The following is a 53,746-nucleotide window of genomic DNA, read 5'->3' on the forward strand; positions in this document are numbered from 1 at the left end:
ACGAAGACCTGACTCGGCTTCAGATTCGACCGGGGGGCGCAAAGATCGCTGCATGAGACTGATGCCGTGGTCGACTTCCGAGAAGTCGTTCATGCACCGCAAGTTCCTCATCCAGACTTTCTTCTTTCCTATGATTTCGACTGCAGCGGCAGCGGACGTGTAATGAATTAGATTTGTTCCAGACGCCAGCAAAGCGTTCCGCCTGCGGGCCTCGTGCGGCAGGAAGATGTCACGCATCTTGAAAATATCTTCGTTCATCTGAACAGCCTCACAGGTCAGTTGCGGAAACTGTACCCCCGGCATCATCCGCCGATAATCCGCAATCCAGAGTTATCAACCAGATCGCGATGGGCATGACGGTCACCTGGACTGCATGATCTGTTTCTCAACTGCCCGCGACGGGAGTTGCAGTGATCTCAACGTAGATCCACCCCATCTCAAATCACGCGCACCTTAACTCAAATTGAGTTGTAGCCTGTGCTACATTTCCGGTTATACCGTCCTCGCTGAAAATAGTATAACGCGACCCGTTGCGACGTATCCGACACAGATCTCAAATCGTGCGGACATCATCTCAAATTGAGTTGTAGCCGAGGCTAATATTTTTTCCGTCGGCGCTATCGAATCTTGCAGCCGGCAGCCGCCTACTGATCTCGACCATTATTTTACCGAGGTCGACAGTGGCGGCAAAGCGCAAACCAGCATTTGAAAAAGACGAGAAGCGGTCGTCCGGCCAGGCGATGCGGACCCGTGCTTTCGCTATGCCGCCGGTGACCGTCGCTCTGGAATCGAACTCGTTCTCATTCATCGTTGCCACCGAGACGCCCGTCCGGACGTGGATCCCAGATCCGTCTGGGCGAACTGACGAATACAATTGCCCGGTACTTGTTCAAGTCGACGAGGTCCTGCCTGCGGCTGCGGTCGATCTGTCTCGCGCTCGCGGAATGCCTCTGCTCGACAGTCACGATTCTTGGTCGCTCGAATCCGTGCTCGGTCGTATCGACAGCATAGCGACAGGCCCGGTCGACGGCGTCGTCGGTGATTGCGTGCTCGCGTCAGCTACGTTGTCACCGCGTCATGCTGATCTCATGCCGGATATCTCCGGCGGTTTCCTGCCGAACATTTCGGCTGGCTACATCGTCACTGAGTATGAGCCGCTCATTCCGCAGCCGTCCGGTGTCCCGCTCGCCAGGGCGGCTTCGTGGATTCTGCTCGAAGCATCGCTCGTTCCGATCGGCGCGGATCCGAATGCCGCTGTCCGCGGCGAACGCGGTGAGTACCCGCTGCCCCGGTTCCGGGCCGCCGACACTGAAGCCATTCCAACAAACATGGAGAACACAATGACTCTCGAAGAGGCCCTTACGGCTGCTACCGATGCCGTCGCTGCCGGCGAACTAGCGGTCGCTGAACTCGTAACGACCGCTGGCGATACCGACGCGGCCGAGCTGACCGACGACATCAAGAAGCAGATTTCGGCGCTGTGCGCCAAGACCGGCGCCGATGATCCGTATGCCGCCAAGTCCGACGCTGCGGATGCCGCGACCGACGCGGCTCAGGAGTCCACGAAGGCCTCCGAAGAAGCCGACGTTCGGTCGCTCTCGAAGTCCGCACGTTCTCTCGGTCTCGGGTCGCTCGTCGACGATCTCCGCGCCATCGGAAACGGCATTCCGGAAATCCGGAGCGCGATCAGGGAAGCTCTCGTCAAGAGATCGAGTGCTGTCGAGACGTCGCCCGCTCCGAAGGCGCAGCCGGAGAAGCGCTCGATCGACCCTTACGCGTCTTACAACAAGCGCTAATCCGCGCCGAACTAACAGGAGGAAACTAATGGCTGTTTTTGTTGAGGGTCCGCGCAACGCGGAGTGGCTCCGTTCCGAGGCGAATGGTTCTCGTAGTCGAGATGTTCTCGCGCTCGATCAGTCTGCTGATCTCTACATCACCGGAACGCTCGTTGATGTCGAGACCGGGGCGAGAGCAACCGCTGACAGCGCCAAACTGGCGATCGTCTATCTGACGACTGACGCAACGGCTGGTGCCGTCGACGCGACGGTGATCTCTCGCGACGCCGAAGTGACCGGCGATCTGCTCGTCAGACCTGCAGGCGTAACGCTGGCTGCCGCGACGGCCAAGCTCGACGCTGTTGGCATCATCGTCCGCTAACAAAACCGAACATCCGCGAAAGCGGAAATAGAACAGAGAGGGAACAAAATGACCGCTTTCGCAGACATCGTCAAGGATCCTGCATTCAGCTTGATGGAGCGCACGAACTCCATCATTGACACGCAGTACGTTCCGCACGAGATCAGCGACTGGCTGAACTGGGATACCGACGGTATTCCGTTTCGGTCAGTGTCGATCGAAGAGCAGAACGGTAGCATCAGCCTGATCGAAACGCAGCCGCTCAAGGCCCCGGCTCCGAAGATCGAGGGAGACAGCAGGGTAATCAGAACGCTGAACATTCCCAGGTACCCGGTCGAGGTGTCGGTTGACGCCGCCGAAGTTGATGGCGTCCGGAAAGTCGGGTCTGACAACGAGGTTGAATACGTTGTCGACCGCCTGAAGGCCAAGGAGCTGAAGGCTCGCAAGTCGCATGATGCGACGCTTGAGTTCGCTCGTGCCGGCGCTGTGAGCGGACTCATCCGCGATAAGAACGGGGCCACGATCTACGATCTCTACAGCGAGCTCGGAGTTGCGCGCATCGACCGCACGATCGATTTCAGCAATTCGGCGACTGATATCGTCGATGAGCTGTCCGACATCAGAGCGCAGGCCGAAGACGAACTCGGCGGCTATCTGATAAACGGGTGGATTTGGCTGCAGAGCGGTACCGTCAATAAGAAGACGACAACCCACAATTCAGTCCGCGAATCCTTTAAGTATTTCCAGACTTCGTTCGCGGCATCTGACAAGACAAAGGGTTTTACGATCTGTGACGACATCCAGGTTCGGAACTATCGTAAGGGCAAGTTGAACGGTCAGTCGTTCATTGACGAAGGAGACTCTTTCTTGCTTCCTCTTGTCGATGACTTCTATCACACGAGGTTTGCTCCGAGTCTTTCGTTCCCGAACACTCCGGGCCTCCCGCTGTACGTGATCCCCGGTGGCGTCGACAAATACGGCCAGGTCTTCGACGAACTCGTCGAAAGCCATCACATCTCGTGGATCTCTCGCCCCCGCGCGATCATCCGCATCCGCGCCGCCTGATCTCTCCACCTCCAGTCCACGGCGTCGCACCCGATGCCGTGGACTTCCTGACCCAGCCATACTGAAACCATTTCCCGACCCGGAGCAAGCCGCTAATGAGAAACGTCAGAACAGCAATCGCGGCAAACGGTTCGCTCCCCGCCGCCCCGCTTCCGGATCACGGCGACGTCGCAAACATCGCGGTCACCTCCGCCGCAGCGACGACGCACACGGTCGGATCGGACACGCAGCTGATCGTCCTACATCCGGATTGCGCGATCTACGTCGCAGTTGGCACGGAAGTCGACGCCGAAGACATGGACCTCGCCGCGAACTCATATGCCGCCTACGCCGTCAAACCCGGCTCGACGATCGCGTTGAGAGCGGTCACTGGCGCCGGCAATGTCAAAATCATGGAGGCCTGAGCATGACGATAGGTCTCGTTCCTAGCCTGCCGTCGAGCGCGAGCGCGCCAGTCCCAACGGGTCATGAACTCGCGACGGCTGATGTCGTGATCAATGCTGCTGACTACCCAACACTCAAAGAAGCGTTCGCCGCCGCGGCCGAGTGGCGGGGCTATATGAACGGCTTCATGTGTCGTCTCAATCTCGAAGCGACGACCTACACCGAGGCCGACCGCGTCGACTTTCAAGCCGGATTCTTTCCCGAACTTGCGATCAACGGCGTCGTTGAACGGGACCCGGCGCTTGCCGCAGTCGTCATAGCGAAAGTCGGTGTGACGATTTCGCGCGACACAGCGGCCGAGGTCGGACTTCCAGAGTACGGACGCAACCGAGTGTTCGACGTCAAAATCGCGTTCAAGGACGACGCCGAGAACACTCTCGATTTCTCGAACTACTACACTGTCGGATCGCGTGTGACGCTCCGCGCTCCGTCGCTATCAATCCTGAACACGAGCCTGCCGCTTCACGCGCTAGTCGTCGCTCCGGGTGTAGTTCACGCAGTCGATGCGACCGGGGTAACTATCCGACATCTCGTCGATCAGTATATCGGCGAACAGATCATGACGTCTCCGGCGGTAGCTATTCCTTTTTCTGTCGAAGACGAGGTCATGGGTCCGCCTCCATCTTTGAACAAATGGTTCACGGTCTTCGACAACACGAGTGCCGAGAATTTCTACTCTGCGGCTCCGTGCGTTCGAATACACTCGGGATCAATCTACGGTATAGGCGGAGTTTGGTTCGATTTGAATCTAGACGAGACTACGACGAACGGAAGACCTGCTTTCGAATTCAATGACATAACATTCAAGGCATACGGAGATTTTCCACTCGTTGCGTATTCGTCTGGAGAATACGGCGCGAGTATAATGCACCCGATGCGCCTTCATCGTGTATATGCCGATCAAATCGATGTTATGCTTGAGAATATCACCGGCGCATATGTTACCGGCGCGTCTGATCTCGCGATTAGCATCAGCGGACTCTACAAGTCTTACGCTGTAGAGACGGATTCGTTTATACGAAATCTTAGCGGCATCGCGTTCGGCAACGACGGTGTGCTCGGTAATGGACCTGCGGTCATTCTCGTGAACGGCCAGATCTCCGGCAACAACGGCAATGCTGGAACCGCGAATGACATGGCACGGATATTCGCGATACCGCGACATGACGGCGTCGCGATGTCGTCGTGGCCCGCCGTCGGCGTCCCGGCTGCCACTGGTGCCGCGTTCTACAGTTACTGAATGGAGGGACGAATGCGGATCGTCATTGTCAAAGACGGCACGATAAAAATCGCGCACTTCGCCTCGCAAGAAGCCGAAGTCTTGCAGCTCTATGCGGACTGCGAAATCGGCCGCTACTCTGGCGTCGCAAAGCCTGGCTCCGAAATCGATCCCTCGAAGTACACGAAGCTCCGCGATCCGCTTATGCCCGGAGCGGCATCGTGACCGCGCGCATTTTCCGTAGCATCTCTCGAATTCAGGAACGTGCCTTCGGCGAGCCAGTCGTCTGGACTCGTCACGACCGCCCCACCGAACCCAACACGATTTCGGCGATTTTCAATCGTGACAGCGAACAGATCGACGCATCGGGATTCCGAGTAGTCGAGTACAATCCGACAATCCGAGTTCGGGAATCCGTTGCTCGGCAGTATGCGGCGGACCGCGAGGCAGATCATTTGTTCGAACGCGGCGATAAAATACTCGCCGAGAACGCGCTCTACACAATCGAATCTTGCAGCCGTCGGGATTACGGTATGTTCGAGGTGCAATTGATTGTGGAGCAGGCGTAATGGCTCATGCGCGGACACAGGTTCAGGATGCAGTGATTGCTCGGCTCAAGGCTGAGGTTCAGGCGCTGAACGGTGTGTTCGGAATGGGCAGATCGGCCCGAGCATTCGACAAGAGGGACCTGCCGGTTGGCCTCGTCGCTGTCGGCGACACGATCACGAACATCAGCTCAAGCATTCCGCGGAAGCAACGGCGAGATCTGTCAGTGCAGGTTCATTTGCTCGGCTCTGGCGACGACACGAACATCGACAACGTGCTGAACGATATTTCGGTTGACGTCGAACGCGCGCTCGCAAACGAGGCCGACGTTATCGGATTCCGCGTGCTGTCGTGGCAGCACCAAGGCGGCACGCCTGGAACGTATGAATCCGCTGAGGCTGTCTACGCGAGGTTGACGCTGATTTGGACGATGAGCGTCCTGACGACCGAGGGCAAACCGGACGAACTCGCTGCGTGAACATAACGCGAACAAAGGAGATCTAGATGACAGCTACTACCGCCGTATTCACCCCGCCGCCGATCGAGCAGTTTTTCTCTCAGCGTGGGCAGCTGTTGATTTCGTCCGCCGACGGATCGCGCCTGCACGTACTCGCCGAGGTCGAGAACCTTACGTCGACGCCGACGTACAACGAGGTCGACATCAATTCGAAATCGTTCCCGACCACGAAGCTCGTGAGCACGATCGTGATGTCGACCTCGCTGGCGCTCAAGGCCACCGTCACGTCGCTCAACAAGACGACGTTGGCATTGCTCGCGGGCGCGGCATCGACCGAAAACACTATGCTTCAGACTGCGGTCGCATCGACGACCGTTGCGTTTTCCGACGTCGCGGTTGGTGATATTTTCGACCTCGGCCACGCAAAGGTAACGGTTACATCGATCACGGACGGCGAGGTCGCCCCGGTCGAGTACGTTTCTGGGACGCATTATCGGCTCGACGCCCCGACCGGAAAGCTGGAGATCATTGCTCTGCCCGCCGGCGCTGGCGACGACATATCGGTCACGTTCACCGCCGCCGCGATCACCGAAGCCGACGGCCTGCTAGAACTCGGACCGCTGTCCGGAACCGGTATTCGTCGTAAGTTGGTCTACCGCGAACTCGGTGCCATCGGTCCGTTCAATCTCGAAGCCACGTTCTGGGATGTGCAGCTGAGAGCGGATGGCGACTGGAGCATGATCGGCGAAGACAACGCGGTCGGGCAGATCTCGCTGTCCGGCAAGGTCTTCGCGACGTCTGGGCACCCGGCAGGCCAGGAATACGGTCGAATCCGCACCATCGCGAAATCCTAAAGAAGACCAATGTGATAGCGGCTCATCTGGCAGCCGCTATCACTTATCGGACATTAGAACGCATTTCGCGATGCAGGGTGACCGAGATGACGCCGAGAAACAGAAACGACGGGGGAGCTAATGGCGAAAAACGATATCCGAAATGACGCGCTGGCGTTCGTCCGGTCCTTCTCGAAGGAACCGCTCGTCGTCGAAATCGACGGCCGGACGATAGAGCTTTTGCAGCCGTCACTCTCTCGTGCGCTCAGACTGATCGGCAAGTTCCCGGCCTCGGCAGAGTTCGTCGCGAGCGCATCGATCGGCATGCCGTCGGATGGAATGACGGACGCGCAGTGGCGCGAGATGACGGGGCAGTTGTGGCTCAAAGCGATCGTCGAGGAGGGTCCTCGTGTCGCATTCGCTTGGCTCGCTGAGTGCCTCGGCCACGGCGGCGATGAAGAGTTTGAATCCGAACTCGAAGCCATGCGCGAAGACGTCCAGGCTGCTCTGTTCGCGAAGTCGATCGAAGCTTCTCCGGAGGCGACCAGAGCTTTTTTCGGCGCCTGCGTCGGGAGTCTCGGACTGCCGGCGCGAAAGGAAACGGTGCCAGCATCGGCCGACGGAACGGACGGCCTAGCCGCGTAAGCGAGGCTAACGCGGCTTTCTGGGCATTGGCCAGGATCGCCGATACGGCACTCAGTTTGGAACCCAGATATCCCGATGTTTTTGACTGGCCCATTTATCGAGTGATCGCAGCGGCAGAGACGGTTCAGGAGGACAGGCGGAACGAGATACGGGGTCAGGCCGTCGCCGTGAGCGTCGGATTCAGCGGAGATAAGAAGGCGTTCGAGGGGATCTAGTGATGGCGACGAAGGCGACAGTTCCGGAGATCGAAACGAGGTTCGTACTCTCGGGGCTCGATGACTCGCTGCGCCAGATGTCCGCGTTTTCGAGCAAAGTGAAGGGCGAGTTCGGCAGCATCGAGAAAGCTGCTGCGGTGAACGTCAAGCCATTGTCTGGCCTCGGAAACGCTCTCGCTGGAATACAGAGTCTGGGTTCGAAGGCATCGTCGTCATGGCGGAAATTTGGATCCGACGTCTCGGCGTCGATCAAGCCCATTCACGATGGGATGGGGAAACTCGGGAACTCTATTGTCACCGTCGGGAATCGATTGTCTGTTGTAAAGTCTGGATTTTCGACGATGGCCGTCGGGGCGACGAGAGCTATCGGCGGTATCGGATTAGCGGTCACCGGTCTCGTTGGAACGCTCGCCGGCGCGGGCGTCGCGGCTGCGAAGATATCGCTCGGTTTCGCAGATAAAGTGGATGACCTCGGCGACAAAGCGAGCGCGATCGGTTTCGAGCCGGTCGAGCTTCAGGGTTTAGATCTGCTTGCGAGCCAAGGCGGTCTAGAAACTGATGCACTTGTTCAAGGCATCGCACTAGTTTCAACTTCGGCGAAGCAACTCTATGACGGATTCAATCAGCAAGATAAAAAGCTTGCTGAAACGCTGGAAGAGAAGGCATACGAGTTTAACAAAGCGAAAGCTGAATTACTGCAGGCTCAGTCGAACCCGTCGAGCACATCTAGCGATCAGATGAAAGATGCATTCGATCGCATGAAGAATGCTGAAGCGGAGTTTGATGAGGTCCGCAAGAGCTCCTACAACGCGTCCAAAGATGCGCTGGCGCAGTTGTACGCAGTCGACAAGAGCAAACTCAATGCGGACGAGCTGCATCAGCTAACTGTCCGCACGCACGAGTATCAAGACGCGCTGTCTGCTCTTGAGACATCTGCCGGTCCCGCCGGCTCAGCGCTGCTCAAACTGCATGATCAGTATGGTTTGAATCTAGAGCAAGTGTCGAAAGGCGCTCCAGAAGCGCTGAAAGAAATACTTCGAGTATTTCCGCAGATCACAGACGCAACTGAGCGCCTACAGCTCGCAATGGACCTGTTCGGCACGAAGCCTGGCCGGAAGTTTGTTGGTGTACTGCAAGGAGGCATCGGCGGATTCGACGCCGCGCTTGCGAAAGTCAAAGCGCTCGGAGCCGACATTCAGGACGTCGATGCCGAAATAGCTGACACCTGGGATGCGACCAACCACGAGCTGACGCTCGCAATGGACGGCATTCGCCGAACTATATCTCGCTCGATCACACCGGAAATAACAAATGCCGTCAATTCGTTGAACCAGTTCATGGTGCGGAACAATCAGTCGATCTCGGCATACTTTGTCGCCGCGTTCGAGCGCTTGAAGACATTCGCAGAGGATGTCGTCGGTCTATTTCAAGGTCAGCGCACAGGTTTCCAGACGCAGTTTCTCGACGCAATCGTCAACAAGCTGGCCGCCGCGTGGGCGTTCGCAAAGAATCTGGCCGTGGAGATCGGAAAAGCATGGGACGGGAAGTCCGATCTGGCGTGGCTGAATCTGTTAGTCAGTAGGCTCCAGGAAGCTGGGCGTTTTGCGGAAGAGTTCGCTCGCGTGATGACCGGACAAGGCGCAGCCGTGGAGTTTCCCTGGCTCAACGACATGCCGGAAAAAGCGCAGAGGTTCATCGACTCGCTCGGCAAGATCGTCGAAGCAATCGGCGGCATCATCACAGTCGCCGGCGACTTGTTGCGCGCTGTCGGCGACGTGTTCGGTGTCGACCCGATGACTCTCGGAATCGGAATCGGACTGCTGAAATTGTCCGGATTGCTCGGCACTTTGACCGCCGGATTCAGCTTGCTCGGGTCGGTCGCAAAAGTTGGCCTCGGCGTCGCCGGAGCGGAACTCGCTGTTGCCGGATCGGCAGCCGGCACCGCCGCCACTGGCGCCGCGTCGCTTGGTGCTGGTGCTACGGCGGCAGGAGTGCTCGGCAAGCTCGGCGGCGCTGGTGCTCTACTCAGTCGTCTCGCGATCGCTCCAGCTCTTGTCTACGGCGGCTGGAAACTTGGCGAGTACGGCGGCGACGCACTCGGCCACTGGCTATATGACCCCATGGTCGACAAAGCCATCGACGACACTAGAGCTGTCGGCGACGAAAGCCTCGCGCAGTACCGCCCGAAAATGAACTCCCGTCCAGATCTGGACGCTTGGTATCAGTCGCAAGCCGACGCGGCACGCATGTTCCAAGGTTATCAAGCGAACGCCAACGCGCTCGTTCCGACCGAGACCGTGAACATCAACCTGACCGCGCCAGACGGCAAGACCGCAACGCTGAAAGCGTCGAAAGCCGATGCGAATTCAACGATCGGTATACTCACCGGAGCGCTAAGCGGCCGTACTGCAGGAGCATTCTGATGGCTCAGATCGGCGACATCAAATTCCAGGCGGGCGCTTACGGCGGACTGTCAGAAACGCTCTCGCAAATCGAAGCCGGCGAACTCGCTCCAACCGTGAACGGCAGGCAGGTGTTCTTAGGCGACGACACAGGATCATTCCATAAATACCGCTACAGCGTGTCAGGCGATGTCGTCAGATTCCCGGCCGGGTTGACCAGGCTTTGGGTCGGCGATCTCGTGGCCCCGGTCGTTCCAGACGACATCGTTCTGATCGAACTCGTAGCCGCCGGCGAGACGAGCATTCGGCTTGAGCGCGTTCCGGATTCAGGCTCGCTCATCATCTACGCAGCAGCCGACGCCGCAATGACGCCGATCGTAACCGGATGGACTCGTGTCGGCCGCGACATCACGCTCGCCGCTCCGGCAACCGAGGATCTCGTCGTGGAGTACGTCCCAGTTTTCCAAAAAATGAGGGTCGAAACCGCGCCGTCACTATCGGCCAGCCGGACGAGGACGACGAGGTCGTGGTCGTTGACGTTGATCGAAACGACCGAGGACGACACATGATCTACATCGCGCCGCTCTCATCCTGGAACACCGCATTCGACGCTACGGCACATGCTGTCGAGGCATTCCTGGCGTTCGGCTACAGCATCGTCGAGACCGTGGGAGAATACCCGCGCGTCGAGGTGACTGTCCGCTCGGTCACGGCGGCGTCGATCGCGTCTCGGCTCAATAGCTATTACGTGATCTCGGAGAAATCCTCCGACGATCCTGCTCCGATCGAACTCGCTCGCGGTGTCGTCAGGTTGCTGCCGACAGAGCTTGGCGAAGACAAGATGGTGGTTGCTTTGGACTGCGTGCCTCCGAGCGTCGACGAAGTCAAAGACGCTTACGCGAACACGCATCTCCGCACGGACGACGAATGGTATGATCCGCTGACGCTGCCTGAAGGCGCTGAAGACGATGCCGACCAGGCATTGCTAGGGAAATCGGCGGACTGGTATTGGGATCGCCGTACGCTCACGCTCTCAACGACGCCGCTCGTGCCGTCGAATCCGATCGATATGAGCGATCATGTTCTAGCGAGCACGCTGTCGGTCCGTGTCGGCGAGCTGCCGTACGATCGGTATGTGATGCAAGCGACGGTCGGCTGGACGCAGATTGCGAAAGGAAGCCAAGAGCTGCCTGTCGGGTCGCAAGTGCTCGGAATTCCAACATATACCTGGCAAGATTTCCAACAGAGCTTCCCGAAAGCTGGCGCGCAGATCGGCGACAACACAGGATGGTCGGTAGCCGAAGCCTACTGCACGGACGGCGGCGTCTATCAGACGCACGAGTTCAGCGTTTCTACGCCCGACGTCCCGCCCGGGTCGACGGTCGTTGCCCAGGCCAGGCTTCTGAACTGCTTGATCCGGCTGGCATATGATTACGAGCAGCCGCGTGAAGAGACCGCATTTCTCTATCTCGATCCCGACGGCCAGAAGATCGTCGCGGACGGCAAGCACGTCGTAAGCGAGATCATCAGGCTGCGCACGCCCACCATCGACACGTCGACTCCAGAATGGACCGCGATCGACGACGAGACGTTCGAGCCGAGGCACTACGCAGTCGGAAGCGAGGTGCAGTACAACGGGAGAACATACCGTTGCATCACGGCTCACGACGCCGACTATGATCTCGGATTTCAGCGCGAATTCTGGGTTGCGATCTCGACGAAAGCTCCGCTTCGCAAAGGCGCATACAGCTATTTCGATTCCGCTCGCGGTCGCCGCACGCTCGCGCATTTGTACCTGCGCGGCGTCGAGACGATTCTCCGGGCGTACCGTTGTTATGAAGTCAGTTTCGAATGCTCGTGGAAAGTTGCGCGCGATCTCACTGTCGATAAATCTGTCAGCCTCGGCAGCATGCGCGGACTACCTGCCGGCGGCGTCGTCGGCAAGGTGACGGGCGTCGAATTGACAGCGGACGGTCCTTCTCGGAAAGCAAAAATCACGCTCGGAGTGTTCGCAGGACGCGGAGTGGCCGGGAAGCCGAATTCAGGCACGGACGTCGATGCTGATGGCGCGACGTTCGATATGTCCGGCCGTGTGTATTCAGCGCCGGTGATTGTTGAAAACCTGCCGTTCGTCGCAATGGAACTCACGTCGCTCAATGAAGCCGGGGAGCAGTACGCGATCATGTGGGCCGCCGACGATCCGAAATCAGCGCTCGAAATGAATCCGACGCAAGCGACGATCACGGTGCCGGTGCTTCAAGAGCAAGATCTGCTGCGGCGCGGATTGACCGCAAATCTGGTTGTCCCTGTTCCCAAGGGGGGAGTATTCGCAAATGAGTGACTCAGGCCAGAAACTGCGGAACGCAATCCGGACCGTTGCGAAAACCGACACGAAAACCGTGGTCTCATACACGCTCGTTGCTCGCGGCAGGCGTGGCGATGTGACGACGAACTCGATTACGGCAGGCAGCGCTGGCAAAGTCGACGCAAGCTATGCGTTCATAAGCTCGACGGCGACGGCGCCGACGAGCTGACTACTCACCGAGTTCGGCAGGGGTTAACTCGACAAGTTTCTTGTCGAATGGCAAACCTGCTAATGGTCCGTCTGCTCTACAAAATGACTTGTCTCCTCCATCAAGACTATCGACGCCACCTCGCTCAATTTTGCTTCCCAGTTCGAAATCGTCAAAAAACAGCCCGACGCATTTCGGGACGACTTTCGTCGATTTCGGCTTCTGGCCATCAGGAACCGGGATACTCACGACGCATGACTGGTACATGCCTTCGCCCGCATACTCGACCGGCACGACCGCAGCGAGAGTCATCGGCAGTATTCGAGTGCCATCCGAGGTCGGCGTGAAATGAAAAGTTGACCGCAACTTATTGTCTTTTAGCCACGTGGAAAACTTCGAGAACTCTTCTATTTGTCCGTAACTTCTTAGCAGCTCGTTATTAACGCAGATGTTGATCGCAGTTTTGCCGTCCACTATATATGCTGTGTCAGCCGAGGAAAAGAATGTAAATCTACTTTGGACTGTCGCGTTAAGCAAAAATGCCCTTCCGACCGTATCGATCATGTAAAGCGCGTCGTTCGTCGGCTGCATCAAGAGCTGCGACACTTCCAAAGGAAGACCAAGCTTTTTCGATCTTTCGAAGAAGCCATGTTCAATGAAGAACGCTTGGTGGAAATAGTCCATTACCTCTTTATCAGAATAGTTCCTATCATCTAGGATCGGAAACGGCGCGTGGAAACCGAGCTTTGCCTTGGGATCTATGGAGCGCCGAAGAAAGGTTTGGTCTTCAACGCCCGGTACGGAACCGCCAAGGAAAATAATCGCACAAGCCGAATAGCATACAGAGTTCCTGTCAACGTAGGTGGAAATCGTTCGGCTATCTTCCTTCATCCAGTCAAGAATATCGATGGCCTCCATGTAATCGCCACCGTTGCTGTTCAAACTTATGTATTTCAGAGACTTTTCGCCGCTTTCATTGACATTGCAGGACGATTTCTTAGCGCTCGTAACAGAGTCCGCTTCTGCAAATGCATCTTTAATCTTCTGGAAGTCGCCTTTTACGATGTCTCCATCAAGCGAAACATGAGACACGATGCAGTTTTTGCCGTATTCAGGCGCTGCTTTTGTCTCAAATGTGACGTTTGCAGCGTGTGCTTGACAGGCAGCCGAAAGCATCATCAGCGCAGACAGTATGAGCCGCATTTCAAACCTCGACGGAATTGTTTCGTTTCATCGCATCGACGCCTTCTGCCGCGGCGTTCGCGCCCATGACGGCCTGATGCCCCTCGATCGGCATCGAAAACGGCAGATCGTGATACGCTGCCGGCTGGAGCGTCGCGTCGACGCCGAGATGATATGCGATGCCGGCGGACAAGCCCGTCGACGCCGCGGCGACCAGCGCATTCCCGCGCGACACCAGAACGTCCCAGATCGGATCGCGATCTTCCGGCAATTTATCGGCGATCGTGCAGACCAGATCTATAAACCCGAGACACAGTGTCTCAACGACGAGGCCACTCAGTATGGAATGCGTGAGTAGCGAGCGGTGATGTCCGATTCCGAGTTGAAAATCGAGGTCGGGGATTCCGCCATTTCCGTCCAGTCCGCCGGATCCGGTCAAGAATCCGAAGGTCAACATCATGAGTTGAGGCGCGGTCTCTGCCGGATTGCGGTAGAGCGCAGTCGCTATCGTCGCCGTCGATCTCCCGATGCGAGATGCGACCGACATCGACCTGTGCATAGCGAGAGCGGACCGATCTCGGACGTGACTTCGAACGTCTTTCGCCCGGATCGCAGTTACAGCTAGACGAGCTTCTTCGACCGAGAACGTGCCGACGGCCGCAATCAATGACGAGAGATTTCGCACCCGGCGGACGCCGCAAAATACACACCGTCGCCCAAGCCGGACGCCCCATCTCGCGTAGACCCGCCTGTCGGTCTTCCGCAGCGCCTCAACGAGTTCGCTCTGTAGTCGCAATGCACGTAATCGCCCAGGCGACATCGTCGATATCGCCACTGGATTCAACTCTGCTTCGATGTCCATTTCCCGCCCCGAAGTACCTCAGCACAAACTATGCGTGCGCGGTGACGGCGGCAACACGAATCCAGCGAGTCCGCGTTTGTCGCAATACGACGGGCAGTTTGAAGAGCCAGCCTTAATCTAAACCGTACATTTTCCTGACGGCCTCGTTAACAGCCCCCGAAATGCGCATAAGCATTTGGTCGTCGAGAGCCCTAATGGCTTCAGTCTCCACAAAATTTAGACCTAGCCTCTCAGGAAGAGTGTCGACCTCCTCTGCTATTATATGCATCATTTCATCGAGCGCCTCTTCCACATACTCAGGCCTAACGAATTCCTCGGTGAATTCCGTCATATCTGGCTTTTTCCCAGCCAGTGCGGCCCCGAATTTCTCGAAAAGCATTGCTTTCGTCTTTTCTCTCGACATCACACTAGTCATTGCGATCATCCCCAATCTTGAATCTTGCGCCGCCGACAACACACCATTGCTCTGACAACAGATTTTGCCTGCCGGAGCCGAGGAATGCCGAACGATGTATCATTAACTGAGCTTGCGGTCAGCATAGCCGAAATCAAATCGAACGTCGCATACATGAAGGAAAAGCTCGACAAAGCTGAGTATAAAGCCGATGCGGTTGAACCGCGGTTGCGAGACATTGAGACAAAGATACTCGTAAGTGAAAGCCGCTCATCACTGCTGAAAGCGCTATCAAATCCATTCGTTAATATCGGTACAAGCGTCTTCGCTGCAGTATCCGCAGTTTATTTTAAAGCAAGACTCGGATTCTAAATGCCGCCGTTTACGCGCTCCCGTAAACAGATTTTGCGAAAATTCTCGAACGATATCAATATTTTATCGCCGCTGAAATCTTGCATAATTTCCGCCGGTGAAAAGAGAATTCGTCATGTGTTGCACGGGAGGGCTACATGACGAGGGGAATAGAGATCACAGCGGAACAGCGTATAGACGTCATCATACTCTACATGTATCGCTGCGCGATCCAGCCGAGGATCGCCGAATACGTTGGGCTCGGACTTTCGACTGTCGAACGGCTGGTTTCCGACATCAAACGCGGCGGCACGCAGTATCTGAAAGATGTCGGCTACCTCGATGCCGACGGCAGGCCGTCGAAACTCGCTCGTGAGCGGTCCGAAGTGATGGACCAGCGTGCCGCGGCGGAGAAAGAGAAACTGGCGGCGCTTGAAGCTCGTGGTCGCGCGTTCGATGAACGGAAGCGGCGGGAAGCAGCAGCGGCGAAGGCGAGCGTTCCAGAGACGATAAGCGAGGAGCCGAAGCGTGTCGTTGTGACGCCGGCCACGGTCGAGAAGACCGCTGAAGAGAAGGCTAAGAAGCCGATTCTGGTGCGGGTTTTCGGCGGCGAGAAGGTCGATGTAGAGAGCGTGTCGGACATGTCCGCCGTCCGCATCTTGAACAAGACTAGTCGAGCCGGGAAGCGCGGGATCACACGATTTGCGATCACGTCGGCGCAAGACGACACCGAGATTTTCAAGCCGCTCTGGAACAACATGCAGGCGTTCTGCGACCAGTTCGACATCAACATCCGCGTCTGCGGGACGACATATCAGAAGGGGCTCTACGAAGATCACAACGTCCGCACCGCGACATACGATCCCGAAATTCAGCCGTTCATGCAGTACGATCGTGAGTCTCTCGTTGACGACGTGTTGTTGATCTCAGACGCAAACGTTCTGCCGACGACGGCCAACCCACTCAGCGGCTGGCAGACTGCAAACCGCGGTCGCAACGTCATTATTCCGTCGGCTCGCGTTCACATCCAGTCGATACCGCGGATGTTCGGAGCCGAGCCGAACTTTGCGATGACGACTGGGACGATCACTCAGCCGAACTACACGGCACGCGCCGCCGGGCAGAAATCCGTCTTTCATCACACGCCCGGGTTCCTGCTCGTCGAAGTCGACCACGACGGTGCTGTGTTCATGAGGCCCGTCGTTGCTGCAGATGATGGCAGTTTCCAGGACCTCGACATCATCGTCCGCGACGGCCGCATCCTCGATTTTCAACGCATGCTGTCGATTGTCTGGGGTGACATACACCGCGAAAAGCTCGATCCGTTGATGGCGCTGTGGTGCTGGGGATTTGACGTCTTCCGTGATGTCGTAACGAGACGCACCAGAACCGTCATCGACTGTCTGCGCCCGAGTCACCAGTTCTTTCACGATCTCAACGATTTCGAAGTCCGCAACCATCACACCCGCAACAACCCGCATGAACGTGCTCGGTTCGTCGCGGACGGTAATGATGACGTCGAGTACTGGCTCAAGCGCGCTGCAAAATTCGTTGACGCCGCGGGCCGTGATTATTGTCAGTCGCACATGGTCATTTCGAACCACGACGACGCACTTACGCGCTGGCTACTAGATCCGTCTGGAGCGGCTGATGCACAGAATGCTTGGCTCTGGCACGAACTCAATGCGCGCGCTCACAAAGCCATCCGCGAACAGCGTCCGCACTCAGTCGTCGAGGACACGATGCGACGCTACGGCATGCGCGATGTCCAGTTCCACGACTACGGGGACTCGTTCGAACTCGCCGGAATCGAGCATGCAGCTCACGGCGACTGCGGGACGAACGGTGCAAGAGGTTCTATGGCCGGATTCAGACGTGTTGCGCCGAAAATCACGTTTGGTCACGGTCACACCGGCGGCGCGCTTGACGGAGCATGGGAAGCCGGCGTCTCTGGATCGTATGATATGCGCTACAACGCTAAGGGGCTGACGACCTGGACGCATTCGGAAGTCGCTCTCGCTGAAAACGGAAAGCGCACCTTGATAAACCACGTCGCCGACGGCCGCTGGAGAGCCGTCGGACGCGCCTAAGTCGCTGAAATCACATCATTTATACATCAAACACTCAATACCCACGCTTTCATACACAATCCCTTTGAAATCAGAGACTTACTAATAATACCCCTGTAACAACCTCTTTCCGGCATCCGTAATCTAAATTCTGCCGGCGGTTTGCTCGATGCTGCTGCAAGATTCATCATCAATTCCATGCAGTATGGAGTTGATGGATGGCGTTCGACGACAGTAAATTTTGGGCGGAAATCAGAGAAAAGCGTCTTTTCGGCACCTCGATTTCACAATCTAAAGTCGACGGAACATCGCTAATCATCCGTCAGGCCGCCAAGCGGTCGATTTGTCTTCGTTATCTCGCATATGCATTAGCGACGGCGTTTCACGAGACCGCAACGTCGATGCAGCCGATCACCGAATACGGCGGCCGAAGGTATTTCGACAAGTACGATTCCGGAAAGCTCGCTAAAGCCCTCGGGAACACGCAGAACCTCGACGGCGACGGCTTCGTCTACCGCGGCAGAGGCTACGTCCAACTCACCGGACAGCGAAACTACAGTCTCGCCGGATCGCAGCTCGGCATCGATCTCGTCAAGCATCCAGACCTCGCGCTCGATCCGGAACACGCCGCCGACATCATGTTCGTCGGCATGAGCGAAGGTTGGTTCACCGGGCAGAAGCTGTCGGACTACCTCGACAGGACGCCGCCGGACTACGTGTCCGCGCGCCGCATCATCAACGGCACCGACTGCGCGAACAAGATCGCCGGGTACGCCAGAATCTTTGAAAAAGCGCTGATCGCAGGGGGGTACTGAAATGGGAAAATCGTTTGGCTCAATTCCGAATCCGTACACTCCAGCGACGGCTCGGCGGCTGAAAGAACAGCTGGGGGAAGCGATCACGAAGCATATAGCGGCATCTGGCACGACCGCTGCGGAGATATCTCGTCGCTACAAGAGCATCCGGAGCGGCGATCTACAGAGAATCCGAGCCGGAGAGGCGGAACTCTACGGACTGCCGAGACTGATCGCGATCGCTGAGGCAATGGGGCTCGAACTCAAGGTCACAGTGTCATGAGCCAGAACCGAAGAACATCAAAGCTCATGACATGGACATCAATAATTGGGTTGTTCGTCGTGACGCTCGCCGCAGTCGTGCGCGGACTAGAGTCTGTTGCACAGACCGCGCTCGTGACGCTCCCGGTCGTCATCGGCTCATATATGGGAATCGGCCACGCGGACTATCGCGTCGCGATAAAAACAGACAATCAGCAGTCCGGAGAGCAATCATGAACGCTCTCCTGCTCAAACTGCTGCCATATGGCATCGCGGCGGCTCTCGCGGTCGCCGCTGTGCTCTATGTCAACCACCTCCGCTCGTCGATCGACGACCTTACGCAGCAACTCGCGACGTCCGAGGCGTCGGCTGCCGTAGCTCGTGAAGCGGCCAAGACGAACGCCGCCGCCGTCGAGCAAGCACGCGTCGACGGACAGAAAATGGTTCGTGCCCTCGAAGCCGAACGAGCGGAATCCGACGCCCGGGCGGCCGAACTCTCTGAGCTGCGTGCGCAAGTCGAGAGCGCGCCGGCAGAAGATGATGGACCGCTCGCACCAGTGTTGCGGAACGCGATAATCGGCAAGACAAGGAGCGCTAAATGACGGTCATTCTTGCGCTCGTTGTCGGGTTTGTCGTGCTCAAGCTGCTGAAATTCGGGGTTCGTTTGCTCCCGTATGTCGTCGTCGGCGTCGCGGTCATGTTCGTCACCGGCGGATTGACGGGGTGCGCGACAAGACCGACCGAAACCGTTCCAGTTGTTACCGTGCTTCCGCCACCTCCAATTCCGGATTCGCTGTTGCATTGTAAATCCGAGCCGTCGGTTGGACGACTGGCGACGCAACGTGACGCAGCACGTTATGTGCTCGATCTCCGTGAAGCTGGTGCGGACTGCCGCGGAAAGCTCGACGTCGTCGGCGGGATATTGAGAAGCGACAAAGCCAACGCGGCGGAAATCTCGCCGGGTTCGAAGTGACGTTGTGCCTGTAAACCGCACTTACAGGCACAACAGAAAAATCAGTCGCCGTTGATCGCCTTTGCTTTCAGCGCGTCGAATTCAGATTGGGTGATCGTTCCGCTGTCAAGCAACTCCTTGAATTCCTTAATCTTCTCGGCGATGCTACCACCTGATTCAGAGTTAGCCGAGGAATAGTGAATTACCGGCTGCGCCGATTGCTGAGATCCAGAATTCATCATAGCCCAGACTAGAGCGCCAACCCAACCGATGAAAGTCCAACCCGCAAGAATGTTCAGAATATAGATAGCGCCTTTATTCGGATGATCTCGTTTTGACGCAACAATTGATGGTACAAAATATAGCAAAAGCGACAATATTACTAATACTAGGAAGAACCCACCAAAGCCGTCGCCGCTTGATTCTCTATACATCGCTTGCGCGAATGCGTCAGTTGCCAGAGCACTTGAAGCAATAAAAGTGATGATTACACGCATAGTTTCCGCCCCTCACGGTTGCCCCAGTAAGCATGCGTTATTGATAACGATGTTCAGATTACCGCGAAATAGGCGATTTTCCATACCGTAGGGTTGCATTTCCATCGCGTGTCCGTACCGAACAAATTCGTTACGAATATCCGGCTACAACAAACGAAAATCAGGCGTGGAGTCAGTGCGTTGCGGTGTGTCGACCTATTTTCCGGTGCTGGCGGACTATCGCTCGGTCTTCGAACCGCTGGACTCGATGTTGTCGGTGCATTCGACGTCTGGCCCGAGGCTGTCGAGACCTATAACCGCAACATCGGCGACCATGCGCACATCCTCGATCTCAGCGACGTCATGTCAGCGGCGCTCGCTGTCGGCGAGCTGCGTCCAGACGTCATTTGCGGCGGCCCTCCTTGCCAAGATTTTTCGAAAGCCGGGCTAAAATCCGAAGGCGAGCGCGCATCAATGGTGATTGCGTTCGCAATGATCGTCGCGTTGAGCAGGACGCCATGGTTCATGCTCGAAAACGTGCGGGGCATTTTGGAATCGGACGCCTGGCAGACGGCCTGCGACATCTTGAAGGCGCATGGCTACGGCATCTCAACATCGATCGTCGACGCATCACACTACGGCTGCGGGCAGTCGCGGACCAGAGCGATCATCATCGGCCGCCGAGGCGAACGCGATGGTTTTCTAGAGCGCGCGATTGAGCGTGCGGCATCGGTCGAACCGACTACAATGCGTGACATACTGGGCGACAGCGTCGGGGAATATGTCTTCGTAAGGCCGTTCAAAGACGGCCAGGGCGTCCGTTCGACCCGCGAGCCGTGTCCGGCCGTAATCCGGACGACACCAGAAAGAGCATATCGTCGTCACATCGAGACGAGAAATCCGCTTGATCCCGTGCCGGCTTCGCTTGTGCCGCCGTTGACCGTCGAGCAGGTTGCTCGACTACAGGGATTCCCACGCGACTGGGACTGGTCTGCGGCAGGGAACAAGCGCTCGACCATGCAAATGATTGCGAATGCCGTACCGAGTCCTCTCGCGGCGGCGATAGGACGCATCATACTCGAACGACATAACGGCAAAGCTGAGAAAACAGACGATGCATTCGGCCGCTGGCTTCAGAAGTCGCGCGGTTACGGCGGCCAGACGTTGAAAAACAGGATGTCGGCTTACACCCGGGCTAGACGCATGCTCTGCGGCCGGGAGTTCGCAACGCTGAATGACGAGATTGCGGCGCTCCAAGCGGCTGCCGAGTTTGACGCGCTACCGAAAACGACGCGGTCGGATCTCAGGAAAGCCCTTAAATTGCATGCGGAGTACCGCATGTATCAAGCGGCCGAGGCCGAGAAGCGGAAGGAGTCGGCACGAAAGGCAGCAGAAAGCCGCCGAAAGAAGGTCCCGGAAGCTGAGATAGGTCTGGAAGTGGCGGCTTAAGCGGTGGATCCTACCGTTCGAACTCGTGCGCGCCTACTTGGATTAACAACAAAAGGCTGCAATTATAGTGGCCTGGAACAGGCTGGTTGATAGGCAAAAGCATGCAACACTTAGTCAGGTATCTGCTAGCAAGCCTAATTTTATCGTTTCCCGCTAAGGCTGCCGAGATAATTTCGACCAATTTAAAGGTTAGTGGCGGCATATCTACAGTTCTTATTAGCGATCGGGTTAATGTACCCGAGTTGCTGGACCTCACAAAAGCCATCTTGAGTGCGCAAAACTCACAAAACATTAAGACTATTTGCTTCTACCTGAAAGATCAGGCGTCTCCGGCGTGGTCTTGCTTGGGGCGAGATGACAAGGCGTCTGGCGAATTCAAAGTGTTAACGATGCACTTCTCGAAGGATGAATGGAATTCGTTCGGCATTGATGGCGGCCTTTATCCTCCAGACTCCCAAGTTATTGGCGTATGGAATATGAAAAATGTTGAGACGCCTCTTGGCGACCACATTATATCTATTTATAAATGGCGCGGAGAAACTTACTATTACCGGAAATTCGAGCATGACGGCAGTGGGGATCCTCGGCGGGTGACGAGCGAGCATCTTCCTATTGGGGAGGCGTTCACAGATTATGATTCTGAAAACGACTATATCGTTTTAACGAAGAGTGGCACCCTCGTTTATTGGGATAACCAAGGCCCAATCGAAACCTATAAATCGCGCAAAATGGAAGTGCCTGCACATTGAGCATTCCACATCGAGAATAGGCAATAGATAACTCGGTAGATTGGTTTTTACTCGTGCCGACTGACGACGCGCACCTAGCCGACCACATCGCTCAATGCCCGACCGAAAAGCTCGTCGTCAGAAATCTCACCGCGCGCCCACGCGTCAAGCAGCGCCTCGGTGTCCGGCGTGATCGGCAGTCCTTCTATTCGCGTCGACGCGAGCGCGTAGCGCACAGAATCCTGCCGCCGAATCTGCTCTTCAGTCGTCAAAACAGATGTCGTCCGCGTCTCTGTCATAAGCGCAATCATACATTGGATCGCCGTAAAGTGCTGCTTCTTCTGCTCTTATCTCCGCCGCTTCGCGTTCGTCATAGACGTCGTCGATCTCGTAACTCTCTATAAATGTCGTCATGATCGTCCTCCCACGGCGATGCTGCGCTGAAATCTTGCAAGCAAGAAACGCCGTCAATCCGCCGGCGGAAATTGTGCCATGCACGCTGCAGCAGCACTCTCTCTTTAAATCACGGGAGGGGACTATGTTTGCGTTTTTCAGAGCGATTTTGAACGGCATTCGGTCCGCGTTCAGCACCGCGTGGACGATCTATAATTTCTGTTTCGGCTGGCTTCTCGACGCCTTCTACCCGGGCGCTCGTGAAGCTATGAGCCAGCCGACATCGCCGGATCGCACCGACGAGTTCGCCGCGAAAGAGATGTTTGAATCCGTCAAGGCCGAGGCCGCGAAGCCGATTCTCGGCACCTTCGCAGACGCCGCGACGCAGACGATCGATTTCTGCAGATCCGATGATCCATGGGCGTGCGATTTGAGCCGCGTTCCAGAACGCGCGCGTCGCGTGCTGACGATGCTTTCAGACGACGAGAGAGCGGTGATCGGCCGCTCTCTATATTGCGACATCGACGCGTGGATTCACGAGCGCTACACGGCCGTGCCTATCGCGCCCGTAGCGGATTATCTAGCGATCGACGAAGCCGCTGAGGCGTTCGAGCGTAGAGATAGTGCGCTGTCGGAAATCGCATACGACGGACTGTTCGGAATCGGTGACGAAGCTGCGCAGCTGCGATTGAACTAACTATCATTCAGTTTATCCACAGTCTATTTTCGACATCATGGTGCATGCGCAACTCTTTGTACTACAACGAATGTGACAAATCTCTAATATACGCAGCGTATCGAGACAAAATACAATGATTAACCAAGCCTTGCCTTAGCACTCTTAGGTCATAATATGCATCCGTCGCAACGACGACGGAGAAAAACTACGACAAACCTCAGCATCAATATCTACATTCACGCGCCAAATGGAAAAGTATCAGTATCGGGCATCGGGCACCAAATAGATATCGCGAGAGATCGTAGGTTACTGAGCAAGGTACTAATCGACATCGCCGGATCAGCAGTAAGCAAAGCCGTGGTGAGCTTGATCCTGATTTTGCTCAACTGAGCGCAATCAAAAACACCAAGGGAGCCGTTCATAGCGGCTCCCTTGGACATCTCGACACTCTCTTCGGTTTCCCTGTCCACCATCACGGTTGGACCGCAACTAAGCGGCGGATGGCTCCTTGCAGTCGATCTGGAAGCCATTCCAGATTATGAGCATGAGGTCTCGCTCGGAGCAAACCGCCGGCGGCGTCAGTCGTCGTCAATCTTGTCGATCAGCCATGCCGGCAGGTCGTCAGTGCGGTATGCAACTCGGCCGCCCGACAGCAGTCGGACTCGATCATCTAGCTCGTCGAGCCGCTTCTTGAGCACGCGTACTCGCTCGCTGACGCTATCGACGTCGGGCAACTGATGCCGGTCGATGACTCCGTCGAGACACGCATTCGCGTCGTCGACGATCGACGAGAGTTCATCGAGCATCTCTACGATGTCAGGACGAGACATCACGCCGCCCTGAGCCGCCTGACTTCGGCCGCAAGCAGCTCGGCATTCCGCCGAAGATTCTCGTTTTCCGCTGCGAGACGGCGTCTCTCAAGCATCTCGCCGCGGCCGAACTCGACCGCGTCGACGACCATCCTCGCCAGGTTCTCACGCGACTCTTCGCACGCGGCTTCATAAGCGGCACGTCGCGCGGCAGCGACACGTTCGATGCGGCCCTGCAACGCGTTCTGAAATGCTGAATAGACCGCGAGCGAAAAGAACGCTGCGGGTGTCGTCATGTCCATGGGGGTTTCGAGACGCATGATGATTCAGTCTCCGTTGCTGAACTACATGTGAGCTCGACGCGACGTAACGTCAAATAATGATCGATCGTTGAGTAAACAGAGTGCGATCGTTGTCCGATTTCTCAATATAAGACATCCTGGATGTCCGAATTTTCAACGTAAGGGGTCTGTTTTGTCCGAATTTTCAACGTAAGAAATTTGATGCGCAAATCTTTCATGAGAACCGCCGGCGATCTACGCTCTCATTAAGCACAGGAAAGTAGTGCTGTAGTGGGGAGGTGATCATGGCAGTTTGGGTGGCACCGGGAAACGGGTTCGGAGAACCGAACATCACGTTGAGACGAGCGAGAATGTGTCGTGATGCTATCGCACGCGGCGAGATTACGCTCAAAGAGATGGCGAACGAGCTGGATGTTGAGTATACCCACTTCAAGCGTGAGTTGAATCGGCTTCTGACTGAAGCGGGGGAGCCGCCTGTCGGAGTTGCACCGCGGATCTATAGTCACACGGCCTGGGACTACGGTATTCGCGCTGATGCTGTGAAAAAGAGACATTGTTACATCGGCGAGAAGATCGACACGACCGCTCTCTGCAACAAGATCGACGAGTTCCTCCGGGGCGGCGGTTCGGTCACGCGCATTGAGCGTCAGACGTCGATTGCAGCCTGATTTTTTCGCCGGCGCATTGACCGAAGCATCTGTCGGCGGGAACATGAATATGCGGCAGGTTTTTCCTCATTCTCTCCTAGCCGCCCGCACGGCGCACGTCATGGCCGCCGATGCCTCGCCCCCAGCGCCCTCCCCAAGTTGCGCTGGGGGCCTCCGTTTATGAAGAATCTGTCCGAGATCGCCCGGTTTGTGAAGTTTTTGTCCAGTGCATGAAGATGCCGTCCGGGCGACAGACGGCTTGCTTAGTTGCGGTGTTGTAATATTGATTGAGCAACGGGACCGCAGGAGACTCAGATGTCTGAAATTGAAGACGCCGACTACACACTCATTGATCTAGCTGCGACTATCGTAGCCGCGTATGTCGGCAACAATTCAGTTCCGGTCGCCGAACTTCCGGCGTTGATCGCGTCCGTGCACGCAGCGGTCGCTGGCGTCGCGAATGGCGGAAACTCGCTGCAGACGATGCCGGAAATCGAGCCGATCCGGCCCGCAGTGCCGATCAAGAAGTCGGTGACCAACGACTTCATCGTCTGCCTTGAGGACGGCAAGAAGTTCAAGTCGCTCAAGCGGCACCTGCGCACGCACTACGACATGTCGCCGGACGAGTACCGCGCCAAATGGGGTTTGCCGAACGACTACCCCATGGTAGCTCCGGCATACGCGGAAGCCCGCAGTAACTTGGCCAAGCAGATGGGTCTAGGACAGCAGCGTCGGAAAAGCGGTCGCTAAAAGAACGGCAGACGACGAGATCACTAAGAGCCAGCAACACTCCCCTACGGCAGCTCACTATGCCGTAGGGACCACACCTAGTGAAGTTCGGCAAAAGGGTAGGGGACCTCGGTTTACAGCAGTTTTGGCATCTATCGCTTGTTTCCGACCTAAACGAACGCCGTTTACAATTTAAGTAGCTGAAAACCAACAATATTCAGGCTGACTCTTAATCAGCGGGTCTACGGTTCGATCCCGTACGCGCCCACCACTTTTCTGTCATGATTTCAAATAGATAACTGAGTCGCTTGAGAGCGAGCGGTGTTCTCGTGCGCGATTTGATTTCCGCGTACGTCGCGCACGGCTTCGGTTGCCAGCAATATGTGCAAGATTGTCGAGGGCTTCGGCGAGGCATAGATGCGCTTGCTAAAGCTCAAATATAAGCCCATCATGAGTTATAGAAGGGAATTCTATAACTCATGATCTGGAATTGGCAGCGCGCCGCATGGCCGGATTTCACCTACGAGCCGGCGGCGATGGAGGCGCTGGAGCGGCAGTTTCTGCTGAATTCCGGTGAATTCATCGGGGCTTACCGGCATATCAGCCCTGACGAGCGGGATATGTTGCGTATCGAGCTTATCAGCGACGAAGCGCTGACCACCTCCGAGATCGAAGGCGAATTCCTCGACCGCGACAGCCTGCAAGCGTCCCTCCGCCGGCAATTCGGCCTCGGCGGCGGCGACCGGACTGTTCCGCTTGCCGAACGGGGCCTCGCCGAGATGATGGTCGACCTTTACCGCGGCTTTGCCGAGCCCCTGACCCACGACCGGCTCCATGCCTGGCACCGGATGATCATGGCCGATGCCAGGAGGATCGAGGTGGTCGGCGGCTACCGCACGCACACCGATGCCATGCAGGTCGTTTCCGGCGCGATCGGCAATCTCGACATCCACTTCGAAGCGCCTCCCTCCGCCCAGGTGCCGGATCAGATGGAACGGTTCCTTGCGTGGTTCAACGGCGGCGCTTCGACCGTGCTGCCCGCCCTCACACGCGCCGGAATTGCCCACATCTACTTTGAAAGCATCCATCCCTTCGAGGATGGAAACGGTCGTATCGGCCGCGCCATCTGTGAAAAGGCCCTTGCGCAGAGCCTGGCGCAGCCCAGCTTGATTGCGCTCGCCTATACCATCTCCCGGCACCGCAAGCGGTACTACGCCATGCTGGAGCGCAGCAACAAGGATATCCTGATCACCGACTGGCTGGTGTATTTCGGCGAGACGGTCCTGGAAGCCCAGCGGAACACCATGCGGAGGGTCAGCTTCCATATCGCCAAGGCGCATTTTTTCGGCCGGCTCGGCGGCCAGTTGAACGATCGCCAGCTCAAGGCCATGACCCGGATGTTCCGGGAAGGCGTCGACGGGTTCAAGGGCGGGTTGAGCGCGGAAAACTATATCAGCATCACCAAGACGTCGCGCGCCACGGCGACCCGCGACCTGCAGGACCTGGTCGAAAAGGGCGCCCTCTCCCGGACCGGCGAGCGGCGCCATACGCGCTACCGGTTGCGGCTGGAATAACCCCTGCCTCACCTCGACATCACGGACAGCGGCCAGGGTGACGAGCGTCCGCGCGATCGAAGTCGGGACCGTGCGGATCGGCGGCCGGTCACTGCAAGGACGGCTTGATTCCGTCGGCGTTGGCCGGGCGGCTCCCTTGAACCAACGCCCGGCCGATGAACTTGCCCGCCTCGCGCACCCACAATACTGAGCTCGCCACCACGGCACAGAACAGCCAGTCGGCCGCGCCGAGGTTCGTCGTCGAGAAGGCGGCTTGCAGGAACGGGACGTAGACGACGGCGGCGTGCAGGACGGCCGACAGGCCGACGGCTGCCCACAGCCAGCGGTTCGCGAACAGGCCGACGAAAGCGCTCGTGTGATCGGAGCGGGCGTTGAAGACGTTGAACAACTGGAACAGGGTCAGCGTCGTGAACGCCATGGTCTGGGCGTAGACGATCGTCCCGCTGCCTTCGATCCAGCCGCCGGGCAGGCAGGCGTCCAGCACAACGAGCGTACCCGCGGCCATGACGAGCCCGACCAGCAGGATGCCGGCCCACATGGCGGGCGTTATGACGCGCTCGCCGCGCGGGCGCGGCGGCTGCCGCATGACGCCGGCGTCGGCCGGGTCGACGCCGAGCGCCAGCGCCGGCGCGCCGTCGGTCACCAGGTTGATCCAGAGAATCTGGGTGGCCAGCAATGGCAGGACGAAGCCGCCGCCGCCGGCCGCCGTCAGGCCGATCGCCTCGGCCAGCAGCACGCCGAAGAACATCGTCATCACTTCGCCGATGTTCGACGACAACAGGTAGCGCAGGAATTTGCGGATGTTGGCGTAGATGGCGCGGCCTTCCTCGACCGCCGCGACGATGGATGCGAAATTGTCGTCGGCGAGCACGATGTCGGCCGACTGCTTGGAGACGTCGGTTCCGGCGATGCCCATGGCGATGCCGATGTCGGCGGTCTTGAGGGCGGGGGCGTCGTTGACGCCGTCGCCGGTCATGGCCACCGTCTTGTGGTGGCGCTGCAACGCCTTGACGATGCGCAGCTTGTGCTCGGGGCTGACGCGCGCGAACACCGAGACCTCGCGCACTGTCTCGTCGAGCGCCTCCTCGCTCATCGCCTCCAGTTCGGCGCCGGTGGCGGCGCGGCCATCGGACAGGCCGAGTTCGGCGGCGATGACGGACGCCGTCACCGGGTGGTCGCCGGTGATCATGATCGGGCGGATGCCCGCCGCCTTGGCGCGTTCGATCGCCGCCCTGGCTTCGTCGCGCGGCGGGTCGATCATGCCGACCAGGCCGAGAAAGACCAGATCGCGTTCGATGCCGTCGTCGAAGGCTTCCGTTCCGGCGGTCTCTTCGGGCAGGGTGCGGAAGGCGAGGCCGAGCGTCCGCAGCGCCTCGCCGGCCAGTTGGTCGTTGAGGGCGGCGATCTCGCCGCGGCGGGCTTCGGACAGCGGTCGCACCTCGTTGCCCGCCAGTTCGTGCGAGCAGCGCTCGAGCAGCACGTCCGGCGCGCCCTTGGTGAGCACCACGAGGCGCCCAGGCTCGTCGCCGTCGCTGTGAACCGTGCTCATCAGCTTGCGCTCCGAGGAGAACGGCACCTCGCCGACGCGTTCGAACCGGGCGTCGAGCGCTTCCCGTTCGAGGCCGGCCTTGCGGGCGGCGACGATCAGCGCCCCTTCGGTGGGGTCGCCCTGCACCGACCAGCGGCCGTCCCGCTCCACCAGCGCCGCGTTGTTGGCGCGATCGGCGGCCGTCAGGGCCCGCAGCGTCTCGGCAAGCTGGTCGCCGTCCACGGCGGCGCCGCCGTCGGCACTGAGTCCACCCTGCGGGTCGTCGCCCGTTCCGCCGAACGTCGCCCGTCCGCTGGCGGTGATGATCACCCGCACCGTCATCTCGTTCCGCGTGAGGGTGCCGGTCTTGTCGGAGGCGACGACATCGGCCGATCCCAGCGTCTCGACGGCGGCGAGATGGCGGATGATGGCGTGGCGCTTCGCCATCCGCTGGACGCCGATGGCGAGAACCGCCGTCACGATCGCCGGCAATCCCTCGGGTATGGCGGCCACGGCCAGCGCCACGCCGAGGATCAGGACATCGAAGATCGCCGAAATCCCATGCACGTTCTCGACCAGCAGGATGGTGGCGATCATGACGACGGCGATCACCACGACGATGGCGCCGAGCAGCCGGCCGACCTTGTCGAGCTCCCGCTGCAACGGCGTGGTTTCCTCGGGAGCGCCTTCCAGCATGCCGGCGATGCGGCCGATCTGGGTCTGCATGCCGGTCGCCACCACGACGGCGCGGCCGCGGCCATAGGTCGCCGCGGTGCCCGAGAAGATCATGTTGCGGCGGTCGCCGAGCGGCACGTCGGATGGAATCGGTGCGACGGCCTTGGTCACCGGCAGGCTCTCGCCGGTCAGCGGCGCCTCGGCCATCTGCAGCGAGACGGCCTCGATCAGCCGCGCGTCGGCCGGAACGGTGTCGCCTTCCTCGATAAGGATGATATCGCCGGGGACGATCTCGGTCGCCAGGATGCTCTGGCGCGTGCCGTCGCGCACGACGGTGGCGTGCGCCGCCGACATCTTCTGCAGCGCGGCGACCGCCTGCTCGGCGCGGGCGTCCTGGATATAGCCCATGGCCGCGTTGAGAAGGACGATGGCGAAGATCGCCATCGCCTCGAAGGGCAGGGCGGAATCGCGCTCGAAAAGCCAGAGGCCGGCCGATATCAGCGCTGCGACGAGCAGCAGGATCACCAGCACGTTGGCGAACTGCGCCAGGATCTTCTTCCAGGCGGGCGGCGGGCTTTCGGCGGCAAGAGCGTTGGCGCCGACCCGATCGAGCCGTTGCCGGGCTTGCCGTTGCGTCAGGCCGGATCGTGGGTCGCTGTCCAGCGCGGCAAGAACGTCGTCGGCGGTCTGCCGGTGAGGCTCGGCCGCCTCGGTTCGAGACATCGTGCTGTCCATCACAACCTTCCGATCTGGCCCGGCGGTTTCGCCGAGGCGGGAGATTTTGAGCATTGCTCCTGGTATCATGGGGATATGGCCGGTGACGGCGCCGGTTTCCAGAGGACCGCGAACTCAATCCCGCGCCGCATCTTTTCCGCGTGGCCGCGAACTTCAGCGGTGCCGGAAGGGTTATGATGGCGCGGGGGCATCACAGGAGATTCACGATGCGGCTACGTCCGATCCTCTTCACCCTGGCCCTTGTCGCGCCGGCCGCCGACGCTGTCGCCCAGGAGGCGATGGACCTCACGGTTCTGCCGCAGGCCTGCCGGGCCGCCATGACGTTCGCCGATCATGGGATGTCGCAAGCGGACTTGCCCGGCGACGCGGCGAAGGCGCACCACGCCATGCCGGGCATGGACGCGACCAGGCCGGCCGGCGATACGGCCACCGGCGGCGCGCCGGAGGAAACGGCGGCGGCGCTCGATCGCATGCATGCGCCGATGATGGCGGCGGCCAGGATCGCCGACCCCGACCTCGCCTTCAATTGCGGCATGCTGGTCCACCATCAGGGGGCGATCGACATGGCGCGGATCGAGCTCAAATACGGCAAGGATCCGGCGAGCCGAAAGATGGCCGAGGCGATCATCGAGGCGCAGACCAGGGAGATCACCGAGATGTCGGCGCGCATCGAGACGATGACCAAGCAATAGACGGGCATCGGCGCCAAAGGCGCGACGGCCGGTGGCTACCACCGGCCGTCGTCGTGTTGGTCAGCCGCGATCGGGTTCGACGGTGGCGAAGACGCGGGTAGCGCCGTCCTTGCCGATCAGCAGTACGTCGAACGGCTCGGCATCGGCGTCGGCGCCCATGCCGGGCGAGCCGAGCGGCATGCCGGGCGCGGCGAGGCCGACGGCGTCCGGCTTCTCGGCGAGCAGCCGGTCGACCAGGGCGGCCGGCACGTGGCCCTCGATGGCATAGCCGCCGACCACGGCGGTGTGGCAGGAGGCGGCGTCCTCGGGAATGCCGAGCTGTGTCTTCCTGGCGGTGATGGCGTCGTAGTCGAGCTCGCTGGCGTTGACCGTGTAGCCGGCCGCCTGCATGTGGGCGATCCACTCGTGGCAGCACATGCAGCCTTCGTTGAGCACGACGTCGACCGTCTGCCCGGCGGCGCCGGCCAGCGAGGTGGAGGCGGCGAGGAGGGCAATGGCGAGGAGATGGGATTTCATGGATTTTGCCTGTGATGGTGTCCGGCTGGCCGCGGCGCATCTGGGCACCGGCGGGGGCGGAACGGATTGAGGAAGTCGATGGAGATGGCCGTTCAGGCGCGCGGCGGTTCGAGCAAGGGCGGTGGCGAGCGGCCTTCGAGACCGGCGACGGCCATCTGCATGTCGGCGGCGCGGGCGGCGGCGAAGGTGATGGCCGCCGCGGCCGGCAGCAGGGCCGGGGCGGCCATGGCGCAGCCGGGGCCGAGGCAACTGCCGGCAAGGCCGGCTTTGCCGGCATCGGCGTTCGAGGTCTTGCCGCAGCAATCATGCGCGCCATCGGCGACGGTCGCCATCGCGGCCTCTGCGGCCACCACCGGCAGGACGACGCCGCGGCCGGCCACAAGGCCGATCAGGGCGGCGGCAACAAGGACGAGGCGGAGGCCGGCGAGAAAGCGCATGCCGGCAGTCTGGCATTGTTGCCGCCGCCTGACCAGCATGGAATGATGCTGATGGGCGCGGCCATGCTTTTGCCGCAGAGGCGGGGTCGGAATTGCCCCTCTTCTCTTGTCGCCGGCTCCTGATAGGTTCGTCGCGAAGGCCCCCGCCCGACCATCGATCCGGAGACCCCGATGCGCGTTGCCGTTTTCAGCACCAAGCCCTACGACCGCACCTTCCTGAGCCGTGCCGCCGCCCTCTACGGCCACGAGCTCACCTTCTTCGAGCCGCGGCTCGATCTGGCGACGGCGCGGCTCGCCGAAGGATTTCCGGCCGTCTGCGCCTTCGTCAACGATACGCTCGACGCCGAGGTGATCGCGGCGCTGGCCTCCGGTGGCACGCGCATCGTGGCGCTCAGGGCGGCCGGCTTCAACAACGTCGCCCTCGAGGCGGCGGAGGAAAAGGGCGTCACCGTGCTGCGCGTGCCGGCCTATTCGCCGCACGCCGTCGCCGAATTCTCCATCGGCCTGCTGCTCGCCCTCGACCGGCGCATTCACCGGGCCTGGGCGCGGGTCAGGGAAAACAACTTTGCGCTGGAAGGCCTGCTCGGCCACGATCTCCATGGCCGCACGGTGGGCGTGGTCGGCACCGGCCGCATCGGCGCGCTGGTGGCGCGCGCCTATCGCCTCGGCTTCGGCTGCGAGGTGGTGGCCCACGACCGCTACGAGGTCGACGACCTGAAGTCGATCGGCATCACCTATGTCGGGCGCGACGAGCTGATCGAGCGGTCCGACATCATCAGCCTGCACTGCCCGCTGACGCCGGAGACGCATTACCTGATCGACGAGGCGGCGATCGACCGCGCCAAGCACGGCTTCTTGCTGATCAACACCTCGCGCGGCGCGCTGATCGACGCCGAGGCGGTGATCGGCGGCCTGAAGAGCGGCCGGATCGGCGGTGTCGCCCTCGACGTCTACGAGCAGGAGGCGGACCTGTTCTTCGAGGATCTTTCCAGCGAGATCATCCAGGACGACGTGTTCCAGCGCCTCTTGACCTTCCCCAACGTGCTGATCACCGGCCACCAGGCCTTCTTCACCGAGGAGGCGCTGCTGGCCATCGCCAAGACCACCATGGGCAACATCGCCGACGAGGAAGCCGGCAAGGTGTCGCCCAACCGCGTGCTCAGCGAGAAGGTGGCGGGCCGGGGATAATGGAACCGCGGGAGAGCGGAAGGCCTTCGGCCTCACCCCTCTCTCCAACTCTTCCCCACAAGGGGGGAGAGGGCACGGCTTGGTTCTTTCCAGAACCTATTGCTTTGAAAGATTGCACCTTTCGGCTCGACGAACCCTCTCCCCCCTTGTGGGGAAGAGTTGGAGAGAGGGGTGAACACTGTGATTTCCGAATGGGGACGCCGCTCGCTCAGCCCTTCGCCACCAGGATGTCGCGGGGAAGGTCGGAGAGGATTTCCGGACCGTCCTTGCGCAGGATGACGATCTCCTCGAGGCGGCAGCCGTAGCGGCCGGGCAGGTAGATGCCCGGCTCGATGGAGAACACCATGCCTTCCTCCAGCACGGTTTCCGAGGTGGCGGTGATATAGGGCGGCTCGTGGCCGTCGATGCCCATGCCGTGGCCGGTGCGGTGGGTGAAATGCTTGCCGTAGCCGGCCTCCGCGATCACCGTGCGGGCGGCGGCGTCGACGTCGCGGGCCAGCGCGCCCGGCCGGGCCGCGGCGAGCGCCGCCTGGACGGCCTGCTCGACGACGGCATGGATATCGGCAAAGCCTTCCGGCGGCCGACCGACCACGGCGACGCGGGTGATGTCGCTCGGGAAGGCCGATTTTACGCCGCCGACGTCGATCACCACCGCGTCGCCCTCGACGATATGGCGATCGGAGGCGTGATGGTGCGGGAAGGCGCCGTTGGGGCCGCTGCCGACGATCCAGAAGCTCGGCGCCGCGCCTTCCTTCAGGAAGTGGCTGCGGATGATGGCGGCGAGTTCGTTTTCCGTCATGCCGGGCTTGAGGGCGGCGACGGCCGCCTCGATCGCCCGGTCGGCGATGCCGGCGTTCATCTTCAGGAGGTCGTATTCCCGCTCGTTCTTGCGCATGCGCAGGCCGCCCAGCGTGTCGGCGGTGAAGGTGCGCAGCACGTCGGACGGCAGGGCGTCGAGGACGAGCAGCGCGAAGTCGGCGCGCATGGTCTCGTCGAGGGCGACGCGGTCGGTGGCGCTGGCGCCGATGGCGCTGAGCGCCTGGCAGAGCGCCACATGCGGCCCCACCTCGTCGGACCAGCGGAAGAAGTCGATGTCGGTGTGCTGGCGCACGTCGTCGGCGTTGAGGGCGGGCATCAGGAAGGCGGTGCCGCCCGGCGAGACCAGAAGCAGGCAGGCGCGCTCGTCGGAGGCCGGCGTGAAGCCGAGCAGCCATTGCATGTGCGAGCCCGGCGCAACGGCGACGAGGCCGGTTTCGGTGGCGACCATCCGCTCGCGCAGGGCGGCGAGGCGGACTTGGGTCTCAGGGGTCATCAGGCGGTCCTCGGTATCCGTCGGCGTCTCGCGGCCGACTATCGGTTTTTCAATTATAGACTTTCGGCGAGCCCCGACCAACCGCATTGCCGCGTGGCTCCCTTGCGCGGCGGGCATTGGCTGCCGATAATCGCCGGCCGCGAACGGGGGGACCCGGTTGGCCGACGATTTCATCATATCCGATGCCGGCACCGGCGCCCTGCTTCTCGACGTCGCCGGGGGCGGCGCCTTCGACGAGGGGCGGCAGGCGCGACTCTTGGCGCTCGCCGACAGCCTTGCCGGCGCCGATGGCATCGACGACGTCGTGCCCGGCATGAACAACCTGATGGTGGCCTTCGATCCGCTGGCGATTGACGCCGGCGCGATGCAGCGCCGGCTTGCCGACGGCTGGCGGATCGCCGCCGCCAGCGGCCGCGCCGGCCGCGCGCATGAGATCGCCGTCGCCTACGGCGGGCCGGATCTTCGGGACTTCGCCGCAAGCCTCGGCCTCACCGTCGACGAGGTGGTGAAGCGGCACGCCGGCGCCGTCTACAAGGTAGCGGCGATCGGCGCCATGCCCGGCTTTCCCTATCTCTCCGGCCTCGATCCGGCGCTTGCGACGCCGCGCCGGGCGATGCCGCGCCAGGGCGTGCCGAAGGGGGCGGTGATCGTCGGCGGCGGGCAGGCCGGCATCATGCCGATCACCGCGCCGTCGGGCTGGCATATCCTCGGCCACACCGATTTCACGCTGTTCGATCCGCATCGCGCCGCGCCGGCGACGCTTATGGCCGGCGATACGGTGCGCTTCATTATCGCGGGGGTGGAGCGGTGATCGAGATCCTGTCCTCCGGCGCGCTCAATTCGGTGCAGGACCGTGGCCGCCGCGGCCTGCTGTCGAGCGGCGTTTGCCGCTCCGGCGCCATGGATATCCAGGCGCTCGACGTCGCCAACGCGCTCGTCGGCAACGACCGGGACGCGGCGGCGATCGAGGTGGCCGCCTTTCCCTTCCGGCTGCGCTTTCCGGATAGGGCGGCGGTTGCCGTCACCGGCGCCATCGCCGGGGCGAGGCTTGCCGGCCGCCGCCTGCCGCCCTGGTGGGCAACGGAGGCGCTGGCCGGCGACGAGTTGACGATCGACCCGCCGACGGTGGGCGCCCGCGTCTATGTCGCCGTCGGCGGCGGCATCGACGTGCCGCCGCTGCTCGGCGCAAGGGCGACCGACCTCAAGAGCGGCTATGGCGGCCACGAGGGCAGGGGGCTCCGGCGCGGCGACCGATTGCCGCTGGGACCACGATCGCCGGGGAAACTGCCCGACGGCGGCATCGGCGCGCTGCCGCCGCCGGGGCGGGATGTCGCCGACCGGCCGTTGCGTGTGCTGCCGGCTGCCGAGTGGCCGGAGTTCTCCGAGGCGGCCCGTGAACTGTTCGTGACCGAGGGCTGGCGCGTCACCGCCGAGGCCGACCGCCAGGGCTGCCGGCTCGACGGGCCGGAACTCATCCGCGAGCGGCGGCGCGAACTGCTGTCGCACGGCATCGTGCCGGGCACGGTGCAGGTGCCGCCATCCGGCCGGCCGATCATCCAGCTCGCCGAGGCCAACACCTGCGGCGGCTATCCGAAGATCGCCACGGTGATCGAGGCCGACCTCTGGCGGCTCGGGCAGGCGATGCCGGGCGATACGCTACGCTTTGCCGTGGTGAGCCGCGACGAAGCCTTGGCGGCACTCGGCGAGACGGCCGGCTGGCTCGACCGGCTCAGGTCGGCGGCGGCGCTCTATCGCGTCCCGTAGAGCGGCGCGCCCCAGCCGACGGCGTCGCCATCGCTCACAAGCACTCGCCCAAGCGTCAGGTCGGCGGTAGCGACGACCGGCAGCAGCAGGCCGTTGGCCTCGACGAAGGCGATGACGTCGCCTTTTTCCACCCGGTCGCCCTCGGCAAAGCGCGACGCGTTCTCCAGCGGATGCATCGGCCGGAAGCGGCCGGGCGAGGGCGCGGCGGCGAGGGGCGGCGGCGGTTCGGCCGGCGTCGGCTCGGAGGCTTCCTCGGCGGCAAAACGCAGTTTCAGCCGGGCGGCCCCGACGCGGATGTCGGCGGCGGCGATGCCCCGGCCGTCGAGCCGGCGGACGATGGCCTCGATCTCCTCGAAGGTCATGACGGATCGTCCGGAGCGGCGAGGCGGAACAGCACGGCGCCGCGCGTCACCAGCGTGTCGTTGCCGGCGGCGATGGCGGCGATGCGGCCGGCGCGATCGGCCTCGATGGGGTTCAGCATCTTCATCGCCTCGAGAAGGCCGATGGTCTGCCCTTCCTCGACGCGGTCGCCGATCTCGACGAATGGCGGCGCGTCTGGCGACGGCGACCGATAGAAGGTGCCGGTGAGGCCGGCGACGATCAGGTGATCCTGAGCTGACGCCGGCTCCGGCGCCGAAGCGGCGGCTTGTGGGGCTGGAGCTTCCGGCCGGACGGTGCCCTTGCCGTCCTTGACGAGGCGGATATGGACCTCGCCTTCCTCGAACTCGATTTCCCTGAGGCCGGACGCGTGAAGGAGCGCCACGAGGCGGTCGACGAGCGCGTCGTCCATCATGCCTTGCCCGCGAAGGCGGCGAGCACGACGCCCTCGGCGGCGAGGCGTTCGCCGAGCAGGCGCGCCGTCACCACCGCCGTCGGGTTGTCGCCGTGGACGCAGATGGAGTCGATGGCGGTCGGCAGCACCTTGCCGGTGACCGACACGATCTCGCCGGTCTCGACCATGCGGCAGGCCCGCTCGACCGCCTCGGCCGGGTCGTGGACGAAGGCGCCGGGCCGGGCGCGCGGCATCAGGCTGCCGTCGTCCTGATAGCCGCGATCGGCGTAGACCTCGGAATAGGTGCCGAGGCCGGCGTCGCGGGCGAGCTGGTGCTGCTTGCCGTGGGCGATGGCGAGGCAGGCGAGCGAGGCGTCGACGCCTTTGATCGCCCGGACGCTGGCGGCGGCGATGTCGGGGTCGGCCACCGCCAGGTTGGCGAGGGCGCCGTGCAGCTTGACATAGACGATCGGGTGGCCGGCCAGCGCCGACAAGGCGGCCGCCGCGCCGATCTGGTAGGCGATCAGCCGCTCGATCTCGCCGGCCGAATAGGGCAGGGCGCGCCGGCCGAAGCCCCAGAGGTCGGGAAAGCCGGGATGGGCGCCGACGGCAACGCTGCCGGCCTTGGCGAGGCGGAAAGTCTCGACCATGATCTCGGGATCGCCGGCGTGCAGGCCGCAGGCGACGTTGGCCGAGGTGATCACGTCGAGCAGCGCGGCGTCGTCGCCGATGCGATAGGCGCCGAAGCCCTCGCCGAGGTCGGCGTTGAGATCGACGGCGCGAGGAAGGACAGCAGTCATCGCGGCGGTCTCCGGTTGATCCAGACCAATATAGAGGCTGGGACGGCGAACGGAAGGCATGAGAGACCGTTTGGGAAATTCTACTCCGGCGGCCGTCTGACGCGACTTTCTGCGCTTCCGGTGCTCACGGACCTCAAAGTTCGCTGCGCTCCGGTTCTCGAAAGCCGTGCCAGCCGACTCTCCGGAGCGAATTTCCCAAACGGTCTCTAGGGGGCTTGGCCGCTGGCTTTCGCGCCGGACAATGGATAGGGTGCGCCGCGCAACCCGCCGGACCACGCCATGACCACTCTCTCTCCGCCCGACCAGCAGGTTCTCACCGAGGACGACAAGACCAAGATCGTCGTCACCGCGCTTCTCTGCATGTTCCTCGCCGCGCTCGACCAGACCATCGTCACGCCGGCCCTGCCGGTGATGGGCGCCTCGCTCGGCGGCGGCGAATGGGTGTCGTGGATCGTCTCGGCCTATTTCCTGACGGCGACGGCGGTGACGCCGCTCTACGGCAAGCTCGCCGATCTCAAGGGGCGGCGGCCGGTGCTCTATGCCGGCGTCGGCATCTTCGTGGCGGGCTCGCTGATCTCGGCGATAGCGCCGTCGATGGCGGTGCTGATCGCCGGCCGCGCCTTGCAGGGGCTCGGCGGCGGCGGGCTGATGGCCCTCGTCCAGACCATCATCGGCGACGTGGCGCCGCCGCGCGAGCGCGGCAAGTACATGGTGTACATCTCCGCCGTCTGGGCGACGTCGAGCGTCGCCGGGCCGGTGCTCGGCGGCCTTCTGGCCGAATATGTCCACTGGTCGGCGATCTTCTGGCTGAACCTGCCGCTCGGCGCGCTGGCCGTCGGCCTGTCGCTGAAGCCGCTGTCCCGCCTGCCGGATATCCGGCGCGACCATCGGCTCGACGTCGCCGGCGCGCTGATGATCATGGCGGCGACGCTGTTGTTCCTGCTGCCGCTGACGCTCGGCGGCCATTCCTATCCCTGGAGCTCGCCGCTGATCCTCGGCATGCTCGCGCTGTCGGCCGCCGCCTTCGTGCTGTTCGCCTGGTACCAATTCCAGCCGGCGGAGCCGCTGCTGCCGCCGCGCATCTTCGGCGACCGGGTGATCACGCTCACCTCGGCCGCTTCCTTCCTGGCGGGCGCCGGCATGTTCGGTCTGTCGGTCTATTTCCCGGTCTACCTGCAATTGATCGACGGCTTCGGCGCCTCGGCGGCCGGCCTGGCGCTGCTCGGGCCGATGATCGGCTCGGTCGCCGGCTCCAACATCTCGGCGCGCATTTTGCGCAAGGGCCGGCGCTACAAGCGGCTGCCGATGATCGGCAGCCTGCTGTCGGCGGTGGCGCTGGCGGCGGTCGGGCTTTTTGCCGGAAACGTGCCGTTCTGGGCGATCGAGGCGCTGGCCGTGCTTACCGCCTTCGGCCAGGGCACGCTGTTCCCGGTCGCCACCGTCATGGTGCAGAACGCCGCCGATCCGCGCGACCTCGGCACGGCCACCGGCGCCTACACCTTCGTGCGCTCGCTGGGCGCCGTCGTCGCCATCGCCGTGCTGGGGGCCATCGTCGGCAGCGCCGGCATCGGCGACCATATCAGCGAGGGCGCGCTCGATCCGGCGGCCCGGGAGGGCGCCGTCGCCGCCTTCCAGGCGCTGTTCGCCACGGCGGCGGTGGCGCAACTGATTTCGCTGGCGCTGCTCGCCCGCATCGAGGAGCGGCCGCTGCGCGGCCGTACGCCGCCGCCCGTCGAGGATTGAGAGTTTGGCCGGATGGTCATCCGGCGAGGGAGGAGTTCGCATGATCCTGCATTGCGTGTTCATGAAGATGCCGGCCGCCGCGTCGTCGGCCAACATCCTGAAGCTCTATGGCGCCGTGGCGGCGCTGAAGTCGTTCATCCCCGGCATGGTCGATTTCAAGGCCGGGCCGAACGCGTCGCCGGAGGGCCTCGGCCACGGCTTCCAGCATGGCTTCGTCGTCACCTTCACCGACGCGGCGGCGCGCGACGCCTATCTCGTCCACCCCGAGCACGTAAAGGTCGGCGACAAGATCGTGGCGGCGGCCGACGGCGGGCTGGACGGCATCCTCGTCTACGACTTCGAGGTCTGAAGATAAAACAAGCCCTGACCGGCGGATTGCCTTGAATTGTGTTGACATTGTCAACACAATGGGTCATGGAGAAGCATGCCGAACGAACAAGCCACCGCCGACGTGAATATCCATCTGCGGGCACGCCCGCAGGATCGGATTCTCATTGACCAGGCGGCCGAGCTGGTCGGCGCGAACCGGTCGCAGTTCATGCTGTCCTCCGCCATCAAGGAGGCCAAGGCCGTTCTCCTCGACCAGACGTCCGTCTACATGAATGCTCCCGCTTTCCAGAAGACCCTCGACTGGATGGATGCCCCGGTCTCGGCCGAAGAGGCCGCCGGCATGAAGCGCCTGATGGCCGCCAAGACGAACTGGTCACGTGGCTGAGCAGAATTTTCCGTTCACGGCGCCGATGCTCCTCCGGGAGGAGCATGACATCGGCGCCTTCAGGTCGGGGGAACCCAGCCTGGACGATTGGCTGCGTGGCCGCGCGCTCGCCAACATGGTCCTGGGGGCCAGCCGCACCTTCGTCTCGTGCCAAACGGGAACCCGGCGGGTTGTCGGGTTCTATGCCCTCTCCATGGGACAAATCCTCAACCAGGAAGCCATTGGCTCGGTTCGGCGGAACATGCCCCGGTTCATTCCGGCCGTCGTTCTCGGCCGTCTCGCGGTCGATGAGAACTGGCAGCGCAACGGCCTTGGCGCGGCGCTTCTCAAGGACGCCGTGCTGCGTTCCCTGCGGGCGGCCGAAGAAGTATCCGCCCGCCTCGTGGTGGTGCATGCGATTTCGCCGGCGGCCGAGGCGTTCTATCTGAGGCATGGGTTTTCACGGCTTCCGGTCGATACGCCGACCTATGCGCTTGACCTGGTGAAGTTCGCCAGAATTTGAGCCGATGGTGGCCGTCAGACGGCTTTCATATCGATTCAACCGTCAAGGCATTGTCGGCGGGCGGCGTTGGCTGTAGAGATTGGGAATGTTGCGGACGATACTTTCGTCTGAGCGACGCTCCTTTTCGCCGACCACCAAAGGCCCATGTCCTTCACCGATCCGCACGACCTCGCCGCCCATCTGCCCGCACCCGACCGCCTCGCGCTGTTCCTCGACGTCGACGGCACGCTGATCGGCCCCACCTACGCCGACCGCGAGCGCGGCATCGCCGCCGACCGCATCGCCCTGATCGGCCGGCTCTACGACCTCATGGATGGCGCGCTGGCCATCGTCAGCGGCCGCTCGGTGGAAACCGTCGATCCGATGTTCACGCCCTTGAGGCTGCCGGTGGCGGCGCTGCAGGGCGCTGATCGCCGCTTTGCCGACGGCCGCCGCTTCACGCCGGTGCAGACGCCGGAGGAGCGGCAGGCGCTCGAGGACATCGCCTCGGTGGTGGCCGACGCCTATCCCACCATGGACATCCAGTGGAAGATCGGCGCGCTGGCCATCGTCTACAACGAGGGCGATCCGCTGGCCGCCAAGGCGGCGGCGCTGGCCGCGCGCCATTCCGGCGGCCACGTGGCGGTGATCCCCGGCCGGGTGTCGATCGACGTGGTGCCCCAAGGGGCCAACAAGGGCTCGGGCATCGCCTTCCTGATGGAACACCGGCCGTTCCTTGGCCGCGTGCCGGTGCACGTCGGCGACGACGTTCCCGACGAGCCCGGCTTCGCCACGTCCCGCGACCTCGGCGGCTACGGCATCACCATCGGCCGCAAGGTGGCCGGTGTCGACCGCCGCCTGCCCGACCACGAGGCGACCTGGGCGATGCTCGCCGCCTACGAGGCGCGCTGGCTGGACGAGACGCGCGCCGCCGCCCAATAGGCGAGGATCGAAAACGGCCGAGCCGCGGATGGCATCGGCCTCGCCCGAAAGATCGAAATGAGATTCGGGCGAGGCTCTGTGGCAGACGGTGAGGAAGAGAATTCATCCGTCCATCGAGCTGCGCCGATTGGCGAACCGCGGACGGAAATCACCGACCCATTCCTTTTTCTCGAAACGCCGCATGACGGCGTCTCGGAAAGGGAATCACTTGGTCAGGTCGGCCCGCTGGTCGAGCAGGGCCTGGGCATTGTCCCTGGTGATGAGCTCGGCGCCGGAATCGATGCGCTTGTCGACCGCCTCGCCCTTGATCGCCGCCAGCGCCTTCTCGACGCCGAGAACGCCCATCTGGTAGTTGGACTGGGCGACGGAGCCGTAGAGGTCGCCGGCCAGGATGGCGTGCAGCGCGTCGTCATCGGCATTGACGCCGATGACCGGCACGTCCTTGCCGTTCTGCTTCAAGGCCCGCATGGCGCCGAGCGCCTCGTCGTCATTGCCGGCGAATACGGCGGCGATGTCCGGCGTCGACTGGAGCACGTTCTGCGTGACCGAGAAGGCGCGTTCGCGGTCGCTGTAGGCCGGCTGGCGGGCGCCGATGACGATACCGGCGGCATCGAGCCTTTCCTTGGCGCCGTCGACGCGGTCGGTCATGGCCGGATTGCCCGGCGCGCCGTCGAGCAGCAGCACCTTGTCGCCCTTCTTCAGCACCTTGACCAGCGCCTCGCCACCGGCCTGGCCGGCGGCGTAGTTGTCGGTGCCGATGAAGGTGACGTAGTCGGTGAAGCCTTCCGGCATGCCGGTGTCGACCAGAATGACCGGGATCTTCGCCTGGGCAAACTTGTTCAGCACGCCGACGGCGGTGGGCGGCTGCGACGGCGAGAAGATCAGGGCGTCGGGCTTCTGGGCCAGGACATCCTGGACCATGTTGATCTGCTGCTCGACGGCGTCCTCGGTCGGCGGCCCGAGCACGACCAGATCGGCGCCGTTCTTGTCGGCCGCCTCCCTGGCGCCGGCCACGACGATCTGCCAGTAGGGCGCGCTGAGCGTCTTGAGGATCATGGCGAGCTTGGGCTTCTCGGCGGCAGAGGCGCTGCCGATACCGAGAGCCATGGCGGCGACGGTCAGGGCCAGCGCAATACGAAAGCACTTCATTTGGAATCCTCCCATTCGTGTTGGTCGCTTGGATCAGGGCGGCGCAGTGGATCGTGGCCTCCTCCGCCAGGACCGCCGCTCCGCGTCTCACAGGAGCAACCGGCAGAGTTGATCCGATCTCTGCCGTCCATGAGATCGATTAAGTGCCTAAACCATAGGGTCCTGGAGCCGGGTCTCCACTGCCCCGGCCTGTCGATACCCGTCGATTGCTTCCGACGGGCGCGTCATGGCCGCGCCCGTCTTTTGATGCCCGTGGGGTTTCTCTCTCAGACTCTCGCCGGTGTTGCCCGCAGGCTCATTCCGGATAGGAACCAGGAATCTGCTGGTCGTAGTCGACGAGGGCGCCGGTCATGACGCCGGCGCTCGGAGCCAGCATGAAGCTGGCGAGGCAGGCGAGTTGGTAGGGCTTGGCCAGCTGCTTCATAGGTTGCCCTGCCTCGGCCCGTTCCAGCCAGCCATCGGTGGCGCCGTGGAACTTGCGCTGGGTGATGTCCTCGCCTGGGGTATCCATCCAGCCCGGCAGGATGGCGTTGCAGCGGATCCGGTCGAATTTGTAGGCGTTGGCGACGTTCTTGGTCAGCGTCGCCAGCGCGCCCTTCGACGCCGAATAGGATGCAAGATAAGACTGGCCGCAGTGAGCGCAGTTGGAAACGATGTTCAGGATGGCGCCGCCGCCGCCTTCGGCAAGGCGATGCCTGACAAACCCTTGCATGAGGAAGTAGGGGGCGCGGACGTTGGTGGCGAACATCCGGTCGAACTGGTCCAACGTTCCGTCGACCAGCGTGTCGCGGGCGCCGAGAGCGGCGGCGTTGACCAGCACGTTGACGGTGCCGAGCTCGCGGATGGCGGTGTTGATCAGCCCCAGACAGGAGGCGACATCGGTGAGGTCCAGCGCCACCGCCTTGACCGTGATCCCCCGGGCGCGAAGCTCGGCGGCGGAGGCCTCCACCTTCTCGGCGTTGAGATCGGCCAGCACGACGCGGCGGCAACCCTCGTCGACCAACTGGGTGGCGATGGCCAGCCCCAGTCCCTGGGCGCCGCCGGTGACCACGGCGGCACTGTCGGCATGACGGTTCATTGTGTCAGACATTTGCAAACTCCTGATCGGGTCCGGTGAGCTCGATGGTCTTTCCCTGCTTGCGCGAAGCGGTCGCGGCCTCGGCCAGATAGGCCGCCATCAGGCCGTCGATGGCGTTGACCGGCATGTCCCGACCCTCGCGGGCGCAGTCGAGGAACAGCCGGATTTCCGCGGCGTAGCTCGGGCCATAGCGCTCCATGAAGAACTCAAGGATCGGCGCTTGCGTGCCGGGGTTCTCGTTGGTGAAACGCTGGAAGCCCGACTGGCGCGGATTGTCGGAGATCACCATGCCGGTCGAGCCGAAGGCCTCGAGGCGCTGGTCGAAGCCGAAGGCGCAGCGGCGCGAATTGTGGATGGTGACGATGGTGCCGTCGGCGGCGACCAGCGTCACGGCGGCGGTGTCGATGTCGCCGAGACGGCCGATCTCCGGATCGATGATCGACGAGCCGTGGGCGGTGACCGAGACGAAGTCCTGCCGGGTGATGGCGCGAGCCATGTCGAAGTCGTGGATCATCATGTCGCGGAACAGGCCGCCGGAGCGGGGCACGTAGTCGAGCGGTGGCGGGAACGGATCGCGGCTGGTGATGATCAGTTGCTCGAGCCGGCCGACCGCGCCGCCATGGACCGCTTGGCGCACCGAGGCGTGACCGTGATCGTAGCGGCGGTTGAAGCCGAGGAAGACGCGCCGCGCGGCCGTCTCGCCGATGGCGGCGACGCACTTGCGGGCCGCCGCGTAGCTGCTGGCCAGCGGCTTCTCGCAGAGCACCGGCTTGCCGGTCTTCACCGCTTCCAGCACCAGGTCGACGTGAGTGTCCGACGAGGTGGCGATGACGATGGCGTCGGCGGCGGCGTCACCCATGGCCTCGGCGGCGGTGGACGCCACGCGGGCGCCGGTCCTGGCGGCGAGGCCTTCCGCCGCCGCCGTGACGGGATCGTAGATCGCCGCCAGCCGGGCGCCGGCTTCGACGATGGCGGCGGCATGGACCTGTCCCATGCGGCCTGCGCCCATGAGGGCAATTCCGGTCATACTTGTCACTCCTCCTGATAATCTCGACTGTTCCTGGATGCCGGACGGCACCACAGCTTCGGCCGGCACGGCCGTCGGATCGGTGGACAAAGGGAGGGGCGCTGAGTGATGCACGCGCCGTCTGCCGGGCAACGCCTCGATGAGGCAGTCCTCCTCCCTTCGAAGCCCTGCCGCAGGCAGGCGCTTCGCTGCTGTTTTGTTTACTGTTTTCGCTGCGATGCCCGTGACCGGCCGATACTTAGCTTGCCGGCGCCCGTCCCCGTTGGTTCCTCGACTTGAAAATTATTTGGTCTTTTCCATTCAGTCGAGTTGATTTATGATGGGAAACCATCATACTAAGGCCATGAGCAACAAAGCGACCCTGATCCGCATCGCGGAAGCCGCCGGCGTCAGCATCAGCACGGTGGATCGCGTCGTTAACAGCCGCGGCGGCGTTTCACCCGATACCGAGGCCAAGGTTCTGGAATGGGCGACCAGGCTCAATCTCGATCGCCGCCTCTTCCGCAGTCACCTCAGGACGCTGCGCGTGGCGGTGATGATGCAGTCGCCGCACAATCCGTTCTTCGAGGCGCTGCGCGACGCCTTCAGCGACCTCAACCTGACCATGGCCGATCTCAGGATCACCAGCTTCGTCCACTACATCGACGTCAACGACTTCGCGGGCACCAGCCGCAAGATCGAGCAGGTGGCGGCCGGCTACGACGGGCTGATCGTCACCTGTCCCAACGATCCGAAGATTTCCGAAGCCCTTCGCCGCGTCTCGCGGAAGATCCCGATCGTGACGCTGGTCACCGACCTGCCGGACAGCGGCCGCATCGCCTATGTCGGCTCCAACAACCGCCAGACCGGCCGGGTGGCCGGCGAGCTGATGGGGCGTTTCCTCGGCGGCGAGGGCGGCGACATCCTGCTCGTCCTCGGCCTGCAGCGCATGGCCGGGCACGAGGAGCGGGAGATGGGGTTCCGCTCGGTACTGCGCGAGCGCTTCCCGTCCTGCCGGATCGTCGCCGCCCTGGAAAGCGGCGAGAACCGCGAAAGGGCCGGACAGGTCGTTCTCGACGCGCTGCGCGAATATCCCGGAATCCGGGGCATCTACAATGTCTCGGCCGGCAACTCGGCCATCGTTCAGGCCATCGGCTCGCTCGGCCTCACCCACAAGATCGTGCTGATCACCCACGAACTCACCGAGGCGCGCCGGCAGATGCTCCTCGACGGTGCTCTCGACGCTGTCATCGACCAGAACCCGCGGCTCGAAGCCCAGCGCGCCCTGGAGGTGCTGGGGCGGAATTTCCAAAGAGGCGAGTCCGGTACCACCGGCGGGGAATACACCCCGTTTCAGATATTTATCCGGGAAAACTGCCCGACCATTTCCTATTGAGGCTTTTCGGGCGGGTGGTCTGTTTGTTGGCTGCGCATCCGCTTATCCGAAAAGTCTCACACCTTTTCGGGCGGATGCGTCAGCCGACGGCGATCCGCAAATAGGTGGTGTCGTCGAAATAGTCGCGGCCCGGCATGAACGGTCGCGAGCCCATGACCAGGTCCACCATCAGCGGATCGTTTTCCCGGATGCGGGTGATCTCGGCGAGGCCTTCGGCAAGGGTTGCCGGCGGTGACAGGAAGCCGTCGGAGGCGAGCACGATGTCGCGGGCGGCCGTCGCCTCGATCACCTCGACGAAGCGGTCGGGCACGAAGGTGCCGGCCAGGCCGCCGTAGGCGAGGGGATCGTCGCTGTCGAGGTTGAGAAAGGCGTGCTGGGCGGTGACCAGCGGCCGGAAGGGCTGCTCCATGGTCGGCACCCGCCGCTCGGCCTCGAGGTTGGTCAGCCCGAGGCGGAGGCGCGCCCGGATGACGGCGCAGCGGAATTCGTAGCCGATGCGGTCGATCTCCTTGCCGCCGGGATAAGCGCGGCCGTCGATGCGGACGTGGCAGTCGCCGACCCGCCAGACCTCGCCGCGCGCCCGCGACCAGACGGCGGCCACCGCCGACGGACGCATCAGCGTTTCATCCGGCCAGTCGCCGATCGCCGCCGCGATATTCGCCGTGGCGCGGTCGACGAAGTCGCGAACCGTGGCGGCCGGCGGGAGCTCTTTGACCGCCCGCTCCACCGCCTCGGCGGCGACGATGCCGCCCGGCCGGTCGCCGATCGGGCCGGAGGAGGTGGCGCCGTCGATGACGGCGGCGAAGTCGTCGGTGACGACCAGCCGATCCTCCTTTTTCGCCTCCGACTCCTTGCCGGTGGCGCACAGGCTTTCGACCACCCGGAAGGGACGCAGGGAAGCGGTCATGCCGATATCCTCAATCCGCGTGGCCGGTGATCTTCGGCAGGTAGTCGCCGCCGTGCTCGACCCAGAAGCGATACATCGCCTCGGCCGACGGCAGCAGCCGCTTGTCGGTGCGGCGGACGACGTGCCAGGTCTTCATGAGCGGCAGGCCGATGACATCCATGATGACGAGGCGGCCGGCATCGACCTCGGCGGCGATGGTGTGCGAGGAGATGAAGGAGATGCCGAGGCCGGCCATCACCGCCTGCTTGATGGTCTCGTTGGAGCCCATCTCGAACTCGCGGATGTCGCGGCCGCCGTCGTGCTGGCTCATCAGTTGGGCGAAGGAATGGCGGGTGCCGGAATTGGCCTCGCGCACCAGGAAGGTCTCGCCCATCAAGGCTTCGATGGGGATGTTGCGCTCGCGGGCCAACGGATGGTCGGGCGCGCAGATGATCACCTGCGGATGCTGGCCGATCGCCTTGGCCTCGACGTCGAACTCGCCCGGCGGCCGGCCCATGACGGCGAGGTCGACCTCGTAGTTCCTGAGGCGCAGGATGGTCTCGTCGCGGTTGCCGACGATGAAGTCGATATCGACCTTCGGCCGCTCCCGGCGGAAGGCGGCGAGCACGGTCGGCGCGAAATAGCGGGCGGTGGAGACGACGCCGACGGCGACGCGGCCGGAGCCCGCCTCGCGCATCTCGGCCAGCGCGCCGGAGCATTCGTTGAGTAGCGCCTCGATGCGGTCGAGCGTGCTGGCGATCTCCCTGCCGGCCGAGGTGGCGATGAAACGGTCGCCGACGCGCTCCACCAGCGGCAGGCCGACCAGGTCTTCCAGCGCCTTGACCTGGGCGGTGATGGCCGGCGGCGTGACGTTCATGGCCGAGGAGGCGGCGGTGACGGTGCCGGTCTTGATGACCGCCGACAGGAATCGTAGCTGCTTCAGGGTTGTGTGGCGCATGCTCGGATTCCCGCCCCTCCATGTTTCGATGCCGGCAAGGCCGGGCGGCGACGCCTGCCCGGACTCACGATGGTCTTCCCGAGCTTACCGCAAGCTCTCGCCGGACACCATTTGCCGGACGCCGTTTCGACCATTGTCACGGGGAAAAGATTGAATACCGATCCCGTCCCCGTCGGTCCCCTCGGTGCTCGTCAAAAGCGACGGTATCGTGACCGGAGCGCCACAATCGGCAGATGATGAGCAAAGGGACGGCCGCTGGCCGTTGACGCTCCGGCGGACGCCCGGCAGGATCGAGCCGTCGCAACAGGAGCGTGGATGTCACGTCTGTCTGAATCCCGGTGACGGCCCGCCCGGCATGCTGCCGGCAACGCGGGCCGATCCAATGCCGCCCCGGAAGCCTCGATGCTTCCGGAACGCTTTGGTGCGCCCAAGCGGCGCTACTTCCGGACTTCAGACCATGGATATTTCACGCGCCGAGCAGCGCATCCTGCACCTGCTCGCCCAGGGCGGACGCATCGACATCGTCCGCGACGAACGCGGCGACATCGAGGAGCTCGCCTGCTACAGCCGCGACGGCTGGCTCTACACCGATTTCAGCCTGCTCCTGTTCCGCAAGTTGAAGAACAAGCGGGCGATCGCCTCCAGGGGCGGCCAACCCTATCGCATCACGCCGCGCGGGCTGGAACTGGTACGCTCCCAGCCGGATAACAGATGAAGCAAGTACCGGCGGTGGCGTCATCCGCCGTCGCCGGTACTTGATCGATTACGGCTCGATTTTCACCCCGCGTGGGGAAACGGGGTTAGCGCTCGGCAGCGTCTTGCTTTAAGAACGTCTTACTCCTGAACACCTTTTGCCGGAACGCTCCTTCATGACCGTCAAGATTGCTCCTTCCGTATTGTCGTCGGATTTCGCGCGCCTCGGCGAAGAACTGGCCGCCGTCGAGGCGGCCGGCGGCGACTGGATCCACATCGACATCATGGACGGCCACTTCGTGCCCAACATCACCTTCGGCCCGGCGGTGGTGAAGGCGATGCGGCCGCACAGCAGCCTGCCGTTCGACGTGCACCTGATGATCGAGCCGGCCGATCCGTTCATCGCCGCCTTCGCCGAGGCCGGCGCCGACGTGATCTCCGTCCACAAGGAAGGCGGGCCGCACGTCCACCGCTCGCTGCAGGTGATCCGTTCGCTCGGCAAGAAGGCCGGCGTGGTGCTCAACCCCGGTACCGACGTCGGTGGCCTCGAGTATATGCTCGACGAGATCGACCTGGTGCTGGTGATGACCGTCAACCCCGGCTTCGGCGGCCAGGCGTTCATTCCGGCCGTCGTCGAGAAGGTGAAGAAGGTGAAGGCGCTCACCGGCGACCGGCCCATCCACATCGAGATCGACGGCGGCGTTTCCACCGCCAACGCCGGCCTCCTGGCCCGCGCCGGCGCCGACGTGCTGGTGGCCGGCACGTCGGTGTTCAAGGGCGGCACCGAGGCCGATTACCGCCGCAACATCCAAGCCCTGAGAGACAGTCTATGAGCATTCGCGCCCTGATTTTCGACCTCGACGGCACGCTGGTCGACAGCCTGCCCGACCTCGCCGAGGCGGTGAACGACCTGATGGCCGCCAACGGCCTTGCCCCGCATGCAACACGCGCCGTGGCGTCGATGGTCGGCAAGGGCGTGCCGGTGCTGGTGCAGAAGGCCTTCGCCGCCCATGGCGTGATCGTCGCCGGCGAGGTGCTCGACGCGCATGTGAAGACCTATCTCGGCTTCTACGAGCCGCGCGCCACCCGCCTGACGCGGCTGTTCCCGCACGCCGCCGACATGGTGAAGGAACTGGCGAAGAGCTATCGGCTGGCCGTCTGCACCAACAAGCCGGCGGCGGTGTCGCGCGAGATCGTCGACAGCCTGGGCATCGGCGCGGAGATCGCCGTGGTGGTCGGCGGCGACAGCGGCGTCACCCCCAAGCCGGCGCCCGACATGCTGTGGCTGGTGGCCGAGCGGCTCGGCCTTCCGAAGGAAGACGTGCTGATGGTCGGCGACAGCGCCAACGACGTCGCCTCGGCCAAGGCGGCCGGCATCAAGGTGGCGGTGGTGCGCTACGGCTACACCGACATTCCCGCCGACGAGCTCAAGGCGGATTTCGTGATGGACGATTTCCGGGGTCTTCCGGCAGTATTGGAGAAGCTTCAGTAGAGCATTTTCGAGCGAAGTGGACACCGATTCCCGCTTTTCCAAAGGATGCTCAGGCCGAGAGGGCGTGATGGCACCGATCAAGGCGCTGATCTTCGATGTCGACGGCACGCTGGCGGAAACCGAGGAGGTCCATCGCCTCGCCTTCAATCGCGCCTTCGCGGAAGCCGGCCTGTCCTGGGTGTGGGAGCCCGACTTCTACGGCGAACTGCTGGCCGTGCATGGCGGCCGGGCGCGCCTCGTCCATTTCATCGAGCATTACGCACCACCGATGGCCGAAATCGGCCGGCAGAAGGTCGACGAGCTGCACGCCGCCAAGACGCGGCTGTTCGCCAAGCTGGTCGACCGGCGGCTGGCCCGGCCGCGGCCCGGCATCGAGCGGCTGATCGACGACGCCCGCTCGCAGGGGCTCGCCGTGGTGCTGGCCACCACATCGAGCATCGAGAACGCCGAGGCGCTGATCCTGGCCAATTTCGGGCTCGACGGCCTCGAAAAGATCACCGCCATCGTCGGCGGCGCCGGCGCGGTGCGGCCGAAGCCGGCGCCCGACGTCTACCAGCAGGCGCTGGCCCGGCTCGATCTGACGCCGCGCGCGGCGATCGTCTTCGAAGACAACGGCCCCGGTCTGGCGGCGGCCACGGCGGCCGGCATCCGCACCATCGTCACGCCGAGCCGCTATGCCGGCGGCGACGACTTCAGCACCGCCTTTGCCGTGCTGTCGCATCTCGGCGATACCTTCGAGCCCTACCAGCACATCGCCGGCGTCGGCGATGAGGGCGGCACCGACATGGTGACGGTGGCCGCCTTGCAGCGCTGGGTGTCCGACGACGACGACATGCTCGGTCTGCTGACCATCGGCGGCAAGCCGGTGTATTGACCGAGCGGCCTATATTTGCCTGTTGCTCTTTTCGGCCCGAGGTCCTGCGCCTTCGCGCAGGATGACAGATTTATATATAGGAAACATATGGATAGCCTACCTATAGGTTGTCATCCTACGCGAAGGCGTAGGACCTCGGGCAGGATAGAGCAAGGGGCCGATATAGGTCGCCTGCACGATACGGCCGGCTACAGCCCAACGGGGAAGCCCTTGAACGGCTTGATCTCCTTCAGCACGAAGGTGGTCTGCATCTCCTTGATGCGCGGCAGCCGGCGGATCACCGTCATGGCGAAATCGGCGTAGGTGTCGAGGTCGGGCGACACCACCTGCAACAGGAAGTCGGCGTCGCCGGCGATCGAATAGCAGGCGATCACCTCGCGCAGGCGGGCGACGCTCCTGGAGAATTCCTCGGCTTCCGCCTCGCTGTGGCTGTCGATCTTGACGCGGACGAAGGCGAGTACGCCGAGGCCGATCTTCTGCCGGTCGAGCGCGGCGCGGTAGCCGCCGATGACGCCGCTGTCCTCGAGCTGCCGCACCCGCCGCCAGCAGGGCGATGTCGACAGGCCGGCCTCAGCGGCGAGCGCCTGGTTGGTCAGGCGACCGTCGGCCTGCAACGCGTCGAGAATCCTGATGTCGACCGGTTCGAGCGATGAATTCGGCATGCCGTACCTGTTGTCAGCTTGAAATCGGTAGATTCTACCACATTCGGCGAATCCGATGCAAACTCCGGCAGAAATTGTCGTGACGGGCGGGATATCCTGCCGGCGTTCAACCATCGTTCCGGAGTGATCATGCCGCCCGACAGCCGCCTCGCCATCGTCGTCAATCCCGAGCTGCCGCCCGGTCTTCTCGCCAACACGGTCGGCGCCATCGGCATCGGTCTCGGCGCCCGCCTGGCGTGGCTCGGCAACCGGCCGCTGACCGACGCCGACGGCCGGACCATCGACGACAGCTCCATCCTGCCGGTCCCCATCCTGGCGGCGGCGCCCGAGGCCATCGGCGCACTGATGCTGAAGGCGATGCCGCGCGGCGACGACGGCGCGCTGGTGGTGTTTCCCGCCTTCTCGCGGTCGCTGCACGACTATCGGGAGTACGAGGCGCTACTGCCGGAAAAGCACCTTGCCGACGAGACGATCGATGGTCTCGGCCTGTGCGGCCCGGCCAAGTGGGTCAAGTCGCTGACCGGCTCGCTGCGGCTGTTGCGCTGATCGTCAGCGGAACGGCCGGCTCAGGAAGGGCGATCCCCTGAGGCCGAAGCGCCAGAGGCGGTCGGCGGCCCTGGTGATGCCGATGCGCGGGCCGGTGACGATGTCGGGCGCGCCGTCGCGCGGGATCAGGCGGAAGGGCGGCGCGTCGAGCGACAGGCCGTCGTGGGCGATGGTTATGCCGAGCGCCTCGGTCAGCCGGCCGGGGCCGGAGGCGAGGAGGCGCGGCTCGGCCATGCCCCGCCGTTCCGCCATCGTCGTCAGGCCGACGGTCGGCTCGATCGCCCGCACCAGCACGGCGGCGCCGTGGCCGGCCGGACCGGTGACGATGTTGAAGCACCAGTGGACGCCGTAGGAGCGGTAGACGTAGGCGGTGAGCGGCGGGCCGAACATCGCCCGGTTGCGGGGGCGCTCGCCGGCGAAGGAGTGCGAGGCGGGGTCGTCGGCCTCGTAGGCCTCGGTCTCGACGATGACGCCGCCGACGCCATCGACCGTCAGCGTGGCGCCGATCAGGAGCGGCGCCAGTTCGGCGGCGGGGACGGCGGAAAGGGCGGCGATCATCGTGTCTCCCGGGAATTGATGCGGCGGGCGAGGCCGTCGGCGAGGCGGTCGGCGACGAAGCGGACGCGGCGGTTCGGCCGGAGGTCCTCGTGATAGGCGAGCCAGAGCGGCAGCGCAAAGCCGATGTCTTCGACCGGAAGGCGGACGACGCGCGGCTCGGCCTCGGCGATCGGCACCTGCACGAAGCCGATGCCGGCACCGGCGATCACCATCTGCCAGCCGACGACGTGATCGTCGCAGCGGATGGGAAACCATTCGCGCGGTACCGGCATGCCGAAGCGGGCAAAGCCCTGCAACAACTCGTCGGCCCGGTCGAGGCCGATGATGTCGTGATCGAGCAGGTCGGCCAGCGTGGCCGGCGTGCCGCGCCGGGCGAGGTAGGCGGGCGCGGCATAGACGGCGAGCGGGATGTCGCCGATGCGGCGGCGGACCAGTTGGGCCTGCCGCGGCTCGTACATGCGCAGCGCGATGTCGGCGTCGCGGCGCAGCAGGTTCTGCGTCTCGTCGCTGGCGACGATCTCGATGTCGACGGCCGGCTCCTCGACATGCAGCGCCGCGACGATGTCCGGCAGCAGGTAGGTCGCCACCATGCGGCTCGCCGTGACGCGCACCGTGCCGGCGAGGCTGTCGCCGGCGCCGCTCGCCTTGCGCTCCAGCGCCATGGCCGCCTCGCCCATGCGGCGGGCGTCCTCGACGAGGTCGAGGGCGGCCGGCGTCGGCTCGAGGCCGCGCGGCTGGCGGCGGAACAGCGGGGCGCCGAGCGTCTCCTCGAGCTCGCGGATGTGCCGGCCGACGGTGGGCTGGACGAGGCCGAGCCGCTCGGCGGCGGCCGACAGCGAGCCGGTGTCGATCACGGCGAGGAAGGAGCGGAGAAGAGTCCAGTCGAGCATTTATCCATGCAGAAATGAATATCGTGTCGGTCAATATAGTGAATTGATATGCGAAATGAAACTATCCATTTTGTCGGGCCAGAGGTTGCCGTCGCCACCCCTCTCCCTGTTCCCTCCCCCACAAGGGGGGAG

General features: G+C 62.6%; 64 protein-coding genes and 1 tRNA gene (1 of these 65 only partly in view). 40 read left to right on the plus strand and 25 right to left on the minus strand.

The window, feature by feature from the left end:
* Positions 1-258: the beginning of a DUF2971 domain-containing protein gene (locus CJ014_RS00785; RefSeq protein ID WP_165790696.1), read on the minus strand. Its footprint begins 720 nt before the window's first position; the window shows 258 of its 978 coding nt (coding positions 1-258); the start codon lies at positions 256-258; its stop codon lies off the left edge, out of view.
* 316 nt (positions 259-574) lie between these two features.
* Positions 575-808: a hypothetical protein gene (locus CJ014_RS27445; RefSeq protein ID WP_133121784.1), complete on the minus strand. Its 234-nt coding sequence runs from the start codon at positions 806-808 to the stop codon at positions 575-577.
* 136 nt (positions 809-944) lie between these two features.
* Between CJ014_RS27445 and CJ014_RS27705 the strand changes: the two genes are divergently transcribed.
* The 13 genes from CJ014_RS27705 to CJ014_RS00850 all read left to right on the plus strand — a co-directional run bounded on the left by CJ014_RS27705 (position 945) and on the right by CJ014_RS00850 (position 12,303).
* Entirely contained in the window at positions 945-1,796 is an 852-nt protein-coding gene (locus CJ014_RS27705; RefSeq protein ID WP_165790697.1) for a hypothetical protein, read from the plus strand.
* 28 nt (positions 1,797-1,824) lie between these two features.
* Positions 1,825-2,157, plus strand: a complete 333-nt coding sequence (locus tag CJ014_RS27710) for a head decoration protein (RefSeq protein WP_165790698.1) — start codon at positions 1,825-1,827, stop codon at positions 2,155-2,157.
* Between the two features lie 48 nt (positions 2,158-2,205).
* On the plus strand, positions 2,206-3,201 hold the full coding sequence (locus tag CJ014_RS00795) for a major capsid protein (protein ID WP_100078618.1): 996 nt from the start codon (positions 2,206-2,208) through the stop codon (positions 3,199-3,201).
* Positions 3,202-3,296: 95 nt separating this feature from the next.
* Positions 3,297-3,605: a hypothetical protein gene (locus CJ014_RS00800; RefSeq protein WP_100078619.1), complete on the plus strand. Its 309-nt coding sequence runs from the start codon at positions 3,297-3,299 to the stop codon at positions 3,603-3,605.
* A gap of 2 nt (positions 3,606-3,607) precedes the next feature.
* A complete protein-coding gene (locus tag CJ014_RS00805; RefSeq protein WP_100078620.1) occupies positions 3,608-4,885 on the plus strand; it encodes a hypothetical protein in 1,278 nt (425 codons plus the stop codon).
* Positions 4,886-4,897: 12 nt separating this feature from the next.
* Positions 4,898-5,089, plus strand: a complete 192-nt coding sequence (locus tag CJ014_RS00810; protein WP_100078621.1) for a hypothetical protein — start codon at positions 4,898-4,900, stop codon at positions 5,087-5,089.
* Positions 5,086-5,433, plus strand: coding sequence for a head-tail joining protein (locus tag CJ014_RS00815; protein WP_100078622.1), 348 nt, complete (start codon positions 5,086-5,088; stop codon positions 5,431-5,433). The genes CJ014_RS00810 and CJ014_RS00815 overlap by 4 nt, the downstream gene beginning before the upstream one ends.
* A complete protein-coding gene (locus CJ014_RS00820) occupies positions 5,433-5,888 on the plus strand; it encodes a hypothetical protein (protein ID WP_100078623.1) in 456 nt (151 codons plus the stop codon). The genes CJ014_RS00815 and CJ014_RS00820 overlap by 1 nt, the downstream gene beginning before the upstream one ends.
* Positions 5,889-5,914: 26 nt before the next feature.
* Positions 5,915-6,721, plus strand: a complete 807-nt coding sequence (locus CJ014_RS00825; protein ID WP_100078624.1) for a hypothetical protein — start codon at positions 5,915-5,917, stop codon at positions 6,719-6,721.
* A 120-nt stretch (positions 6,722-6,841) separates the two neighbouring features.
* Positions 6,842-7,345, plus strand: coding sequence for a hypothetical protein (locus CJ014_RS00830; protein ID WP_100078625.1), 504 nt, complete (start codon positions 6,842-6,844; stop codon positions 7,343-7,345).
* 217 nt (positions 7,346-7,562) lie between these two features.
* Positions 7,563-9,983 carry a hypothetical protein gene (locus CJ014_RS00840; RefSeq protein ID WP_100078627.1) on the plus strand — a complete coding sequence of 807 codons (2,421 nt, stop codon included), beginning with the start codon at positions 7,563-7,565 and terminating at the stop codon, positions 9,981-9,983.
* On the plus strand, positions 9,983-10,531 hold the full coding sequence (locus CJ014_RS00845) for a hypothetical protein (RefSeq protein WP_100078628.1): 549 nt from the start codon (positions 9,983-9,985) through the stop codon (positions 10,529-10,531). The genes CJ014_RS00840 and CJ014_RS00845 overlap by 1 nt, the downstream gene beginning before the upstream one ends.
* Positions 10,528-12,303, plus strand: coding sequence for a carbohydrate-binding protein (locus CJ014_RS00850; RefSeq protein ID WP_100078629.1), 1,776 nt, complete (start codon positions 10,528-10,530; stop codon positions 12,301-12,303). Before CJ014_RS00845 ends, CJ014_RS00850 begins: the two co-directional genes overlap by 4 nt.
* A gap of 193 nt (positions 12,304-12,496) precedes the next feature.
* On the opposite strand, the gene CJ014_RS00860 is transcribed toward CJ014_RS00850, so the two are convergent.
* The 3 genes from CJ014_RS00860 to CJ014_RS00870 form a co-directional block, all read right to left on the minus strand.
* A complete protein-coding gene (locus tag CJ014_RS00860) occupies positions 12,497-13,678 on the minus strand; it encodes a hypothetical protein (protein WP_100078631.1) in 1,182 nt (393 codons plus the stop codon).
* Between the two features lies 1 nt (position 13,679).
* On the minus strand, positions 13,680-14,519 hold the full coding sequence (locus CJ014_RS27450) for a hypothetical protein (protein WP_133121785.1): 840 nt from the start codon (positions 14,517-14,519) through the stop codon (positions 13,680-13,682).
* A gap of 112 nt (positions 14,520-14,631) precedes the next feature.
* A complete protein-coding gene (locus CJ014_RS00870) occupies positions 14,632-14,934 on the minus strand; it encodes a hypothetical protein (RefSeq protein ID WP_100078633.1) in 303 nt (100 codons plus the stop codon).
* An 84-nt stretch (positions 14,935-15,018) separates the two neighbouring features.
* Between CJ014_RS00870 and CJ014_RS27455 the strand changes: the two genes are divergently transcribed.
* The 5 genes from CJ014_RS27455 to lysC all read left to right on the plus strand — a co-directional run bounded on the left by CJ014_RS27455 (position 15,019) and on the right by lysC (position 19,361).
* Positions 15,019-15,285, plus strand: a complete 267-nt coding sequence (locus CJ014_RS27455) for a hypothetical protein (RefSeq protein ID WP_133121786.1) — start codon at positions 15,019-15,021, stop codon at positions 15,283-15,285.
* Between the two features lie 137 nt (positions 15,286-15,422).
* On the plus strand, positions 15,423-17,354 hold the full coding sequence (locus CJ014_RS00875) for a hypothetical protein (RefSeq protein ID WP_100078634.1): 1,932 nt from the start codon (positions 15,423-15,425) through the stop codon (positions 17,352-17,354).
* A 197-nt stretch (positions 17,355-17,551) separates the two neighbouring features.
* On the plus strand, positions 17,552-18,148 hold the full coding sequence (locus CJ014_RS00880) for a glycoside hydrolase family 19 protein (RefSeq protein WP_100078635.1): 597 nt from the start codon (positions 17,552-17,554) through the stop codon (positions 18,146-18,148).
* 473 nt (positions 18,149-18,621) lie between these two features.
* Entirely contained in the window at positions 18,622-18,990 is a 369-nt protein-coding gene (locus tag CJ014_RS00890) for a hypothetical protein (protein ID WP_100078637.1), read from the plus strand.
* A complete protein-coding gene (lysC, locus tag CJ014_RS27460) occupies positions 18,987-19,361 on the plus strand; it encodes an Rz1-like lysis system protein LysC (RefSeq protein ID WP_133121787.1) in 375 nt (124 codons plus the stop codon). The genes CJ014_RS00890 and lysC overlap by 4 nt, the downstream gene beginning before the upstream one ends.
* Before the next feature lie 41 nt (positions 19,362-19,402).
* On the opposite strand, the gene CJ014_RS00895 is transcribed toward lysC, so the two are convergent.
* Entirely contained in the window at positions 19,403-19,837 is a 435-nt protein-coding gene (locus CJ014_RS00895; RefSeq protein WP_118847905.1) for a superinfection immunity protein, read from the minus strand.
* A gap of 108 nt (positions 19,838-19,945) precedes the next feature.
* On the opposite strand from CJ014_RS00895, the gene CJ014_RS00900 reads away from it, so the two are divergent.
* Entirely contained in the window at positions 19,946-21,265 is a 1,320-nt protein-coding gene (locus CJ014_RS00900; protein ID WP_165790699.1) for a DNA cytosine methyltransferase, read from the plus strand.
* 101 nt (positions 21,266-21,366) lie between these two features.
* Entirely contained in the window at positions 21,367-22,014 is a 648-nt protein-coding gene (locus tag CJ014_RS27465; RefSeq protein ID WP_133121789.1) for a hypothetical protein, read from the plus strand.
* 74 nt (positions 22,015-22,088) lie between these two features.
* Here the strand turns inward: CJ014_RS27465 and CJ014_RS00905 are convergent, their stop codons facing one another.
* Positions 22,089-22,265, minus strand: coding sequence for an antitoxin VbhA family protein (locus CJ014_RS00905; protein WP_207765637.1), 177 nt, complete (start codon positions 22,263-22,265; stop codon positions 22,089-22,091).
* On the minus strand, positions 22,255-22,407 hold the full coding sequence (locus CJ014_RS27715; RefSeq protein ID WP_165790700.1) for a hypothetical protein: 153 nt from the start codon (positions 22,405-22,407) through the stop codon (positions 22,255-22,257). Before CJ014_RS27715 ends, CJ014_RS00905 begins: the two co-directional genes overlap by 11 nt.
* Positions 22,408-22,531: 124 nt before the next feature.
* Here CJ014_RS27715 and CJ014_RS00910 point away from each other — a divergent pair, with 124 nt between their 5' ends.
* On the plus strand, positions 22,532-23,083 hold the full coding sequence (locus CJ014_RS00910; protein WP_100078639.1) for a hypothetical protein: 552 nt from the start codon (positions 22,532-22,534) through the stop codon (positions 23,081-23,083).
* 560 nt (positions 23,084-23,643) lie between these two features.
* Here CJ014_RS00910 and CJ014_RS00920 read toward each other — a convergent pair.
* The gene (locus CJ014_RS00920) at positions 23,644-23,871 is read right to left on the minus strand and encodes a hypothetical protein (RefSeq protein ID WP_133121790.1); all 228 of its coding nucleotides are present in this window, start codon (positions 23,869-23,871) and stop codon (positions 23,644-23,646) included.
* A gap of 23 nt (positions 23,872-23,894) precedes the next feature.
* On the minus strand, positions 23,895-24,194 hold the full coding sequence (locus tag CJ014_RS00925; protein WP_100078642.1) for a hypothetical protein: 300 nt from the start codon (positions 24,192-24,194) through the stop codon (positions 23,895-23,897).
* Between the two features lie 266 nt (positions 24,195-24,460).
* Between CJ014_RS00925 and CJ014_RS00930 the strand changes: the two genes are divergently transcribed.
* The 4 genes from CJ014_RS00930 to CJ014_RS00940 all read left to right on the plus strand — a co-directional run bounded on the left by CJ014_RS00930 (position 24,461) and on the right by CJ014_RS00940 (position 27,126).
* Positions 24,461-24,844, plus strand: coding sequence for a hypothetical protein (locus CJ014_RS00930; protein WP_133121791.1), 384 nt, complete (start codon positions 24,461-24,463; stop codon positions 24,842-24,844).
* Positions 24,845-25,138: 294 nt separating this feature from the next.
* On the plus strand, positions 25,139-25,573 hold the full coding sequence (locus CJ014_RS00935) for a Ros/MucR family transcriptional regulator (protein ID WP_100078644.1): 435 nt from the start codon (positions 25,139-25,141) through the stop codon (positions 25,571-25,573).
* Positions 25,574-25,669: 96 nt separating this feature from the next.
* Positions 25,670-25,823: transfer RNA gene (locus CJ014_RS27720), tRNA-Ser, on the plus strand.
* Between the two features lie 208 nt (positions 25,824-26,031).
* Positions 26,032-27,126 carry a Fic family protein gene (locus tag CJ014_RS00940; RefSeq protein WP_100078645.1) on the plus strand — a complete coding sequence of 365 codons (1,095 nt, stop codon included), beginning with the start codon at positions 26,032-26,034 and terminating at the stop codon, positions 27,124-27,126.
* Between the two features lie 88 nt (positions 27,127-27,214).
* Here the strand turns inward: CJ014_RS00940 and CJ014_RS00945 are convergent, their stop codons facing one another.
* Entirely contained in the window at positions 27,215-30,064 is a 2,850-nt protein-coding gene (locus CJ014_RS00945; protein ID WP_100078646.1) for a cation-translocating P-type ATPase, read from the minus strand.
* 206 nt (positions 30,065-30,270) lie between these two features.
* On the opposite strand from CJ014_RS00945, the gene copM reads away from it, so the two are divergent.
* Positions 30,271-30,756, plus strand: a complete 486-nt coding sequence (gene copM, locus CJ014_RS00950; protein ID WP_245426948.1) for a CopM family metallochaperone — start codon at positions 30,271-30,273, stop codon at positions 30,754-30,756.
* 60 nt (positions 30,757-30,816) lie between these two features.
* Here copM and CJ014_RS00955 read toward each other — a convergent pair whose 3' ends face one another.
* Both CJ014_RS00955 and CJ014_RS00960 read right to left on the minus strand, forming a co-directional pair.
* On the minus strand, positions 30,817-31,272 hold the full coding sequence (locus CJ014_RS00955) for a DUF411 domain-containing protein (RefSeq protein WP_100078647.1): 456 nt from the start codon (positions 31,270-31,272) through the stop codon (positions 30,817-30,819).
* Between the two features lie 92 nt (positions 31,273-31,364).
* On the minus strand, positions 31,365-31,709 hold the full coding sequence (locus tag CJ014_RS00960; RefSeq protein ID WP_100078648.1) for a hypothetical protein: 345 nt from the start codon (positions 31,707-31,709) through the stop codon (positions 31,365-31,367).
* 171 nt (positions 31,710-31,880) lie between these two features.
* Between CJ014_RS00960 and CJ014_RS00965 the strand changes: the two genes are divergently transcribed.
* Positions 31,881-32,897 (plus strand): 2-hydroxyacid dehydrogenase, encoded by a 1,017-nt coding sequence (locus CJ014_RS00965; protein ID WP_100078649.1) that lies wholly within the window; start codon positions 31,881-31,883, stop codon positions 32,895-32,897.
* Positions 32,898-33,105: 208 nt separating this feature from the next.
* On the opposite strand, the gene CJ014_RS00970 is transcribed toward CJ014_RS00965, so the two are convergent.
* Positions 33,106-34,209 (minus strand): M24 family metallopeptidase, encoded by a 1,104-nt coding sequence (locus tag CJ014_RS00970; protein WP_100078650.1) that lies wholly within the window; start codon positions 34,207-34,209, stop codon positions 33,106-33,108.
* A gap of 157 nt (positions 34,210-34,366) precedes the next feature.
* Between CJ014_RS00970 and pxpB the strand changes: the two genes are divergently transcribed.
* Positions 34,367-35,020: a 5-oxoprolinase subunit PxpB gene (pxpB, locus tag CJ014_RS00975; RefSeq protein WP_100078651.1), complete on the plus strand. Its 654-nt coding sequence runs from the start codon at positions 34,367-34,369 to the stop codon at positions 35,018-35,020.
* Entirely contained in the window at positions 35,017-35,973 is a 957-nt protein-coding gene (locus tag CJ014_RS00980; RefSeq protein WP_100078652.1) for a 5-oxoprolinase subunit C family protein, read from the plus strand. Before pxpB ends, CJ014_RS00980 begins: the two co-directional genes overlap by 4 nt.
* Here the strand turns inward: CJ014_RS00980 and CJ014_RS00985 are convergent.
* The 3 genes from CJ014_RS00985 to CJ014_RS00995 are packed head-to-tail and all read right to left on the minus strand — an operon-like array spanning position 35,958 to position 37,545.
* Positions 35,958-36,335, minus strand: a complete 378-nt coding sequence (locus tag CJ014_RS00985; protein ID WP_100078653.1) for an acyl-CoA carboxylase biotin carboxyl carrier protein subunit — start codon at positions 36,333-36,335, stop codon at positions 35,958-35,960. The genes CJ014_RS00980 and CJ014_RS00985 overlap by 16 nt on opposite strands.
* A complete protein-coding gene (locus CJ014_RS00990) occupies positions 36,332-36,766 on the minus strand; it encodes an acetyl-CoA carboxylase biotin carboxyl carrier protein (protein ID WP_100078654.1) in 435 nt (144 codons plus the stop codon). Before CJ014_RS00990 ends, CJ014_RS00985 begins: the two co-directional genes overlap by 4 nt.
* A complete protein-coding gene (locus tag CJ014_RS00995) occupies positions 36,763-37,545 on the minus strand; it encodes a LamB/YcsF family protein (protein ID WP_100078655.1) in 783 nt (260 codons plus the stop codon). The genes CJ014_RS00990 and CJ014_RS00995 overlap by 4 nt, the downstream gene beginning before the upstream one ends.
* 279 nt (positions 37,546-37,824) lie before the next feature.
* On the opposite strand from CJ014_RS00995, the gene CJ014_RS01000 reads away from it, so the two are divergent.
* The 5 genes from CJ014_RS01000 (at position 37,825) to CJ014_RS01020 (ending at position 41,426) form a co-directional block, all read left to right on the plus strand.
* Positions 37,825-39,288, plus strand: a complete 1,464-nt coding sequence (locus CJ014_RS01000) for an MDR family MFS transporter (protein WP_100078656.1) — start codon at positions 37,825-37,827, stop codon at positions 39,286-39,288.
* A gap of 40 nt (positions 39,289-39,328) precedes the next feature.
* Positions 39,329-39,637 (plus strand): Dabb family protein, encoded by a 309-nt coding sequence (locus tag CJ014_RS01005; protein WP_100078657.1) that lies wholly within the window; start codon positions 39,329-39,331, stop codon positions 39,635-39,637.
* Positions 39,638-39,712: 75 nt separating this feature from the next.
* Positions 39,713-40,003, plus strand: a complete 291-nt coding sequence (locus CJ014_RS01010; protein ID WP_100078658.1) for a type II toxin-antitoxin system TacA family antitoxin — start codon at positions 39,713-39,715, stop codon at positions 40,001-40,003.
* A 25-nt stretch (positions 40,004-40,028) separates the two neighbouring features.
* On the plus strand, positions 40,029-40,505 hold the full coding sequence (locus tag CJ014_RS01015; protein ID WP_100079296.1) for a GNAT family N-acetyltransferase: 477 nt from the start codon (positions 40,029-40,031) through the stop codon (positions 40,503-40,505).
* 144 nt (positions 40,506-40,649) lie between these two features.
* Positions 40,650-41,426 (plus strand): trehalose-phosphatase, encoded by a 777-nt coding sequence (locus CJ014_RS01020; protein WP_100078659.1) that lies wholly within the window; start codon positions 40,650-40,652, stop codon positions 41,424-41,426.
* Between the two features lie 204 nt (positions 41,427-41,630).
* Here CJ014_RS01020 and CJ014_RS01025 read toward each other — a convergent pair whose 3' ends face one another.
* From CJ014_RS01025 to iolG, 3 genes are all read right to left on the minus strand, one after another.
* Positions 41,631-42,575, minus strand: a complete 945-nt coding sequence (locus CJ014_RS01025) for a sugar ABC transporter substrate-binding protein (protein WP_207765638.1) — start codon at positions 42,573-42,575, stop codon at positions 41,631-41,633.
* Positions 42,576-42,870: 295 nt separating this feature from the next.
* Positions 42,871-43,665, minus strand: coding sequence for an SDR family oxidoreductase (locus tag CJ014_RS01030; RefSeq protein ID WP_100078661.1), 795 nt, complete (start codon positions 43,663-43,665; stop codon positions 42,871-42,873).
* Positions 43,658-44,680: an inositol 2-dehydrogenase gene (gene iolG / locus CJ014_RS01035; RefSeq protein WP_100078662.1), complete on the minus strand. Its 1,023-nt coding sequence runs from the start codon at positions 44,678-44,680 to the stop codon at positions 43,658-43,660. Before iolG ends, CJ014_RS01030 begins: the two co-directional genes overlap by 8 nt.
* 343 nt (positions 44,681-45,023) lie before the next feature.
* On the opposite strand from iolG, the gene CJ014_RS01040 reads away from it, so the two are divergent.
* A complete protein-coding gene (locus CJ014_RS01040) occupies positions 45,024-46,055 on the plus strand; it encodes a LacI family DNA-binding transcriptional regulator (RefSeq protein WP_100078663.1) in 1,032 nt (343 codons plus the stop codon).
* A 79-nt stretch (positions 46,056-46,134) separates the two neighbouring features.
* Here the strand turns inward: CJ014_RS01040 and CJ014_RS01045 are convergent, their stop codons facing one another.
* Both CJ014_RS01045 and CJ014_RS01050 read right to left on the minus strand, forming a co-directional pair.
* Entirely contained in the window at positions 46,135-46,962 is an 828-nt protein-coding gene (locus CJ014_RS01045) for a hypothetical protein (protein ID WP_100078664.1), read from the minus strand.
* Positions 46,963-46,972: 10 nt separating this feature from the next.
* Positions 46,973-47,899: a LysR substrate-binding domain-containing protein gene (locus tag CJ014_RS01050; protein WP_100078665.1), complete on the minus strand. Its 927-nt coding sequence runs from the start codon at positions 47,897-47,899 to the stop codon at positions 46,973-46,975.
* A 457-nt stretch (positions 47,900-48,356) separates the two neighbouring features.
* On the opposite strand from CJ014_RS01050, the gene CJ014_RS01055 reads away from it, so the two are divergent.
* The 4 genes from CJ014_RS01055 (at position 48,357) to CJ014_RS01070 (ending at position 50,958) form a co-directional block, all read left to right on the plus strand.
* Positions 48,357-48,614, plus strand: coding sequence for a YjhX family toxin (locus CJ014_RS01055; RefSeq protein ID WP_100078666.1), 258 nt, complete (start codon positions 48,357-48,359; stop codon positions 48,612-48,614).
* A 154-nt stretch (positions 48,615-48,768) separates the two neighbouring features.
* Complete coding sequence (gene rpe, locus CJ014_RS01060; protein ID WP_100078667.1) at positions 48,769-49,425, plus strand: ribulose-phosphate 3-epimerase; 657 nt, start codon at positions 48,769-48,771, stop codon at positions 49,423-49,425.
* Complete coding sequence (gene gph / locus CJ014_RS01065; protein WP_100078668.1) at positions 49,422-50,084, plus strand: phosphoglycolate phosphatase; 663 nt, start codon at positions 49,422-49,424, stop codon at positions 50,082-50,084. Before rpe ends, gph begins: the two co-directional genes overlap by 4 nt.
* Before the next feature lie 67 nt (positions 50,085-50,151).
* A complete protein-coding gene (locus tag CJ014_RS01070; protein ID WP_100078669.1) occupies positions 50,152-50,958 on the plus strand; it encodes an HAD-IA family hydrolase in 807 nt (268 codons plus the stop codon).
* Between the two features lie 188 nt (positions 50,959-51,146).
* Here CJ014_RS01070 and CJ014_RS01075 read toward each other — a convergent pair whose 3' ends face one another.
* Positions 51,147-51,620, minus strand: coding sequence for an Lrp/AsnC family transcriptional regulator (locus tag CJ014_RS01075; RefSeq protein ID WP_100078670.1), 474 nt, complete (start codon positions 51,618-51,620; stop codon positions 51,147-51,149).
* Positions 51,621-51,749: 129 nt separating this feature from the next.
* Here CJ014_RS01075 and CJ014_RS01080 point away from each other — a divergent pair, with 129 nt between their 5' ends.
* Positions 51,750-52,166: a DUF2000 domain-containing protein gene (locus tag CJ014_RS01080; protein ID WP_100079297.1), complete on the plus strand. Its 417-nt coding sequence runs from the start codon at positions 51,750-51,752 to the stop codon at positions 52,164-52,166.
* A gap of 3 nt (positions 52,167-52,169) precedes the next feature.
* Here CJ014_RS01080 and CJ014_RS01085 read toward each other — a convergent pair whose 3' ends face one another.
* A complete protein-coding gene (locus CJ014_RS01085) occupies positions 52,170-52,724 on the minus strand; it encodes a DNA-3-methyladenine glycosylase (protein WP_100078671.1) in 555 nt (184 codons plus the stop codon).
* Positions 52,721-53,614: a LysR family transcriptional regulator gene (locus tag CJ014_RS28085; RefSeq protein WP_100078672.1), complete on the minus strand. Its 894-nt coding sequence runs from the start codon at positions 53,612-53,614 to the stop codon at positions 52,721-52,723. Before CJ014_RS28085 ends, CJ014_RS01085 begins: the two co-directional genes overlap by 4 nt.
* Between the last annotated feature and the right edge of the window lie 132 nt (positions 53,615-53,746).

It is taken from the genome of Pleomorphomonas carboxyditropha (genome assembly GCF_002770725.1).
GTDB lineage: Bacteria > Pseudomonadota > Alphaproteobacteria > Rhizobiales > Pleomorphomonadaceae > Pleomorphomonas > Pleomorphomonas carboxyditropha.

Coding starts and splice junctions, on each gene's coding strand:
- CJ014_RS27445 (WP_133121784.1), bottom strand. CDS start 808: ATGAATGAGAACGAGTTCGATTCCAGAGCGACGGTCACCGGCGGCATA.
- CJ014_RS27705 (WP_165790697.1), top strand. CDS start 945: ATGCCTCTGCTCGACAGTCACGATTCTTGGTCGCTCGAATCCGTGCTC.
- CJ014_RS27710 (WP_165790698.1), top strand. CDS start 1,825: ATGGCTGTTTTTGTTGAGGGTCCGCGCAACGCGGAGTGGCTCCGTTCC.
- CJ014_RS00795 (WP_100078618.1), top strand. CDS start 2,206: ATGACCGCTTTCGCAGACATCGTCAAGGATCCTGCATTCAGCTTGATG.
- CJ014_RS00800 (WP_100078619.1), top strand. CDS start 3,297: ATGAGAAACGTCAGAACAGCAATCGCGGCAAACGGTTCGCTCCCCGCC.
- CJ014_RS00805 (WP_100078620.1), top strand. CDS start 3,608: ATGACGATAGGTCTCGTTCCTAGCCTGCCGTCGAGCGCGAGCGCGCCA.
- CJ014_RS00810 (WP_100078621.1), top strand. CDS start 4,898: ATGCGGATCGTCATTGTCAAAGACGGCACGATAAAAATCGCGCACTTC.
- CJ014_RS00820 (WP_100078623.1), top strand. CDS start 5,433: ATGGCTCATGCGCGGACACAGGTTCAGGATGCAGTGATTGCTCGGCTC.
- CJ014_RS00825 (WP_100078624.1), top strand. CDS start 5,915: ATGACAGCTACTACCGCCGTATTCACCCCGCCGCCGATCGAGCAGTTT.
- CJ014_RS00830 (WP_100078625.1), top strand. CDS start 6,842: ATGGCGAAAAACGATATCCGAAATGACGCGCTGGCGTTCGTCCGGTCC.
- CJ014_RS00840 (WP_100078627.1), top strand. CDS start 7,563: ATGGCGACGAAGGCGACAGTTCCGGAGATCGAAACGAGGTTCGTACTC.
- CJ014_RS00845 (WP_100078628.1), top strand. CDS start 9,983: ATGGCTCAGATCGGCGACATCAAATTCCAGGCGGGCGCTTACGGCGGA.
- CJ014_RS00850 (WP_100078629.1), top strand. CDS start 10,528: ATGATCTACATCGCGCCGCTCTCATCCTGGAACACCGCATTCGACGCT.
- CJ014_RS00860 (WP_100078631.1), bottom strand. CDS start 13,678: ATGCGGCTCATACTGTCTGCGCTGATGATGCTTTCGGCTGCCTGTCAA.
- CJ014_RS27450 (WP_133121785.1), bottom strand. CDS start 14,519: ATGGACATCGAAGCAGAGTTGAATCCAGTGGCGATATCGACGATGTCG.
- CJ014_RS00870 (WP_100078633.1), bottom strand. CDS start 14,934: ATGACTAGTGTGATGTCGAGAGAAAAGACGAAAGCAATGCTTTTCGAG.
- CJ014_RS27455 (WP_133121786.1), top strand. CDS start 15,019: ATGCCGAACGATGTATCATTAACTGAGCTTGCGGTCAGCATAGCCGAA.
- CJ014_RS00875 (WP_100078634.1), top strand. CDS start 15,423: ATGACGAGGGGAATAGAGATCACAGCGGAACAGCGTATAGACGTCATC.
- CJ014_RS00880 (WP_100078635.1), top strand. CDS start 17,552: ATGGCGTTCGACGACAGTAAATTTTGGGCGGAAATCAGAGAAAAGCGT.
- CJ014_RS00890 (WP_100078637.1), top strand. CDS start 18,622: ATGAACGCTCTCCTGCTCAAACTGCTGCCATATGGCATCGCGGCGGCT.
- lysC (WP_133121787.1), top strand. CDS start 18,987: ATGACGGTCATTCTTGCGCTCGTTGTCGGGTTTGTCGTGCTCAAGCTG.
- CJ014_RS00895 (WP_118847905.1), bottom strand. CDS start 19,837: ATGCGTGTAATCATCACTTTTATTGCTTCAAGTGCTCTGGCAACTGAC.
- CJ014_RS27465 (WP_133121789.1), top strand. CDS start 21,367: ATGCAACACTTAGTCAGGTATCTGCTAGCAAGCCTAATTTTATCGTTT.
- CJ014_RS27715 (WP_165790700.1), bottom strand. CDS start 22,407: ATGACGACATTTATAGAGAGTTACGAGATCGACGACGTCTATGACGAA.
- CJ014_RS00910 (WP_100078639.1), top strand. CDS start 22,532: ATGTTTGCGTTTTTCAGAGCGATTTTGAACGGCATTCGGTCCGCGTTC.
- CJ014_RS00920 (WP_133121790.1), bottom strand. CDS start 23,871: ATGCTCGATGAACTCTCGTCGATCGTCGACGACGCGAATGCGTGTCTC.
- CJ014_RS00925 (WP_100078642.1), bottom strand. CDS start 24,194: ATGCGTCTCGAAACCCCCATGGACATGACGACACCCGCAGCGTTCTTT.
- CJ014_RS00930 (WP_133121791.1), top strand. CDS start 24,461: ATGGCAGTTTGGGTGGCACCGGGAAACGGGTTCGGAGAACCGAACATC.
- CJ014_RS00935 (WP_100078644.1), top strand. CDS start 25,139: ATGTCTGAAATTGAAGACGCCGACTACACACTCATTGATCTAGCTGCG.
- CJ014_RS00940 (WP_100078645.1), top strand. CDS start 26,032: ATGATCTGGAATTGGCAGCGCGCCGCATGGCCGGATTTCACCTACGAG.
- CJ014_RS00945 (WP_100078646.1), bottom strand. CDS start 30,064: ATGGACAGCACGATGTCTCGAACCGAGGCGGCCGAGCCTCACCGGCAG.
- copM (WP_245426948.1), top strand. CDS start 30,271: ATGCGGCTACGTCCGATCCTCTTCACCCTGGCCCTTGTCGCGCCGGCC.
- CJ014_RS00955 (WP_100078647.1), bottom strand. CDS start 31,272: ATGAAATCCCATCTCCTCGCCATTGCCCTCCTCGCCGCCTCCACCTCG.
- CJ014_RS00960 (WP_100078648.1), bottom strand. CDS start 31,709: ATGCGCTTTCTCGCCGGCCTCCGCCTCGTCCTTGTTGCCGCCGCCCTG.
- CJ014_RS00965 (WP_100078649.1), top strand. CDS start 31,881: ATGCGCGTTGCCGTTTTCAGCACCAAGCCCTACGACCGCACCTTCCTG.
- CJ014_RS00970 (WP_100078650.1), bottom strand. CDS start 34,209: ATGACCCCTGAGACCCAAGTCCGCCTCGCCGCCCTGCGCGAGCGGATG.
- CJ014_RS00985 (WP_100078653.1), bottom strand. CDS start 36,335: ATGACCTTCGAGGAGATCGAGGCCATCGTCCGCCGGCTCGACGGCCGG.
- CJ014_RS00990 (WP_100078654.1), bottom strand. CDS start 36,766: ATGATGGACGACGCGCTCGTCGACCGCCTCGTGGCGCTCCTTCACGCG.
- CJ014_RS00995 (WP_100078655.1), bottom strand. CDS start 37,545: ATGACTGCTGTCCTTCCTCGCGCCGTCGATCTCAACGCCGACCTCGGC.
- CJ014_RS01000 (WP_100078656.1), top strand. CDS start 37,825: ATGACCACTCTCTCTCCGCCCGACCAGCAGGTTCTCACCGAGGACGAC.
- CJ014_RS01005 (WP_100078657.1), top strand. CDS start 39,329: ATGATCCTGCATTGCGTGTTCATGAAGATGCCGGCCGCCGCGTCGTCG.
- CJ014_RS01010 (WP_100078658.1), top strand. CDS start 39,713: ATGCCGAACGAACAAGCCACCGCCGACGTGAATATCCATCTGCGGGCA.
- CJ014_RS01015 (WP_100079296.1), top strand. CDS start 40,029: ATGCTCCTCCGGGAGGAGCATGACATCGGCGCCTTCAGGTCGGGGGAA.
- CJ014_RS01020 (WP_100078659.1), top strand. CDS start 40,650: ATGTCCTTCACCGATCCGCACGACCTCGCCGCCCATCTGCCCGCACCC.
- CJ014_RS01025 (WP_207765638.1), bottom strand. CDS start 42,575: ATGAAGTGCTTTCGTATTGCGCTGGCCCTGACCGTCGCCGCCATGGCT.
- CJ014_RS01030 (WP_100078661.1), bottom strand. CDS start 43,665: ATGTCTGACACAATGAACCGTCATGCCGACAGTGCCGCCGTGGTCACC.
- iolG (WP_100078662.1), bottom strand. CDS start 44,680: ATGACCGGAATTGCCCTCATGGGCGCAGGCCGCATGGGACAGGTCCAT.
- CJ014_RS01040 (WP_100078663.1), top strand. CDS start 45,024: ATGAGCAACAAAGCGACCCTGATCCGCATCGCGGAAGCCGCCGGCGTC.
- CJ014_RS01045 (WP_100078664.1), bottom strand. CDS start 46,962: ATGACCGCTTCCCTGCGTCCCTTCCGGGTGGTCGAAAGCCTGTGCGCC.
- CJ014_RS01050 (WP_100078665.1), bottom strand. CDS start 47,899: ATGCGCCACACAACCCTGAAGCAGCTACGATTCCTGTCGGCGGTCATC.
- CJ014_RS01055 (WP_100078666.1), top strand. CDS start 48,357: ATGGATATTTCACGCGCCGAGCAGCGCATCCTGCACCTGCTCGCCCAG.
- rpe (WP_100078667.1), top strand. CDS start 48,769: ATGACCGTCAAGATTGCTCCTTCCGTATTGTCGTCGGATTTCGCGCGC.
- gph (WP_100078668.1), top strand. CDS start 49,422: ATGAGCATTCGCGCCCTGATTTTCGACCTCGACGGCACGCTGGTCGAC.
- CJ014_RS01070 (WP_100078669.1), top strand. CDS start 50,152: ATGGCACCGATCAAGGCGCTGATCTTCGATGTCGACGGCACGCTGGCG.
- CJ014_RS01075 (WP_100078670.1), bottom strand. CDS start 51,620: ATGCCGAATTCATCGCTCGAACCGGTCGACATCAGGATTCTCGACGCG.
- CJ014_RS01080 (WP_100079297.1), top strand. CDS start 51,750: ATGCCGCCCGACAGCCGCCTCGCCATCGTCGTCAATCCCGAGCTGCCG.
- CJ014_RS01085 (WP_100078671.1), bottom strand. CDS start 52,724: ATGATCGCCGCCCTTTCCGCCGTCCCCGCCGCCGAACTGGCGCCGCTC.
- CJ014_RS28085 (WP_100078672.1), bottom strand. CDS start 53,614: ATGCTCGACTGGACTCTTCTCCGCTCCTTCCTCGCCGTGATCGACACC.